This window comes from Sandarakinorhabdus limnophila DSM 17366, assembly GCF_000420765.1.
GTDB lineage: Bacteria > Pseudomonadota > Alphaproteobacteria > Sphingomonadales > Sphingomonadaceae > Sandarakinorhabdus > Sandarakinorhabdus limnophila.
Map to the genome: position 1 here is coordinate 166,893 of NZ_ATVO01000006.1, position 55,243 is coordinate 222,135.

Sequence of the window (55,243 nt, forward strand, 5' to 3'; positions counted from 1 at the left end):
CGGAACCAGCTTTGCACATCAGCCAGGCTCGCCCCGTTCAGATCGGCCATCGAACCGATGCTGTCGTGATGATAGGGGTGGCCCTCCGGAAACAACGCCTTCAACGTGGCATAGCCGGTGAGGCCAAAGGGCGCGTTGTCGCCCTGGCGCTTTTCATTCTGCACCACGCCGCGCTGCGCATCCAGCTTGGCCTTCGTCACGGCACCAAGCAGCCAGCCCATGCGATCGGATTCCAGATACAGCGCCAGATCGAGCGCTTGGGTCGGCACATTTTCGAAATAGTTGGTGCGATCGAACCAGGTGGTGCCGTTGGCATCGGTGGCGCCCACATCCTCCAGCTTCTTGAAGAACACGCCGTCGTTGTTCTCGCTGCCGTAGAACATCAGATGTTCGAACAAATGGGCAAAGCCGGTCTTGCCACGGGGCTCGTCCTTGGAACCGATGTGATACCAGACACTGACGGCCACGATCGGCGCCTTGCGATCGGTGTGGACGATGACGCGCAGGCCGTTGGGCAGGGTGAACTGTTCGTAGGGGACCTGCACCTGGCTCACCAGCGCAGCGAAGCTGGCCGGTTGGGTGGAGGACACGGCACCAGTCTGGGCCAGCACCGGTTGCACCAGCATCGTGGTGGCAGCCAGTGCCACCAGAAAATTGCGGATCATCGACAAAACCTCACTCAATCTTGCAGTTTGCACAGGTTTAGCCTGACTGATACGAAACGCCAATGATCAAGCGTACGTTCCTCGTCTCCGCCGCCCTGCCGCTCATCGCCGCAGCCGCTCCCGCCCCAAAGGCCGATCCGCTGGCTGCGTCGTTCCGCGCCCATGTCGCCTTCCTGGCCGATGATCTGCTGGAAGGCCGCGGCATCGGCTCGCAAGGCCACGAGATTGCGGCCAATTATATCGCGCAGCATTTCGCCCGCCTGGGCCTGCAGCCCGCCGGCGATAAGGGAACGTGGTTCCAGCGCGTGAACTTCGCCGAAAGCCGCTTCGCCAGCGAGGGCGAGACCGCGGTGATGGAAACCGGGGCGGGCAAGACAATCACGCTCGAAAATGGTGTCGGCCTGGTGCTGTCCCCCGGCGATCTCGCCGGCCCGGAAAGCATTAGCGGTGAAATGGTATTCGTCGGCTATGGCCTGCAGGACAAATCGCAGGGCATCGATGATTTCGCCGGCCTTGATCTGAAGGGCAAATATGCCGTGGTACTGTCGGGCGCGCCCGACGGCATGAACAGCGAAGTCGCCGCCCACCTGGCCCGCACCTCCAAGGGCATCGCCGCGCTGCAGGCCGGCGCCCTTGGCCTGATCACCGTGCGCACCCTGAAGGAAGCGGCGCGCCTGCCGTGGGAAAAATTCGCGCCGCGCGCCCGCCTGCCGCGCCGCGTGCTGCTTGGCCCCGATGGACAGGCGCTGGGCGATGGCGCCGGCCTGAAGGTGCGCGCCAGCATCGATGATGCCGCTGCCGCCGCCATTTTCGCCGGTTCCGCCATGAGCTTTGCCGATGTGCAGGCTGCGGCCGCCAAGGGCCCGGTGAAGAGCTTCCCGTTGCAGGGCCGGTTCAAGATCAACCGCGCCACCAAGCTGGAACGTATTTCCAGCCCCAACGTTCTCGGCCTGCTGCCCGGCACCGACAAGACGCTGGCCGCCGAAATCGTGGTGATTTCTGCCCACAGCGACCATGTTGGCGTGAAGGCAGTTGGTAGTTCGGGCCCAAAGCCCGGCGAAGACCGCATCTTCAACGGCGCCATGGACAATGCCAGCGGCACCGCCACGATGATGGAAGCCGCCACCGCGCTGGTGAAGGCGCCGCCGAAACGCTCCGTGCTGTTCCTCGCCACCACGGCGGAGGAATCCGGGCTGCTGGGCGCCGATTATTTCTCGCGCCAGCCCACGGTGGACGTAAAGCGCATCGTGGCCGACGTGAACATCGACATGCCGATCCTCACCTGCGATTTCGGTGATGTGGTGGCCTTTGGCGGGGACCGTTCAACGCTGGGCCCCACAGTCGCTGCCGCCGCCAAGGCGATGAAGCTCGGCCTGTCGCCCGATCCGCAGCCGGAAGAAGCGGTGTTCACCCGTTCCGATCATTATCCCTTCGTCCGCAAGGGCGTGCCTTCGGTGTTCCTGAAGACAGGCTGGACCGACACCAAGGGCGGCATGGCCTGCAAGGACGCCGAACGGGCGTTCCGCCTCAACAGCTATCACGAAGTGTCCGACCAGCTTGATCTGCCATTCGATTGGGCCGCCGCCGCAAAATGGAGCCGGCTGAACACTGACATCATCCGCCGCATCGCCAACGGCACGGCCGCGCCGCGCTGGTATGAAGGCGATTATTTCGGCACTGCCTTTGCGCCGACTGCGCCGAAAGCGCCGAAGCCGAAAGCGCGCTGAGGCGCTATTTCCCCAGCCGGGTCACATGGCCCATCTTGCGGCCGGCCCGGCTTTGCGCCTTGCCGTAAAGATGCACATGCGCCGTGGGGTCGGCCATCAGGCGCGGCCAGTCGGCCACATCGTCGCCGATCAGATTGGTCATCTCGATCCGGGCTGACATCAGCGTCGTCGGCCGCAGCGGCAGGCCCACCACGGCGCGGACATGGTTTTCAAACTGGCTGGTGGCGCTGCCCTCGATCGTCCAATGGCCGCTGTTGTGCACGCGCGGCGCAATCTCGTTGAAGCGCGGGCCATCCTTGCAGGCGAAGAATTCGGCGGTCAGCACGCCGATGTGGCCCAGCTTTTCCGCCACGGTGCGGGCCAGTTGCACGGCTTCGGCGGCTTGCGCGCGCACCAGTGCCGGCGGCGGCAATGTGGAGGTGGCAAGGATCCCGCCCTTGTGCAGGTTCACCGGCACCGGCCAATCCACGATGCTGCCATCCTGCCCACGGCACAGGATCACGCTAAATTCATGGGCAAAATTCACGAAGCCTTCGAGAATCGCCGGCTGGCAGCCAATCGCTGCCCACGCGGCATCGGCATCGCCCGCCACCATGATGCGGGCCTGGCCCTTGCCATCATAACCGAACCGTCGCGTCTTCAGGATCGCCGGCAGGCCCACCTGCGCAATCGCCGCGTCCAGCGCCTCGCGGCTGTCCACCTGCGCCCAGGTCGCCGTGCGCCCGCCCAGCCATTCGACGAACTGTTTTTCGGCCATGCGGTCCTGCGCGACTTCCAGGCTGTGCGCACCGGGGTGAACAGGCACATCAGATGCCAGCTGCCGCACCGCCTCGCGGTCGACATTCTCCCATTCCAGCGTCACCACATCCACGGCGGCTGCAAAGGCCTTCAGCGCCGCTGCATCGCCATACTCGGCCCGCGTGGTGAACGCCGCCACTTCGCTGGCCGGCGCGTCGGCTTCCGGCGCAAAGATGTGGCAGCGATAGCCCAGCTCGGCTACGGCCAGCGCCAGCATGCGGCCCAATTGGCCGCCGCCCAAAATGCCGATGGTGGAGCCGGGTGCCAGCATCAGGGCAGATCATCCGACGGGACCAGCGCCACCGCGTCCGTTTGCGCCTGCCGCCAGGCTGCCAGCCGGCCGGCCAACGCCGCATCATTCAGCGCCAGGATGGCCGCCGCCTGCAACGCCGCGTTCACCGCACCGGCCTTGCCGATGGCGAATGTGCCCACCGGCACGCCGGCCGGCATCTGGACGATGGAAAGCAGGCTGTCGATGCCCTTCAGCGTGCGCGATTCGACCGGCACACCCAGCACCGGCAGCGCCGTCATGCTGGCGGCCATGCCCGGCAGATGCGCCGCGCCGCCCGCGCCAGCGATGATCACATTCAGACCTCGGGCTGCCGCGCCCCGCGCATAATCGAACAGGCGATCCGGGGTGCGGTGGGCCGAAACGATGCGGGTTTCGTGGGGCACGCCAAGCGCCAACAATATATCGGCGGCGTGCACCATCGTCTGCCAGTCAGACTGACTGCCCATAATGATGCCAACCAGCGGTGCCGCGTCGCTTGCCATGGCAATTCTGCCCTTTTTTGCCCGGAACCGAGCCCTTGGAAAGAGCCACGCCTTAACCGCCAGCCCTTTCCGGCGCAAAGAAAATCAGCCCTTCAGCGCTTTGCGAACAGCAACGCCGCCACGGCCGCTTCGATCACCTGCGCGGCGCCGACATGATCCAGCCGCTGGCGATCGCGCAAGCGGCCATAGGCTTCCAGGCTCAGCCACAGGTCCAGCTGTTCGAACCACAGATGGTCGGACTTCACGTCCGGCGGCACCGCGCCTTCCAGCCGGGCGCGCAGCATCAGCGTGAGCGCATCCAGACCGTGGTTGAGCAGCGGCGAACGTTGCCGGTGCATGTCGGCCGCGCGGTGATAGGGCAGCACGGTTTCGAACATCTCCATGCGGCGGGTCATTGCCTCGCCAACCTGGCCCTGCCAGCTGCTGGCCCCATAGGGCCGGGAAAGATGCGTGTAGCGTCGGCCGATCCGTTCGATGACCGCGACATAAAGCCCGTCCATGTCGCCGAAATGGCGGAACACCTATCGCAGGCCCACCCCGGCACGCGCGGCAATCGCCTCGGCACCCGGAATGCCCTGGTCTTCATCCACCAGGGCGATCACGGCGTTGATGATGCGATCCCGGCTCGCCACCGATCGCAGGCGCCGACCATCAATCTCCGCAGCTTCCGGCACGCGTCAGGCCCCCATATGCACTGGCTTTCAGACTGCCATTGCGACCGCTCCGATGCCACCTGTAAAAGGTTAACAATTGCCGTGACATAGCCGCCAGCGCGACCGGCTGCGACGAAAGCGCGACCGATTGAGCGCCAAGCTCAGCGCGCGAAGCTGCGCCGTGCCAGCAACAGGGCCACAATCATCACCGCTTCGGCAATCATCGGCGGATAAGCCGTGGGTACGGCGCCATCCAGGGCCAGCGATACCGTGCGGCCAATGATGGCTATGGCAAGCAGCAGCAACGGCACCTGCAGCGCCTTGTCATCCTTCTTCACCGCCCCGATAAGCGCAAACACGCCGCCTGTGATGAAGAAACCGGGGAAATCGGCCCGCAGCGTTGCCAGGCCCTGGCTGCCCAGCGGTGACAGGAAAAACTGCCCAGCCAATCGCGCCGGATTGAGCAGGAAGCCCAAGCCGATCGCAATATTGAACACCGCGATCAAACCGATCACCACCCGCATCACGCCTGCCATATCCCATATTCCCCAAAATGTTGGCGGCCACCCTATCAGGCCGGCGCGCACTGAAAACCAGTCCATTGTCAGAAGGTCAGCTTTCGCCTAGCAAGCGATTCATGCGCCGTCTCCTGTTGCTTCTGTTGATCCTCGCTGCTGTGGGCGGGCTGTGGTTGCAACGCGCGCCGTTGGGCGAATTTGTGTTCAGCCAGATTGCCGAGCGCCGCGCCGGACGCAATGCGCTGGCCGCCTATAGCGACGGCCTCACCCTGGTCTTCTGCGGCACTGGTTCCCCCGTGCCAGATCCGCAGCGCGCCGAGGCGTGCCTTATGGTGAAGGCCGGAGACAATCTGCTGCTGATCGATGGCGGCGATGGCGGGGCCCGCAAGCTTGGCGGCTTTGGCGTGCCGCTGGGCGGGCTTGATGCCGTGCTGCTCACCCATCTGCACAGCGATCATATCGAAGGCCTGGTGCCGGCGCTGCTGCTGCGCTGGACCGGCAGCGCAGCCACCACGCCGCTGCCGCTGATCGGCCCGCCCGGCACCAGCGATGTCGCGGCCGGCTATAATTTGATGATGAAGGCCGATGCCGGTTATCGCACCAGCCATCATGGCCCGGCCATCGTGCCGCCCGGCGGCGGGCAATTTGCCGGGCAGGACAGGCCGGCTGGCGTGGTGTGGAATTCCGGCGGCCTGGTGATCACCGCCTTTGAAGTCAACCACGCGCCGGTCGCCCCGGCCTATGGCTATCGCATCCAGTACAAGGGCCGCACCGTTGTGGTGAGCGGCGACACCGCTGCCACGCCGGCGATGGCGCAGGCCGCCAGGGGCGCAGACGTGCTGGTGCACGAAGCGCTGCAGCCGCGCCTTGTTGCCGCCCTCACGCGCGGGTTGGCCGCGGCCAACCAGCCGCGCACGGCGCAGATCACCCGCGACATCCTCACCTATCACACCACGCCCGAACAGGCCGCCACCGCTGCCGCCCAAGCCGGCGTGCAGATGCTGATGCTCACCCACATCGTGCCGCAATTGCCCAGCCGTTTCTTCGAAGCGGCCTTCCTGGGTGACGCGCCGCAGCGCTTTGCCGGCCCGATCCGCATCGCGCACGATGGCACGGTGCTGCACCTGCCGGCCGGCAGCCGCGCGATCGAGGAACATGATCTGTAACGGCATGCGCTGATGCACGATCATCCGCGCCGTGATCAGGCGATTGCCGCGGCGCTGGCGGCGTTGGCCGGCTATGTCGATGCCGTCGGCTTCGTTGCGTCGGGCGGCCTGTTCATCAGCTTCATGAGCGGCAACAGCACGCGGCTGGGCATTGGCCTGGCGCAAGCCAGCCAGTTCGCCGCACTGGCCGGCAGCCTGCTGGCCGCGTTCGTCGCCGGGGTGACGCTGGCCACGCTGATTGGCCGCCGCCTGAACAGTCACCGCCGGCGTGGGCAGTTGCTGCTGGTGGCCGCGCTGCTGGGCGGCGGTTTCACGCTGGGCCAGATCGGCTTCACCTGGCCGGGGCTGTTGCTGGCGGCGATGGCGATGGGCGCCGAAAACTGCGTGTTCGAGGCCGGCGGCAACGTGCGGATCAGCCTCACGTTCATGACCGGCAATCTCGTCAAGATCGGCCAGCGGCTGGCGCTGGCGCTCACCGGCGGGCCGGCGCTGGCCTTTCTGCCGTGGCTGCTGCTGTGGCCGGCAATGATCGGCGGCGCCGTGGCCGGCGCGCTGGCCTGGCCGCTGCTGGGCATGGCCAATCTGGGGGTGGCGGCTGCCGTGGCGGCCGGGCTGGCGCTGCTGATCGACCTTTAGACTCTGTGGCATCCGCACCAAACCGCTCATGCCGAGCTTGTCGAGGCACGCACCACAGTCCGTGCGTGCCTCGACAAGCTCGGCATGAGCGGGTTTGTTTGGTTGGCAGAGCTGCTCAGCGCGCCTGCAGGCCTTTCTGCTTCAATCGCCAGACCAGTTGATCGAAACGGTCCTGGCCAAAGAAGGGCTCGCCTTCCAGCGCCATCAGCGGCACGCCATAATGGCCGGCCGCGCGCTGGGCGTCCTGATTGGCCTCGATCTGGCTGCGATAATGATCGGGGTTGGCGGCCACGGCGGCATCGAGCGCGGCCAGATCAAGCCCGGCCCGCGCGGCGGCTTGCGCCAGGTGATCGCCCTGGTGCCAATCGTCCACCGTGCCCGACCAGATAGTGTGGGACACCGCGCGGATGAACTCCAGCCCGCGCCCGGCTTCCGTCGCAGCAATGCCGAGCTGCGACAGGCGGTGGATGTGCGGCTGTTCCGGCGGATAAAGCCGGGTCGCCGGGTCCATATAGACTGGGTCGGGCTTGGGCCAGCGATAGGGCATGCCCAGAAACTCAGCCTCGCGATACGTGTCCTTCATCAGATAGAACACCCACAACGGATCGACCTTCTGGAAGAAATCCGCCTGCCGCACCGCAATCGGATAGACGATGCGCACGGTGCAGGTAACGTCGTGGCTCGCCACCAGATCGACCACGCGCGGCAGCAACAGATAGGAATAGGGCGAACGGAACGACCAGAAGAGATCGAAATTCAGGCTCATTGCGGCGCCTTCGTGCGGATGTTCAATTGCCCGGCCAGACCGGCGTAACGGTGGATCTCGATCGCCTGATATTCGGGCAGCGCCACCATCTGCAGCATCGCCTGCGGGCTGGGGTAATAGGCCAGCGCGACGGCATCCCACATCTCCTCGACATCGCCGAGCAATATCCCCGTCACCGGGCCGGAATAGACCACCCGGCCGCCGACCTTTTCAATGCAGGCCACCACGCCGGCGCCATAGCGGTTATAGGCGTCGCGCCCCGAAAGATCAGGATCGCGCCCATCGGGATAGGTCGCCTTGTCCTTGAACTTCAGCATGTTGACCATGACCATCGGGCCATGATCGGCATCGCTGAAAAACGCCTGTGCCAGTTCCGGCCGCGGCGCGGTTTCGTTCTTCACCTGCATGTGTCTTACCCCCGATTGATGTGATCAAGGATGATGCGCACGAGCTCCTCGGGCGCATCTTCCTGCAAAAAATGCCCGCCGCCCTGCACGATCGTGTGCGGCTGGCCCTTGGCGCCGGGCACGCGTTCAATGAAGATTTTCTCGCCGCCGTGGGTGACGGCGTCCTTGTCGGAAAAACAGGTGACGACGGGCTTCTCGAAACGGCTCAGCACCTCCCACGCCGCCTTGTTCTCAGGCACGCTGGCGTGTTCCGGCGTGATCGGCACCAGGGTGGGGAATTGGCGGGCGCCTTCCTTGAAGCTTTCATCCGGGAAGGGCGCTTCATAGGCGGCAACTTCGGCGGGCGTCAGATCGCGGGTGCAGCCGCCGTTGACGATAAAGCCGACCGGGAAGGTTTCCACCCGCTGGCTGAACGCCAGCCAGGCGTTGAAGCCTTCCGACCAGCCGGTGCCGATCGGCAGCCCGGTGTTGCCGATCATCAGCCGGGCAAAACGCTCCGGAAAGGCTGCGACAAGGCGCAGGCCGATCAGACCGCCCCAATCCTGGCAGAACAGGGTGATGTCGGTGAGGTCGAGCGCAGTCAGCCAGTCGCTCATCCATTCAACATGGCGTTCGAACGTGTAATCATTGCGATCCGCCGGCTTGTCGGATTTGCCGAAGCCGATCAGATCGGGCGCCACCACGCGGTGGCCGGCGGCGACCAGCGGCGGCACGAACTTGCGGTAGAGATAGCTCCAGCTCGGTTCGCCGTGCATCAGCAGGATCGGTGCCGCCTCGCGGTTGCCTTCATCAACATAATGGAGGCGCAACGGCGATCCGGTCGCCCGGTCCTTGATCTCCAGATAATGCGGGGCAAAGGGATAATCGGTGAGGCCGGCAAAGGCCTCATCCGGCGTGCGCAACACTCGCATTCATGGATTCCTTTTGATTGGCCTCGCGGCCCAGTGCGCGTGCACCGAGCCAGAACAACAGCGCCGGGACAAGACCCGCCCACGCCGCGAAATACAGCACGATGCGCACCGATTGCGTACCATATTCCGGCTTCAGCATGTCAGACAATGCACCAAACAGCAGAGGTCCAAGCCCAAGCCCGATCAGATTCTGCGCAAACACCATCCACGCTGCCGCCATCGCCCGCGTATCGGGCCGCGCCAGCACCTGTGCCGCGCCATAGGCCGGGCCATAATAGGCGGAATTGGCGATAGTGGGCAGCACCAGCAGCGCAATCGCCAGCCGCCAATCATCGACCATGTAACCGGCAAACAGCACCGGTGCCGCCAGCACCATCGCCCAGGCCGGCAGGGTGAGCATGTGGCGACGATCCTTCGATCCGAACTTGTCCGCCGCCCAGCCGCCGAGCCAGGTGCCGACAATGCCGGCAATGCCCAAGATCACGCCCACCCAGATTGCCGTCTGCCCAACCGAAAGCTTGTGGGTCCGCTGGAAATAGACCAGCACCCACACGCCCTTGCCATAGGACAGGAACGCCACCAGCGACGCGCCCGACAGCACCAGGCAATAGGCCGGCGAGGTTGCCAGCAATTTCAGGCTCGCCCACATCGACAGCCGTGGCGGCGCATCGGCCGGTGCCGCGCGGCCAAGGCGCGGATCCTTCAGGAAAAACCACACGAACACCGCCAGCAGCAGCCCGGGGATGCCCACCACCCAGAAAGCTTCTCGCCATCCCAGCGCTTCGGCCATGCCGCCGCCGATCAACGTGCCCAAAAGGCCGCCAATGGGGATGCCCAGCCCGAAAAAGGCGATGCCGCCGGCGCGTTTTTCCGGCGGCAGGCTGTCGGCAATCAGCGCATGCGCGGTTGGCGTGCAGCCGGCCTCCCCCACGCCAACCCCGATGCGCGCCAACAGCAACTGCCAGAAATTCTGCGCCACCCCGCACAGCGCCGTCATCACCGACCACACCGCCACGAACACGGCGATCATCCGGCTGCGGTTGCTGCGGCCATTATCGGCCACCCGCGCGATCGGCACACCCAGCGTGGCATAGAAGAGCGCAAAGGCGAGGCCCGTCAGCAGGCCCAACTGGCTGTCGGACAGATCAAGATCGCGCGAAATCGGTTCGGCCAGGATGGCCACGATCTGCCGATCGATGAAGTTGAAGATATAGACGACCAACAGCGTCCACAGCAGCAGCCGCGGATGCGGCGCGCCTTGCGGCTTCTCCATCATCATCTCCCCAAACTTTTGTGCAGCCTGCCCTCGCCGCTCTTGGCTGGCAAGCTGGTTCCATTAGAGAGGAGACAAGGAGACTCCCAGCATGACCGCTTATCCTGCCCGCCCTGCCCTGTTCATCGATGGCCACTGGCTCTCCGGCGAAGGCCGCGCCACGCACCAGGTGGTCAACCCCGCCACCGGCGCCGTGCTGGCCGAACTGCCGCTGGCCACCACCGCCGATCTGGATGCCGCGCTTGATGCCGCCGCGCGCGGCTATCCGCTGTGGCGCGCCACATCGGTGGACGAGAAGGCCGCCGTGCTGGCCGGCGCCGCCCGCCTCATGCGCGAACGGGTCGAAATGATCGCCACCACTGCCACCCTGGAACAGGGCAAGCCACTGGCCGAAGCCCGGGCCGAGCTGGCGTATAGCGCCGCGCTGGTCGATTTCTACGCCGGCGAAGTGCGCCGCAACTATGGCCGCGTGCTCACCCGCCCCACCGGGCAGCGCAGCCTGGTCATCCACGAACCGGTCGGGCCTTCGCTGGCGCTGTGCCCGTGGAACTTCCCGATCCTCAACCCGGCGCGCAAGCTCGCCCCCGCGCTGGCCGCCGGTTGTTCGATGATCATCAAGCCGCCCGAAGAAGCGCCGGGCACGGCCGTTCTGGTGCTGCAATGCTTCATCGATGCCGGCCTGCCCGCCAGCGTCGCCTCGATGGTGTTCGGCGTGCCCGACACGGTCTCGCGCCACCTCATTGCCAGCCCGATCATCCGCAAGATCAGCTTCACTGGCTCCGTGCCGGTGGGCAAGCATCTGATGCGGCTGGCGGCTGACGGCGCCAAGCGCACCACCATGGAACTGGGCGGCCACGGCCCGGTGATCGTGTGGGATGATTGCGACATCGAAAAGACCGTCACCATGGTTTCGGCCTTCAAATGGCGCAACGCCGGCCAGGTCTGCGTGTCCCCCACCCGCCTGATCGTGCACGAAGCCATTGCCGATCGCTTTGCCGCCGCCATGGCGCAGCGGGCCAAGGGTCTCACCGTCGGCTCCGGCCTCGATGCCGCCACCCAGATGGGCCCGCTCGCCAACCCGCGCCGGCCGCAGGCGATGGAAAGCCTGATCGGCGATGCGCTGGCACAGGGCGCCACCCTGCTGGCCGGCGGCGAGCGTGTGGGCAGCACCGGCAATTTCTGGGCGCCCACCCTGCTCGCCGATGTGCCGCTTTCTGCCCGCCTGATGAACGAAGAACCGTTCGGCCCGGTGGCGCTCATCCACCGGGTCAGCACGATGGAGGACGCCATCGCCGAGGCCAACCGGCTGCCCTTCGGCCTTGCCGCCTATCTGTTCACCGAAAATGCCCGCACCGCCAATCTGATAGCCGATGCGGTCGAATCCGGCATGGTCGGCATCAACACCATGGCGATGAGCGCGGCGGATTCGCCGTTCGGCGGGGTGAAGGATTCAGGCCACTGCAGCGAAGATGGCCCGGAAGGCATGCGCGCCTTCCAGGTGATCAAGGCTATCCACCAGCATTGACGAGGTTGCAGACGGCCGCCCCGGCTGGCAGGGAGCGCGCATGACTGACGCTGAACTCGCCCGCCACCTCGCCCACGTCGCCGGGCAGATGCTGCTGGAACTCCGCAGCGGCCCGGCCGAAGGCAAGGCTTTGGGTGCCGAGGGCGACCGCATCAGCAATGCGTTCCTTGTCGCCGAACTGCGCCGGCTGCGCCCAGATGATGCAATCCTATCGGAAGAAGAAGCGCCCGATCTGGCCCGGCTGCAGTACGCCCGTGTCTGGCTGGTCGATCCGCTGGACGGTACCCGCGAATATGGCGAACGCCGCGATGATTGGGCGGTGCACGTGGCGCTCAGCATCGATGGCCGCATCGCCGATGGCGCGGTGGCACAACCAGCGCTGGATCAGACCATCTGCACCCAGCACCCGCCTTCGCTGCATCCCGAAGCCGCACGCTTGCGCATCGTCGTCTCGCGCAGCCGTCCCGCCGCGTGCGCCGATGCCCTGGCCGCCAGCATCGGCTGCGAACTCGTGCCGATGGGCAGCGCCGGCGCGAAAACCCTGGCCGTGCTGCGCGGCGAGGCCGATGTCTATCTGCACCAGGGCGACATGCACGAATGGGACAGCGGCGCCCCCGCCGCGGTGGCCCAGGCCGCCGGCCTGTGGGTGAGCCGCGTTGATGGCAGCCCGCTGGTGTTCAACCAGCCGCGTCCGCTCACGCCTGATATATTGATCTGCCACCCCGGCCGCGCTCCGGCCCTGCTGGCGGCCATCGCGCCGCTGCTGTGATGAACCGGGCATGAGGGAAATAGGGCACCAATCCGGCAAAATCCGCCGCTGCACGGTCGTCAAATTGCCATATTGGGCCTCTAGGGCCGGCGTGAGTTAGGATTTTGGCCCCGGGAATGCTTCGAACCGACGCTGCAACTGCCCCGGCAGGCCCCGATGGCCTGCCGCCCAGCCTGCCCGCCCTGCCGCGCAGCGAACGCGGCTGGACCTGGTGGGTTGGCACCATCATCACGCTTGCCGTGCTGGTGGCCGCAATGCTGCAACTGGCGCAGCTCGATCTGGCGCGCGTGGCGGCCATCGTGCCAAGCTCGCCGGCCTTCTGGCTGGTGTTTGCGCTGTCCTATTTTGCCGGGCCGCTCGGCGATTATGTCATTTTCCGCCGGCTGTGGCAGATCCCGGTCGCCGGTTTCTTCGCGCTGCTGCGCAAGCTGATCGGCAACGAGCTGATCACCGGTTATGTCGGCGATCTCTATTTCTACACTTGGGCGCGGCAGCGCACCAGCATGACCTCGGCGCCGTTCGGCGCCGTGAAGGATGTTGCCATCCTGTCGGCCATGGCAGCCAATGCCGTGACGCTGGTGCTGATGGTGCTGGCCTATCCGCTGCTTGATACGCTGCATCTCGGCATTGATTCCACGGCCTTCTTCGCTTCGGTGGCGCTGATGCTGGTGATTTCCAGCGGCGTCTTGTTCTTTCGCAAGAAGCTGTTCAGCCTGCCGGCGCGCGATCTCTGGGTTGTCACCTTCGTGCAGACCGCGCGCGTGATCGCCACCTTGGTGCTCACCGGGCTGTGCTGGCACCTGGCGCTGCCGGCGGAATCGGTGGAATTGTGGGTGCTGCTTTCGGCCATGCGCATGCTGCTGTCGCGGCTGCCGTTCCTGCCCAACAAGGATGTGGTGTTTGCCGCGCTCGCGGTGTTCATGATCGGCCAGGATGCCGAAGTGGGCGCGCTGATGGCGATGATGGCCAGCCTGCTGCTCGCAACGCATTTGGGCCTTGGCCTGTTGCTGGTGAGCGGCGAAGCGGCTGGATGGCGCAAGAAATGAAGATGGTCTGGCTGGCGGCACTGATGGTGCTGATCCCTGCGGCGGCGTGCGCGCAGGTGGAATCCAATCCCGATCTGGGAAAAGCTGAAGGCCAGTGCCGGCCCAACGAAGCCGGTTCGGCGGTGATCGTGACGGTTGTGGGCCTGAAGGACCGGCGCGGCACCCTGCGCGCCGAGCTGTATCCCGATAATGATCAGGATTTCCTGCAGGACGACAATATCCTGATCAACCAGGGCAAGACCTTCCGCCGGGTGGAAATGCCCTTGCCGCAGGCCGGCGCCGTGCAATTGTGCGTGCGCACCCCCGGCCCCGGCGCCTACACGCTGTCGCTGCTGCATGACCGCGATTCCAATCGGAAGTTCGGCCTGTCCACCGATGGCGTGGGCTTTCCGAACAATCCGAAATTGGGCCTGTCCAAGCCCAGGGCTGCCGCCACGCGCTTCCAGACTGGGCCGGGCCTGACGCAGATTTCCATCCGCCTCAATTACCGCCGTGGCCTGTTCAGCTTCGGCCCGTTACGGGACGGTGATTGATCAGGAGCGATTGATCGGGGCTTGACCGCAGGCGCGGCCCGGCAGATTGACCGGATTGCGCCAAGCACAGGTGCAGGAGTATCGCTTCACCCATGCATCTCGTCGACATCTCGGCGCTTTATTCCCCGCAGGGTGGCGGCATACGCACCTATACCCACCGCAAGCTGGAAGTGGCGGAAAAGCACGGTGTGCGGCTGACCGTGGTGGTGCCGGGCGCCGACGACAGCGTGCGCGAAGTGGGCAAGGCGCGACTGGTCAACATCAAGAGCCCGCGCTTCCCGCTGGATCGCAACTATTTCTATTTCGCCAGTGATCGGATCATCCACGATGCGCTGGATGAATTGCAGCCGGATTTCATCGAGTGCTCCTCGCCATGGGGCAGTGCGGCGGCCGTGGCCGATTGGCCGGGCGCCGCGCCGCGCAGCCTGTTCATGCACGCCGAGCCGCTGTCGGCCTGGGTCTATCGCTATCTCGATGGCTTCCTGCCGCGCCAGACGATCGACCGCAGCTTCGATTGGTTCTGGCGCTATCTGCGCCGGCTCGACGCCCGTTATGATCAGGTGATTTCGGCGGCACCCAGCCTGTCGAAACGGCTGCGCGATGGTGGGCTCACACATGTGGTCGACAATGCGCTGGGGGTGGACCCAGGCGTGTTCTCCCCGGCCAATCGTGATGCAGAACTGCGCGCCCGCCTGCTCGCCCAATGCAGCCTGCCGCCAGACGCCACGCTGCTGATCGGCGTGGGCCGCCACAGCCATGAAAAGCAATGGCCGATGGTGATCGCCGGCGTGACCGCCGCCAGTTACGGCCGGCCGCTGGGTCTGATCATCCTGGGCGATGGCCATGCCCGCACCGCCGTGGCGCGCGCGGTCGGCGAAAACCCACATATCCAGCTGATCGCCCCGGTTCGCGACCGCCCGGAATTCGCCCGCATCCTCGCCAGTGCCGACATGATGGTGCACGGCGCGCCGGCCGAAACCTTCGGGATCGCCTGCGCCGAAGCCCGCGCCAGCGGCCTGCCGCTGATCGTGCCGGATGCAGGCGCGGCATATGATCAACTCGAACCGGGCATCGGCATGGCGTTCAAGTCATTGGATGCCGCCAGCCTCGCCAGCACCATTGCAGACGCCATCCCTGGGCTGCCAGCGATGCGCGCCAATGCCGTGGCGGCGGCACCCTTCGCCCGCACCATTGATGCGCATTTCGAAGCGCTGTTCCGCGGCTTTGCCGAAGTGCTGGAGAACCGCCGGGCGGCTTAACGGGTTAGCGCGTAATAGATCACGTAGAACCACGACAGCAGCCCGTGGATGATCACCCACAGCAGCGACTTGTGCAGGCTCCAGCTGATGGTGACGGCTATGGCCGAGCCAAGGCCGATCCCAGTGCGAACCACTTCCCCGCTGCGCAGACGCTGTTCGGCCATATCCTGTCTCCCCTGTTGCGCGGCCACAGTGCATTAGTTGGGCAATACACGCAAGGCTCAGGCCGCGAACATCGCCCGTGCCCGGTTCAGCCGCGCCGCGCCTTCATCCAGGATGGCATCAGACTTGGCGAAGCACAGCCGGATGAACGGCGTCTGCTGGCCATCGGGCATGAAGGCCGAAAGCGGGATGGCGGCGATGCCGGGATCGATCACCGCCGCCTCGCAGAAATCACGATCTCCCATTTCGATGCCAGATGCTGCCAGATCGGCCATCACGAAGTAACTGCCCTGCGTTGGCAGCAATTTCCAGCCGTGGCGGGCAAGATCCGTCACAAGCCGGTCCCGCGCCGTCACAAAGCCGACGCGGGCGGCAGCAAACCAGGCATCCGGCAGCGCCAGCCCGGCAACAACTGCGGTCTGCAGCGGCGGGGCGGTGGTGAAGGTGAGATATTGGTGCACCTGCGCAACTTTCTCGGCCAGCGCCGCTTCCGCCACCACCCAGCCCACCTTCCAGCCGGTCAGCGCCAGCAGCTTGCCGGCCGATCCGATCTTGATCGTGCGCTCCGGCGCTTGGGGATAGGGCGAGACGTGCGGCGCATCGCCGGTGATCACTTCCTCCCACACCTCGTCGCTGATGATGGTCAGGTCATGCTTGCGGGCCATCTCCACGATGGCCGCCAGCATCGCCGGGCCGGCCATGCCGCCGGTGGGATTGTGTGGCGTGTTCAACAGGATAGCGCGGGTATCCGGCGTAATCGCCGCTGCAATCGCCGCGGCGCTTGCCTGCCAGTCGGGCGGCTGCAGTTCCACCCACACCGGCCGAGCGCCTGCCCGCTGCACCAGCGGCGCATAGGCATCATAGGCCGGCGCGAACAGGATCACCTCATCGCCGGTCCCCGCCACTGCCATGATGCTCGCTGCCAGTGCCTCAGTGGCGCCCGATGTGACGATCACCTGTGCCGGCGTAAGGTCCAGCCCCTGCCGCCGGCCATAGAAATCCGCCACCGCCCGGCGCAGTTCCGGCAGGCCGCGCATCGGTGGATACTGGTTATAACCCGTTGTAATTGCTTCTGCTCCCGCCGCCAGCACCGCATCGGACCAGCCGAAATCCGGAAAGCCCTGCCCCAGATTGATGGCATCATGCTGCCGGGCCAGGCCCGACATATGCTCGAAGATGGTGGTCCCGGCTTGCATCCACGTGTCTTGCCATGTCGGTGGGCGGGGTGCCAACCCCTCAGGCGGCGGGCCGCAACTGATAGCTGTGGCGCATGATGAACGGCTGGCCCGCCGTGCGGCTCATCCGGGTCAGCCGCAGCACCGGGCCATCGCGGGTGAGGATTTCCAGCACCATCACCTTGCGGCCATTTTCTTCGCCGCTGCCATCAGCGACCAGCGTGACGCTGCCATTGGCACCTCGTCGGAATTCGGCGATGGCCATGGTTTCACTGGATTTTCCGCCCTTGATCACCAACGATTTTCCATCCGGCGTGAAGGACCAGTTCTCGCCGTAGCGCACCGTCTTGCCGGGGCCATCGTCGAACGTCCAGGCGATGCTAAGGCCATTGGCGCTCATCAGCGTCGGCAAGGTAACGCGGCTGTCATTGCCATAATCGCGATAGTCGAGCGTGCCGGCCCAGTTGCCGGCCAGCGCGGCGGTGAGCGTGGCGGCGGCATCGACCGGCGGCGCCGGCAGGCTGCGCGCCACTTCCACCGCGCGGTCCCGGCCGGCTTCGAAATCGGCCAGGGTCGGCACTACCTGCACATCCGCCTTCATGCCCCGACGGGGCGTGAACTGCTTGATATTGGTGAAGCTTCTGAACTGCGGCACGCGCACGCGAATATGGCTTTCGGGCAGCCCGAGATTGAAGATGTTACCCGCCGTCGGCCCCTCCGCGCTGCCCGAAGTATCCTCCCCCACCAGCGTCACGTCGCGCCGATCCTTAAGCCAGGCGATGGTCATGGTCGCGCCCGATCCATTCTGCGGTCCGGTCAGCACGGTCAGCCGGCCCGTGAACCGCTGAGTGACCGGCAGTGGCTGGTGTTCGATCGTGCTGTCATCATCGTCGCTCTCGTCGGTGCCGGTAGGGATCCGTTCGAGCAGGCTGTCACCGGTGCGCCGGTAGGCCGATTCCGGCGGATTAAACTGCGCCTCGCGGTCACCCCAGGTCTCGATATGTTTCGGCAGGTCGCCAAACCTTATGGTCTTGGCGCGAATGGACGTGGTCAGTTTGAACGGCGTGTCGAGAAGGTGCCGCCCCAGCGCGATGGTCGGATCGGTGGAGCCGCCGCCGTTGTTCCGCAGATCAAGAACGAGATGCTCCGTCCCGGCCGCCTTCATCGCGTTGAAGAAGCCGCTGAGATAGGGCGTTGCAGCCACCGGGTTCCGATAGTTGACGAAAGTGTCGATCTTCAGGCGGGCTGTCTTCCCGGCCATGCGCCAGGTGATCCCGTTATAGAATTCATTGCGGTATTTGCCGTCGGGCGCGTCGAGCTGAGTCCATTGGTCAAAACTGATCGGCGCCAGCTGGCTGGTCTTGGCGGCCGCTTCTCCCGGCACCTTCCACGCGATATCCCACTGGCTGGGCGCTCCGAACAGGCCGGGCCAATATTCCTCCAGATCGCTGCCGCCCAGGTCGCTGTCGTCGGCGATCTTCACCGCAATCGCCTGATCGGTTTCACCATCATAGGCCACCAACGGCGCCACCGCGTTCAGGATCTGCGACACCTGCCGGCCGTTGATGGCGGTGATTTCGGCGCCTTTGGGCAGCGCACCCGATACCACGATCATCCGGCCTTCGATCAGCTTGAAACGCAGCGGCAAGTGGCTGGCGTTGGTCTGGCGCCATTCTGCGATGGCGTCGGGCAGCTCGGGCTTGGAATGATCGCAATGGATGCTGGCCACCATGCGCGCGATCTCGCGGTGCAGGGCAAGCGTGCCGATCGGTTGCCTCGCCTGCGCCTCCAACCGAGCGAAGCTGGCATCCACCTGCGCCTTGGACACATAGCGATAGAGGCCGGGGTGGATCGTCTCCAGCGCCCGCCGCATCAGCGCGACATCGCTGCTGGCCTGCGCCGGGGTGAGCATCGGGTTGGGCATATCAGCCGCGATTGCGGGAGCAGAGGCAAGCAGGGCGGCGAGCAAGGCCGTGCGGATCATGGCGGGTCTTTCGGTTCGGGTTGACTCCCTGCCCACTCCCCGATTCGGTAGCGCAGATCGCCCGAAACGCTGAACTTTGCGCAATTTTCAGGATTTGAGACGTGCCTGAGACGATCTGGCCTGCGTTGGCGTCATCCCGGCAAACTCCGCGAAGGCCCGGTTGAAGCTCGCCTTGGAGCGGAAGCCGGCATCCATCGCCATGGTCAGAATGGCGCGCGTGTCGGCCGGATCAGCCAACCACGCCTGCACCTGTTTCACCCGCCGCCGGTTGATGACCGCATTGAAATTGGCGCCCAGCCCTTCATTGAAGGCGCGGGCGAGATAATTGCTGTTGGTGCCCAGCGCGCGGGCCAGGCTGGCGGCGGTCAGGTCAGGATCGCGCCACAGGCCCTTCGCCTCGATCTCGGCCTCAAAGCGCCCACCCAGTGCCGCCCAGTCGCGCCCGGCTGGCACCGCCTCCTCGACCGCATCGGCGGGCACCGGGTAGCGCATGGCGGCATGGCGCCAGCCTTCGACCCCCAGATAGATCACCAGCCCAGAGAAGAGGACATAGAGCCAGAACTGATCGAAATAATTGCGCGTTGGGTCGCGCACGTTGGCGATGAAGAAGCCCAACCACACCAAGCCGACCAACCCCAACGCCAGCAGGAAATTTCGAATCCAGTCGGGATTGAAATCCACCGCATCGGTGACATTCTCGCCCAGCCAGCGGCGATAATCGGCCCAGCAGCGCCAGGCGAGGCGACCATAGACGGCCAGAGAGATGAAGGTGGCCACCCGCAACATGGGCGCGATGATCGGAGCGTGGGCGACCGTGTCCCACCAATCCTTGGTTTCCAGCGGGAACGGAAACACCAGCGCATCGGCCGCGAACTGCACCGCAAATGGTGCAAAATGCGGCCACGCCCGCTTCGGCGGCCGGCCGCACAAGGTGGTGGCGTAGAGCCAGAGCAGCGGGCCAAAGGCCAGGGTATAGCTGAGCGGCGTGAAGCTCAGCCACGGCCAGCGATCATAAAAACCGGCAAAGCCAATGATATAAGGCGTGATCAGCGCCGCCACGGCGACAATCAGCAGCGCCAGCCAGCGATTGGCGGCGCGGTTGGTGACCACGCGCCACAGCATCAGAGCCAACACCAGGCCCTGCGCCGTGCCGACCAGAAGGCTTATGCTCAACACGCCGAATTCGATCACCCGCCAACCCTCCCACAATCGCGGCATTGCCGCCAGCAGGGGCGCGGGTTAGCTTTTCGCCACAATCAATTGAGCCATTGGCAATTGGGGACAACAGCCATGAAGACGCGCATCACCGAAATGTTCGGCATTGAACATCCCGTCATCCAGGGCGGCATGCACTATGTCGGCTTTGCCGAGATGGCCGCCGCCGTCTCCAATGCTGGCGGACTGGGCGTCATCACCGGCCTCACGCTTGGTACCTCGGAAAAGCTGGCCGCCGAAATCGCCCGCTGCCGCGAAATGACCGACAAGCCGTTCGGCGTGAACCTCACCTTCCTGCCCAGCGTCACCCCGCCCGATTATCCCGGCCTGATCAAATCGATCATCGAAGGCGGCGTGAAGGTGGTGGAAACCGCCGGCAACAACCCGGCGAAATGGCTGCCCGCGCTGAAAGAGCATGGCATCAAGGTCATCCACAAATGCACCAGCGTGCGTCACAGCCTGAAGGCCGAAGCTATCGGTTGCGACGCAGTTTCGGTGGACGGTTTCGAATGCGGCGGCCATCCCGGCGAGGATGACGTGGGCAACTGGGTGCTGCTGCCGCGCGCCGCCGAAGAGCTGAAAATCCCCTTTGTGGCATCCGGCGGCGTCGCCAACGGCAAGCAGCTGGCGGCAGCCCTGTGCATGGGCGCCGATGGCGTAAACATGGGCACGCGTTTCATCGCCACCAAGGAAGCCCCGGTGCACCAGAATGTGAAGGACGCGCTGGTGGCGGCGACCGAGCTTGATACCCGCTTGATCATGCGCCCGCTGCGCAACACCGAGCGCGTGCTGAACAACGCCGCCGTTGAACGCCTGCTGGAAAAGGAACGCACGCTGGGCAACGCGCTGAAGTTCGAGGACATCATCGAGGAAGTCGCCGGCGTGTACCCCAGGATCATGAAGAACGGTGACATGGATGCCGGCGGCTGGTCGTGCGGCCAGGTCGTGGGCCTGATCCACGATATCCCCAGCTGCAAGGATCTGATCGAAGGGATGGTGCGCGAGGCCGAGGAGATCATCCGCGGCCGCCTGCAGAAGCTCGTTGCATGAGCGACATCCTTTATGATCTGGCCGACGGGGTGGCGACCATCACCCTCAACAGGCCGGACAAGCTTAACGCGCTCACCCCCCAGATGTTGAGCGATTTCTTCGCCGCTGTGGCGAAGGCCGGTGCCGATCCGGAGGCCAAGGTGATCGTGGTCACCGGCGCTGGCCGCGGCTTTTCGGCCGGGCTGGATCTGGCCATCATCGGTGGCGGCGGTAGCGGCGACGTGAACCCCTTCCCCGATTCAGCCCCGCAATGGGGCGACGACATTGGCCCGACGCTGGCGCCTTATTACAGCGGCGGCTGGCCCACGCTGATCACCTGCCGCAAGCCAACCATTGCGGCCATCAACGGCGCGGCATTCGGCTGGGGTTTCATCCTCGCCCTGCACTGCGACATCCGCATTGCCAGCACGTCGGCGCTGTTCAACGCCACCTTCGCGCGCATCGGCGTGCCCGGCGAAAAAGGCTCGGCCTGGCTGCTCACCCGCCATATTGGCCAGGCGAAAGCCATGGACCTGCTCTACACCGCTCGCCGCTTTGACGGGACAGAGGCCAAGGCGCTGGGCCTCGTCAACGACGTGTTCGACGATGAAGCACTGCTGCCGCACGTGCAGGAATATGCGCGCAACATCGCGACCTTCAGCGCTCCGCGCAGCCTCGCCGCCATGAAGGCGCAGGTGTGGACCGCGCTCGATGAGGATTACAGCACAGCCTTCGCCGCTGCTGACAAGGAACAGCACCTCGCCACGCAAACGCAGGATTTCCGCGAAGCCTTCACCAGCTATCGCGAGAAGCGCGCGCCCCGCTACACAGGGCGCTGAGCCTCACATCACCAGCGGGCCGTGCTCCAGTTTCGGCAGCACGTGGCGGCTGAACAGATCGGCTTCACGGGCGTGCGGGTAGCCGGAGAGGATGAAGGCTTCCATGCCGGCCGCCTGATAGGCCTTCAGCTTGGCGACGATCTGATCGGGATCGCCGACCAGCGCAGCGCCGCAGCCCGACCGGGCCCGGCCAATGCCGGTCCACAGATTGTCCTCCACATAACCGTCGCTGGCCTTGTCGCGCAGTTCGGCCTGGCGCTGGACGCCGACGGATTGGCTGTCGAGCGACTTGGCGCGGATGGCGTCACCGGTGGCGGCGTCGAGCTTGGAAAGCAAATGATCGGCCGCCTCGCGGGCCTGACTTTCCGTCTCGCGTACGATGACGTGGACGCGGTAGCCGAACTTGAGTTTGCGGCCACGCTTGGCGGCGCGGGCGGTCATGTCGGCGACCACTTCCTTCACCTTGTCCATCGTGTCGGGCCACATCAGATAGACATCGGCGGCTTCGGCAGCGGCTTCACGCGCGTCTTCGGACAGGCCGCCGAAATAGAGCGGTGGGCATTTGCCGGAGACAGTCTTCACATTGGGTGGCGGCAGCTGCAGCTTGTAGAACTCGCCCTGATGATCGAGCGCGTTGCCGTTGAGCAGGGTCTTGAGGATCTTCATCACCTCGACCGTGCGGTCATAGCGCGGCTTGGAGGCCAGCACTTCGCCCGGCATGTCGGACGAGATGATGTTCACCGTCAGGCGGCCACCCAGGATCTGATCGAGCGTGGCGATCTGGCGGGCCAATTGCGGCGGCCACGTCTCGCCCACGCGGATCGCCATCAGCAGGCGGATGCGATGGGTGAGCGCGGCGATGGCGCCGGCAAACATCTGGGTGTCGATGCCGAGCTGATAGCCGCTGGGCAGCAGGATATTGTCAAACCCGCCTTTTTCGGCGGTCATGACGATATTGCGGCAATGTTCCCAGCTGGAGCGCAGGCCGGGATCGGGCACGCCCAGAAACTCATAGTCATCGTCGCACAGCGCGGAAAACCAGCTAATTTCAGGGCCACTCATGGCAGATTTTCCCCAAGCGATGCGACCATAATGGCGTACCATTCCGCACGCGTGAACGTCACCTTGAAGGCATCGGCGGCCTCGGCAATGCGCGCCGGGTTCTGGCTGCCCACGATCGGCGTGATGCCGGCCGGATGCGCCAGCACCCACGCATAGGCCGTGGCCGCGATGCTCACGCCGAACGTCTGCCCGTGCGCCGCCAGCGCCGCCTTGACCCGGATCAAGCGTTCGTCTTCGGATTTCTTGCGGCCCGGGCGCGGATCGCCGTCGCCCAGCCGGCCCTGCCCCAGCGGCGACCAACCAAGCACGGCTTGGCCCATCTCCATGGCGAGATCAAGCGTGCCATCAAACAGCGGGCTGAGCGCCAGCACCGAAAACTCCGGCTGGGTGGAGACCAAAGGCGCTTTCAGATGCGCGGCCAGCGCACGGGTTTGCGCCGGGGTGAAGTTGGACACGCCAACCGCACCGATCTTGCCGGCCTGCACCTGGGCGTCCAGCGTGGCGGCGACATCGGCCGGGTGGGTGAGCATATCGGGCCGGTGGATCTGCCACAGGTCGATGCGCTCCACGCCCATGCGGGTGAGCGAAGCATCGATGGCGGCGACAAGATAGTCGGGCGAGGAGTCGTACGGCACGCCCATGCTGATGCCGCCCTTTGACGCCAGCACGATCTGACCGCGCAATCCCGGCGCCGCCTTGAATACGCGACCCAGCAACGCTTCGGACGCGCCGAACGGTTCGTCATTGTCGGGCCCGTAAATATCGGCCGTGTCGAAGAAATTGATGCCGGCGGCCAGCGCCGCCTCGCAGCGTGCCTGCGCGGCTGCCACATCATCGCCGGCAAAGCGCCACATGCCCCAGGCCAACGGGCTCACCTGAAATTCGGACTTGCCCAGCGGGCGGCGATTGGGGCTTAGAGCGATCTGCGACATTTTGGCTTGATAGACTGAAGGACGGGTAGATGGGAAGCACCGACAGTATTCGCTGGGGCATTATTGGCACCGGTATGATGGCGCTGGAGCATATCGCCAATATTCAGTTGCTGGGCGGCGGCACCATCACCGCCATCGCCGATCCGGTGCCGGCCTGCCTCGATCGCGCTGAAAAGGCGATAGGACACAGGGTAGCGCGCTTTCCCGATGTGGCGGCGCTGGCGGCGTCGGGACTGTGCGATGCCGTCGTGGTCGCCTCGCCGAATTTCACGCACCGCGCCGTGCTGGGGCCGTTGATGGACGCCGGCCTCCACATATTGTGCGAAAAGCCGCTGGCGACCACGCTGGAAGACGCCAAGGCGGTCGCGGCCGCCGTGAAGGGGTATGACAAGACCTTCTGGACCGCGATGGAATATCGCTTCATGCCGCCGGTCAGCGAGTTCGTCTCCCACGTCCACGCCGGCAAGGTCGGGCAGTTGCAGATGCTCTCCATCCGCGAGCATCGCTTCCCCTTCCTGGTGAAGGTGGGCGACTGGAACCGCTTCTCGGTCAACAGCGGCGGCACCATGGTCGAAAAATGCTGCCATTTCTTCGATCTGATGCGGCACGTCATCCAGGCCGAACCGGTGCGCGTCTATTGCAGCGGCGCCATGGACGTAAACCACAAGGACGAGCGTTATGACGGCAAGACGCCGGACATCATCGACAACAGCTATACGGTGGTGGATTTCGAGGGCGGCGTGCGCGCCATGCTCGATCTGTGCATGTTCGCCGATGGCGCCGAACAGCAGGAAGAGATCCTCGCCACGGGTGACAAGGCGCGGCTCGACGTGCTGATCCCGGCCGGCGACATCATCCAATCGCCGAGGGTGGGCTTCATGAATCCCAAGCAGGCGACCCGCTGGCACGTCGAAACCCCGGCCGATGCACTGGCCGCCGGCCAACACCATGGCTCCACCTTCTTCCAGCACCGCCATTTCGCCGCCGCCGTGCGCGGGGCCGGCCCGGTGATCGTGACGGCCGATGATGGCATGCGCGCCGTCGCCATCGGCCTGGCCGCCGAAATCTCAGCCAAGGAACATCGCGCCGTCACCATGGCCGAACTGGGCCTGTGACTTTGGGCCTGTAAGCAGATGACAATAGTGTGACTCCGCCGCCACAGCGTGGCTGGAACTGCACATGCATAGACACGGTCCAGATTGACCTTGGTCAAGAAAGCCTGTCTTGGCAGGGCAACACGCTGACGAAATATTGCATCGAAAAACCGGCGAAAGTCCGGACAGATGCAAACAGATAAAAGGGGAGTGACATGATCCGCCGTTTCTTGATGAGTTCCGCCGCCATTCTGGCCGTCGCGGCTGCACCTGCCGCCGCGCAGACCGTTGCCGAAGACAATGAGTCGGTCGAAATCGTCGTCACCGCGCAAAAGCGCAGTGAGAAGCTGCAGGACATTCCGCTCGCCGTATCGGTGGTGAGTGGCGATGCGCTGGCTCGTCAGGGTGCGCTCAACCTGGAAAACGCCCAATATCTGGTGCCATCGCTGAACTTCCGCAAGTCGGGCACCAGCATCAACCAGTCGCTCTATATCCGCGGCGTCGGCACGGCGACCTTCAGCCTCGCCGGCGAACCGTCGATCTCCACCGTGCTCGATGGCGTCGTGCTGGCCCGCGCCGGCGAAGCGTTCTCCGATCTGGTCGACATTGATCGCATCGAAGTGCTGCGCGGCCCGCAGGGCACGCTGTTCGGCAAGAACTCCTCGGCCGGCGTGGTCAACATCGTGTCCAAGCGCCCGGGCGACAAACTCGGTGGCTATGCCGAAGGCGGTTGGTTCTTTGGCAACGGCAATGAATATCGCGTGCGCGCCGGCTTTGACGTGCCGCTGAGCGACAGCGTCCGCACCCGCCTGACCGCCTTCTACAGCAATTATGACGGCAACATCTTCAACGATGCTGCCGGCGTGAACCGCCGCGTCAACGGCTATGACCGTTACGGCGTGCGCGGCATCATCGAAGCCGACGTGACCGAGACGGTGAAGCTGACGGTAATCGCCGATTGGCGCAAGGCCAACGACAATTGCTGCGCCGAAGTGATCGGCACCACGCCCACCGGCGTGGCCGCACTGGCGCTGGCCGGCATCAACTTCCAGGGCGATGAAACTCGCACTGTGCGGCACAATCTTGTCACCCGCACCGAAGAAGAAAGCTATGGCATCTCGGCCCAGCTGGATGCCGAAGTCGGCACCCACACGGTGACCTGGATCAGCGCCTGGCGCCGGTATGACAACCGCGAAATCCGTGAAGGTGATTGGGTGGGCGGTGCCTTTGCCGGCTTGGCGCAGCTGCACGATGACGGCCCGCAAACCGGCACCACCGTCAGCCAGGAACTGCGGCTGACCTCGCCGGCCGACCAGGCCTTCACCTATGTGGCCGGCGCCTTCTTCAGCCGCGCGGTTACCGAACGCACCTTCAGCCGCTTCGTCACCCGCTGCGGCAACGCGCCGACACCGGTGGCGCTGGTCAGCTGCGGTTCGCCCGGCTTCCCGATCGAGAATGTCAGTGGCACCGCGACCTTCGGTTCGGCCTTCGACAACTACGCGCTGTTCGGCCAGGGCACCTACGCCTTCAGCGAAAAGCTGCGCGCCATCGTCGGCCTGCGCTTCACGGCTGACCAGCTGTCGATCTTCCACAGCCGCGTCGCCTCGCCCAACATCGCCGGCCTGCCCGGCATCCAGCGCAATTTCGATCAGGGCGTCTTCGACAGCTCCAACTTCGGCGCGAACAACGGCAACCCTCTGGCAACAAATGGCACCCCGTTCCGCACGAAGACCAGCGCGACCAACCTGTCGGGCAAGCTCGGCCTGCAATATGATTTCAGCGATGATATGATGGGCTACGGCACCTACAGCCGCGGCTACAAGGGCCCGGCCTACAACACCTTCTTCAACCTGAATCCGACCGGCACCAACGTCATCGAAGCCGAAATCGCCGATTCCTATGAAATCGGCCTGAAGAACACGCTGTTCGGCGGCTCGCTGACGCTGAACCTCGCCGCCTTCTATGCCAAGTACAAGAATTTCCAGGCCAACAACCCGGATCTGGTGGCTGGCGTGGTGGTGACCCGCTTCACCAACGCCGGTGACGTGTCGACCCGCGGCGTCGAACTGGACTTCGTGTGGCGCCCGGCCAAGGATCTGAACCTGGTTGGCGGCCTCGCCTTCACCGATGCGCAGGTCGATGCCTTCAAGGCGCCGCCGGGCGCCGCGGTGATCCCGGCCGGCACGCCGCTTGGCTTTGCGCCGCGCTGGAAGGGCAGCCTGGGCATGGATTATCGCTATCGCACCGGCGGCGCGGTTGATTTCACCCTGGCCGGCAATGTCTCGACCCAGTCGAGCCAGTTGACGCTGTTTGATGCCAGCCAGGCGCTGCGCGATGCCGGCACCATCGGCGCCTACAGCCTGGTTGATCTGCAATTCGGCCTGGTTGAGAAGGACGACAAGTTCCGCCTGACCTTCATCGTCAAGAACCTGTTTGATCAAAGCTTTGCGGCGCAGATCACCAACGGTGGCCCCGGCAATGCCTTCCGTTACCTGATCCCGCGTGAAGCGGATCGTTATTTCGGCCTCACCGGCCGGGTTAACTTCTGATCGCAGCCGGGCGCGTAGATAGCGGCGCTATCCACCGGCTCCGGCAAAATCGGACGGCGAGCAAAAAAGGGCGGCCCCAACAGGCCGCCCTTTCTTTGTGTCGTCTGACGGCGCGGCTTTGCCGCGCTCTTCCTTGCTTCCTAAACTCTCACCCGAAACGGACTCGGCGGCTCCGCCGCCGGCCGTGGCTACCGGGGCTCACTCCCCTGCCTCCGCCTCGATCGCGTCCATCGCCTCATCGCTCAGCCCGAAATGATGCCCCACTTCGTGCACCAGCACATGGGTGACCAGCAGTTCCAGCGTCTCACCGCTTTCCGCCCACACATCCAGCATGGGGCGGCGATAGAGGAAGATCATGTCCGGCAGCGCGCCCGATGGCACATCGCCCTTCATGCCGACATGGCGGCCCCAGTAGAGGCCGAGCAGATCCCACTCCGTCTCCAGCTGCATTTCGGCCATCACCGTTTCGTCGGGGAAATCCTCCACCTTCAGGATGACGCTGGCGAGATGGCGGCGGAACTGGTCGGGCAAGCGCTCCACGGCGGCTTGTGCGACCTGTTCGATATCGGCAAGGGTGGGGGCGATCAACATGATCCCACCATAGAGAGGAAGCCGGCCATGGTCGAGAAGCTGGATGAGACCGCACGCGCCACGCTCGGCACAAAATTGCCTGACTGGCAGTTGGCCGGCGAGCATCTGAAGCGCAGCTTCCGCTTCAAGGACTTCAACGAGGCCTGGGGCTTCATGAGCCGGGTGGCGCTGCTGGCCGAAGCCCAGGATCATCACCCCGAATGGTTCAATGTTTACAACAAGGTCGATATCGCACTGACCACGCACGATGCCGGCGGGCTTTCGGCGCGCGACGTGCGCCTGGCCAAGGCGATTGATGCGCTGATCGGCTGATCGAAAAGGCAACAATCGCCAAAACAGCAGGGGCGGCACCTTGCGGTGCCGCCCCTGCTGTCAGCAATGATGCGGATCAATCTTCCTGTTCGACCGTCGGCGCACCGGGACCGTTCTTCTTGATCGATTCGATGGCGTTCACCGCAGAGGCCTTCGAAGAATAGCCTTGCGTGGAGAACATCACCTCGCTGTTGTACATGAAGCGCACGCGAAACTCGCCTGCCTTGTCCTTGTAGATTTCGAACTTGTGAGCCATTGCGCCCCTCCCCCAATTAACCGTATTTCACGTTAATATACTGATTCGCCATCGTCAACCGGGAGGCAGCAGGCCGTAGATCACGCAGGCCTGCGCAGTGAGCGGATAGAGCGGCGGCTGCAGCGTCACCTGCACATCGCTGGCCAGTTTTTCCAGCCCCGGCGGTGGTGGCGGCGCTGGCGCGGACATCATGGTGGGCGCGGCATCGGCATAGCGCGCCATCGAACCCGAGACCTGCACATCGGTGGCAGAACTTTCCCCGGCATAGCTGGGCCAGCCGGCCAGCATCTGGGTCTGGCAGACGCCGCCCGATGGATCGATGACCTTCACCCCACCAAGCCGGCTGCCGGCTGCCGCCGTGGCCAGCCGGGCGCGGCGCGCGGCATCCTTGATCGCCGCTTCATACAGCCAGGTCTTCAGGCCGTTTTCCGGTTCCAGGTTGAACGACGGCGTATCGATCGCTGACGGGCGGGCCGCCACCGCCAGGCGATAGGCGCGTTCCAGCACGTCGGCATCGCGCACCTCAACGCTGAGCACTGCCGTCACTTCATAGGATTCGATCATGTCGGCGCGCTGGTTTTCCACCAGCGTGCCGTCCTTCTGGCGATACTGGTCATAAAGCGGGCGGGTGCTGAGGCTGGTGGTCAGCCGGACACGGTCCTTGCCGAGCGCGGCCAGCGCCGCATCCAGTTCCTTCGCCTTGGCAGTAGCGGCGGTGGTGGCGGCGGCCGCGGTCTTTTCCACCACAGAGAAGCGGGCGGCAAAGCGGGCGCGGTTGGCCGGCACTTCGGTGCGGACATGGCCCATCGCCGCGATGACCGGATCCTTCATCCACCACGGCGCCGGGATGAACAGCTGGTCAATGCTGGCGGGCGGGGTTTGCGCGAAGGCTGGCGCCGCGATCAGGGCAGCGAGGAGGAGCGTGGCTTTCATAGGCAGGATAGTGGCGCGCCGCATGTTGCGGGATGATGAATGGAAGACATGCGAGTGCGGCCGGCGGCGGATTCGCCGACTCCGCTGAAGGATTAAAGAAAAGAAGGAAAAAAGAGCGTGGTGGAGCCGCGCCGTCAGACGACACAAAAAAGGGCGGCTGGAGAGCCGCCCTCTTCAGTCGTTGGCCGATCTTGCCGGAGCCGGCAAATAGCTGCGCTATTTGCGCGCCCAGCTGCGATCAGCGCGGAGCCATCCGGATGCCGCCATCCAAACGGACGTCTTCGCCGTTGAAATAGGAGTTCCGGCACATCTCCACCGCCAGCGAAGCATATTCCTCCGGGCCGCCCAAACGCTTGGGGAACAGCACGGTCGCCGCCAACGCAGCCTTCACATTGTCCGGCGCGCCTTGCAGCAGGGGCGTGTTGAAGATGCCGGGCAGGATGGTGTTGACGCGAATGCCTTCGCTCGACAGGTCGCGGGCAATCGGCAGGGTCATGCCGACAACGCCGCCCTTCGACGCGGAGTAAGCCGCCTGCCCGATCTGGCCGTCCTCGGCGGCGACAGAAGCGGTGTTGACGATGGCACCGCGCTCACCGTTTTCCATCGGCGGCAGGCTCATCATGCCGGCGGCCGACTTGGCGATGCAGCGGAAGGTGCCAACCAGGTTGATCTGGATGATGCGATCAAAGGCATCGATCGGGAAATGCTTGATGCTGCCGTCTTCCTTGGAACGGCTGGCGGTCTTGATGGCGTTGCCGGTGCCGGCGCAGTTGATCAGGATACGCTCCTGGCCGATGGCGGCACGGGCCTTGGCAAAACCGGCATCGACAGATTCATCGTTGGTGACGTTGACGTTGCAGAACACGCCGCCGATTTCGGCCGCCATGGCTTCGCCCTTCTCGGCGTTCATGTCGAAAATGGCGACCTTGACGCCTTGGCTTGCCAGCAACCGCGCCGTGGCGGCGCCCAGGCCCGATGCACCGCCGGTAACAACCGCCGAACAACCTTCCAGATTCATGTGAACCTCCCCATGTTTGAAATGTGATACTGAGCTTATGAGCAGCGCCGCCCCCGCCCGCAACCTTTCCAAACAATCAGCCCGCTTTCTTCAACTGCGCTTCGCGCCAGGCCAGATAGATGGTGGAGGACAGGATCAATGCCCCGCCCGCCAGCGTGAGCGCATCATAGGTCTCGCCAAACAGCAGGATGCCGGCCGCTGTGATGAGGCCGAAGCGCACGAAATCCAGTGGCAGCACGGCGGAGGCTTCGGCCAGCGAGAAGGCCCGGGTGAGCGTGAGTTGGCCGATAGCCGCAGCCGCGCCAATGCCGGCCAGCAGCGGCCATACCACCAGCGGCGGCGTTTGCCAGACGAACAGTGCGACCGCCAGGCTGGGGATGGTCGTCAGGATGAAGGTCCATGCCGCCACCGCGCGGGCATCATCCACCCCCACCAGGCTGCGCATGGCCACGATCGAATAACCGGTGGACACTGCCGACACGATGCCGGCCACGATTCCCGCCGTCAGCGGCAGTTGGCCGGGCCGCAGCACCAGCAGCATGCCGACAAAGCCCACGGCAAGCGCCGCGATCCGCCGGGCGCGGATGCGTTCACCCAGCACCAGCACGGCCCCCAGCGTACCAAACAGCGGCGCCGTGTAATTGATGGCCAGGGTGGTGGCGAGCGGCGCGTTGGCCACCGCATAGAAGGTGCCCATCGTGGCAATGAAGCCCGACGTGGCGCGGCCAAGGTGCACCTTCATCCGGTCTCGCCGGATCAGGCCAGGCGTGCCGAGCATCATCGGCACCAGGAAGAGCAAACCAATGAAATTACGGAAAAAAACAATCTCAAAACTGTGAAGGTGGCGCGCTGCAAAGCGGATCATCACCCACATCGACGCAAAGGCGAAGCAGGAGAGAATGAACCAGAACGGGCCGGAACTTTTTAGGCGCTGCACAACATTGCAGTTAGGCGCTTGGCTGCGGACTGGGAAGCCTCAGCCGTCCAGCAGTCGGGTCAGTGTTGCAACATCGCTATCGATTTCGCGATCGTCAGCGCGCAATTGTTCCACGCGCTTGACCGCGTGCATCACCGTGGTGTGATCCCGCTTTCCGAACCGGCGGCCGATCTCCGGCAGCGAACGCGGCGTCATTTTCTTGGCCAGATACATAGCGATCTGGCGCGGCCGCGCGACTTCGCGGGCCCGGCGTTCGGACAGGAGATCGGCAACCTTGAGACCGTAATAATCGGCAACCTTGCGCTGGATCTCGTCGATGGTCAGTTTCTTCTCGTGGGCGCGCAGCAGATCGGCCAGCGTTTCACGGGTGAATTCAAGGCTTACCGGCTTGTTGACCAGCAGGGCGAAGGCCGTGACGCGGTTCAATGCGCCTTCCAGTTCACGCACGTTGGCGGTGATCTTGCGCGCGAGGAACTCGATCACGTCATCAGGCACAGCGCAGCGGTTGCCAAGCGTGGCGACCTTGGCATGCAGGATGTTCAACCGCAGTTCGTAGTCGGCCGGATTGATATCGGCGACAAGACCCCAGGCCATACGCGACAGGATGCGTTCCTGAATGCCTTCCAGATTCTGTGGGCTGCGATCGGCGGTGATCACCAGGCGTTTTCCGGCCCCGATGATCTCATTCATGGTGTGGAAAAATTCTTCCTGGGTCGATTCCTTGCCGGCAATGAACTGCACGTCGTCGATCATCAACAGATCGACCGAGCGCAGCCGCTGCTTGAAGCTGATCGTGTCTTTGGCCCGCATGGCCGCCATGAACTCGACCATGAATTTCTCAGCCGACAGATAGGCGACGCGGGCGCTCGGGTGGTGCGCCAGATAGGAATTGCCGATGGCGTGCATCAGGTGGGTCTTACCCAGCCCTGTGGTGCCATGCAGGAACAGCGGGTTGAAGCCCGGCGCGCCCGGCTCGGCCATGGCCAGAGCGGCATTGTAGGCCAATTCATTGGACTTGCCGACGATGAAATTGTCAAAGCTGTAGCGGGCATCGACCGGGAGCGACTGGGCTGCAGCCGGAGCTGCCGCCTTTGTGGCCGACGGTGTCGCCACCATGGCCTGGCCCTGCTGCACGGCCACACGGCGGAGCGACGGCTGGTGCTGTGACCAATGGCGGCGCAGCAGATCGGCATAGTTGCTGGTGACCCAATCAGCGGCAAAGGCCGACGGCGCGGCCAGACGCAGCGTCTCACCGTCGCAGCCGATGAGCGCCAAAGGAGCCAACCAGGCTTCATAGCTGTGATCGCCGGCATCAGCTTTCAGGGCGGCGCGGACACGCGTCCACACGTCACGATCGTTGACGGAAAAGTCGATCGAGCCACCCTGCGGCACTGGCTGAAAGCCAGAAGGCATAACTGATGCAACAGCCGTCGACACGCACCCCTTCCTTCCGCCGCACCTCGGCAATTGACACAAGCCCCCTCAGCAGAGGCACATTTCCGTCCAGAACGCACGATACCAGCCGGCCGTATTGAGCCAGACACAATTGCCCCACTGCGCCTGAAGCAGGGCACAGCCAGCATCGCGTGTTGCGTGATCGGGTCGTTTGGCGTTCATCACGCCGGCCGGCCCAAACCATGTCGCAAATAAGCAGGGTGGGCGCAGTGCTGCAAGCGACCAATTTCCATCCACAGCCAAATAAAGCTGTTGACAGCCCATCCGGAGACTTACCTTGGAGAGCGCCGCAACTCTTTGGATTTACGTGCCGAATCATTATCGCGTGTGGACACGATCAGGCAGCGAAGAGGGCTAAGCGCTTGGATTTTTTGTGTCAAAACAATGACGCTTTGATGACGCCGCAGGATGCGTCGCAGGGTGCGTTGCAGCGCAGCAATTCGCTTGTGCGGCGCAACAGATCACAGCTTGGTCCACTTTCGGAACCAATACCGGCGGTCAAAAACCGCGAATCGGCTGTTCCGGTCGCGAATCGCCGGCATCGGCCGCGAATCACTACCAGGCAGGCAGACACCAGCGATCAACGATCGTGACACGAAAACGGGGTGCCGCCACTTGGCAACACCCCGTTTTGAAACGACTGACCGGCCCGATGGGCGCCGATGATGATCAGGCGGTCGCCAGACCCTTCACGCGGGCCGCGAGGCGGCTGATCTTGCGCGACACGGTGTTCTTGTGAAGCACACCCTTGGCGACGCCGCGCATCATTTCCGGCTGGGCAGCCTTCAGCGCTTCAGCAGCGGCAGCGGCATCACCGGCAGCAAGGCTCGTTTCGACCTTCTTCACGAAGGTGCGGATGCGGCTGACGCGCGCCTTGTTAATCGCGGCGCGGCGGTCGTTGCGGCGGATGCGCTTTTCAGCCTGGGGCGTGTTGGCCATGTTTTCCTGCAAGTCTGTTCAATGGTGGGCAGGCACCAGCCTTTGAGGGGCCGCGCCGGAAAGTGAGCGCCTTAAGCGAGGGCTGGCCTGCGGTCAAGTCTTGTCGCGCGGTTGGCACTGCGGACAGAGGAAGCTGGAGCGGCCGGACTGCACGATGCGGGCCACCGGCGTGGCACAGGCAACGCAAGCCTGCCCTTCGCGGCCATAGACGGCAAAGTCTTTCTGGAAATAGCCCAGCGTGCCGTCGGGCGCCGCATGATCGCGCAAGGTGGAGCCGCCCGCCGCAATCGCCTCGGCCAACACCTGCGGGATGGCAGGCGCCAACCGTTTGAGCTGCGCGGCCGATACAACGCCACCGGGTGTTTCGGGATGAATACCGGCACGATAGAGCGCCTCGCACACATAGATGTTACCCAGGCCCGCGATCAGCCGCTGATCGAGCAGGATCGCCTTGGCTGGGGCAAGCCTGTCGGCAAAGATGCGCTTGAGCAACGGCAGGCCATAGTTAGGCCCAAGCGGCTCCGGACCAATATTGGCGAGCAGCGGATGCGCCGTTGCCTCTCCGGTCGCAACCAGATCAAGGCTGCCAAAGCGCCGGGCATCATTGAACGCCACCACCCGGCCATTGCCCGTTTCGAACACGACATGATCATGTTTTTCAAGGGTTTCCGGATCAACCCGCATCCGGCCCGACATGCCGAGATGGATAATCAGCGTATCGCCGCGATCGGTCTCCACCAGGCCATATTTGGCGCGCCGGTCCAGCCGGGTGACGATAGCCCCGGTCAGTCGTTGGCCCAACGCCTCCGGCAACGGCCGGCGCAGATCGGGCCGATTGGCAATGACACGGGTGAAGCGTTGGCCTTCCCACACTGGGGTCAGGCCGCGCATCACGGTTTCGACTTCGGGAAGCTCGGGCATGGCCGCGACATAGGCGGCGTTTGCATGGCCGCCAAGCCTCGGCTAAGCCGCCGATGCGAAAAGGACAGACGATGAGCGATACCGTCAGCTTTGGATATGAAGAGGTTGCCCCGGAGGAGAAAACCCGCCGCGTGGGCGACGTTTTCCGTTCTGTGGCAAAGCGTTACGACATCATGAATGATCTGATGTCGGCCGGCATGCACCGGGTGTGGAAGGATGATTTCGTCCGCCGGGTAAACCCGCGCACCGGCGAGGACATTCTCGACATGGCCGGCGGCACCGGGGACATCGCGTTCCGGATGGAAAAGTCTGGCGCCAATGTAACGGTGGCCGATATCAACCCCGCCATGCTGGAAGTGGGCATGGAGCGGGCGGCCGAAAAGGGCCTGACCAGCCTCATCTGGCGCGAGGAGAATGCGGAAACCCTGAGTTTTCCAAGCTTTAGCTTTGATGCCTACACCATTGCCTTTGGCATCCGCAACGTCACCGATATTCCGGCAGCCCTGAAGGAAGCGCATCGCGTGCTGCGTTATGGCGGGCGCTTCTTCTGCCTGGAATTTTCCAGCACGACTTGGCCCGGTTTCGCTGAAGTCTATGATATCTATTCGGAAAAACTGGTGCCGCGCATTGGGGAAATGGTGGCCAAGGATGGCGAGAGCTACCGCTATCTGATCGAATCGATTCGGCGCTTTCCCAAGATGCCGGAATTCGCCGCGATGATCGCCGCGGCCGGTTTCTCCCAGGTCAAATACACGCCGATCCTGGGCGGCGCGGTCGCCATACATTCGGGATGGAAGGTCTGATTTGATCGCCATCGTCCACCTGTGGCGGCTGTTGAAATGGGGCCGGCGGCTGGCGCGCAGTGGCGGGCTGCGTCCGTTTGAGGACCGGCGGCTGCCGTTTGCTGTACGGCTGCTGGCGAAAGTCGCGCGCTTCGGTACTGGCGCCCCCGCCACCCCCGATTTCGCTGCCGGCCTCGCCTCGGTTGGCCCCGCCGCCATCAAATTGGGCCAGGCGCTCGCCACCCGCCCCGATCTGATCGGATTGGAAGCTGCCACCGATCTGGCCCGCCTCCAGGACGCCGTCCCCCCCGCCCCGTTCAGCACGATCGAGCCCATCCTGAACGGCATTTATGGCGGCGACTGGAAAACCCAGTTCCAGTCGATTGAACCCGAAGCGATTGGTGCCGCCTCCATCGCCCAGGTCCACAAGGGCGTCACGTCGGATGGCCGCACCGTTGCCATCAAGCTGCTGCGCCCCGGCATCGAGGCCGAAGTGTCTTCGGCGCTGGCCACCTATGAATGGGGCGCCGGCCATATTGAAACACTGGGCGGCGAATTTGCCCGCCTGCGACCGCGCGCCGTTATTGCCACCTTCAAGAGCTGGATCGAAGCCGAGCTCGATCTGCGCCGCGAAGCCGCCAATGCGTCGGAATTGGGCGAGATCCTGGCCGGCGAGCCCGATTACATTGTGCCCGGCATCGATTGGCAGCGCTCCACCCGGCGCGTGCTGGTGATCGACTGGATCGACGGCGTGAAGGTGTCGGACCGGGCCGCGCTGGCTGCGCTCGATATCGACCGGCCGGCGCTGGCGCGCGTGCTGGTCAACGGCTTCCTCGCCCAGGCCATCGCCAAGGGCTTCTTCCACGCCGATCTGCACCAGGGCAATCTGTTCGTGATTCCGCCCGGCGTTGGCCGTGATGGGGGCATCGATCATGCCCGCATCGGCGTCATCGATTTCGGCATCATGGGCCGGATCAACCGCCGCGCGCGACTGTATCTGGCCGAGATCCTGCACGGCCTCGTGACCGGCAATTATGCCCGTGTCGCCGAGATTCATTTCGAAGCCGGCTATGTGCCGCCGCACCACAATCCGGCGGCCTTTGCCACGGCGCTCCGCGCTGTCGGCGAGCCGATCCGCGGTCGCCAGGCGAAGGACATCGCCATCACCGATCTGCTCGAAGGCCTGTTCTCCATCACCCGCAGCTTCGACATGCCGGTGCAGCCGCACCTGCTGCTGTTGCAGAAAACCATGGTGATGGTGGAAGGCGTCGCACTCACCATCGATCCGCACGTCAATATGTGGGAAGTGGCGGAGCCTTATGTTCGCAACTGGGTGCGCGACGAGATGGGTCCGGAAGCGGTGATCGCCGACCGGCTGGTGCTGAACGCCCGCGCGCTCAGCCAGTTGCCGCGCATCTTCCGCCAGTGGGTCGCCGAAAATCCCATGCCCGGCGCCGCCCCGCCGCAAGCGCCACTGCCGCCGCTGCCGGAGAAGAGCGTTGGCGGCTGGTCGACGCCCTGGCTACTGCTGGCGGCCGGGCTGGGCGCGGCTGCGGCTGTTTTGCTGAGCTGAAATCAGCCTCCACCGCTTGCACCCCGCGCGCGTTCAGCCTATGGCCGCGCCCATGAAAGCCACCGTCACCGTCACCCTGAAAAATGGCGTGCTCGACCCGCAGGGCCGGGCCATCGAATCGGCCCTGAAAGGGCTGGGTTTCGAAGGGGTGGGCGATGTCCGCGCCGGCAAGATCATCGAGCTGGAACTGGCCGACGGCACCAGCCGCGAAACGGTCGAAGCCATGGCTCGCCAGCTGCTCGCCAACACCGTGATCGAGAATTTCCGGATCGAAATGCCGTGAAGGCCGCGGTCATCGTCTTCCCCGGTTCCAACTGCGATCGGGATCTGGCCGATGCCATCACCAAGGTGACCGGCACCGCGCCCCAGATGGTGTGGCACGCCGAAACCAGCCTGCCCGAAGGCCTTGATTTCATCGGCATCCCCGGCGGCTTTTCCTATGGCGATTATCTGCGCTCCGGCGCCATGGCGGCGCGCTCGCCGGTGATGCAGGCCGTGGTCCAGGCAGCCGGCGAAGGCCGCACGGTGCTGGGCATCTGCAACGGCTTCCAGGTGCTCACCGAAACCGGCCTGCTGCCCGGCGCCTTGATGCGCAACGCCGGCCTCAACTTCGTCTGCCGCGAAGTCCGGCTCGAAGTGGTCAACAGCCAGTCCATCTTCACCAGCCGCTATGCCGCCGGCGAAACGGTGACCATCCCCGTCGCCCACCACGACGGCAATTATTTCGCCGACGAAGACACGCTGAACCGCCTTGAAGGCGAAGGCCGCGTCGCCTTTCGCTACGCCGAACCCGTCAACGGCTCGGCCCGCGCCATCGCCGGCATTCTCAACGACGCCGGCAACGTGCTCGGCATGATGCCCCACCCGGAACGGCTGATCGAAGACCCCCAGGGCGGTACCGATGGCCGGCGGATGTTCGAAGCGGTTCAGGCCGCGCTGGGTTAAGCCCAACGGGGCCTCCGGCGGGCAGGGACTCGTCCCTGCACCCGTTCGTTATCAGTCGCGCCTCTCCCACCAGCGCCCATCTTGCAGGCGTAGGCCAAAAAAACAAACGGGTGCAGGGTCTGCGACCCTGCCCGCCGGAGGCCCTATTTCCGCTTGTCTCTGCCGCCGCGCTCCCGCACCGTGGCGGCGGGAGGCCACCATGCACACACGTCGTCAGATGCTCGCGCTCGCTGGCGCAGCCACCTTGATTCCGCACGGTCTGCGCGCCCAGCCGCTGCCTGATCAGCTCGTGCTGCTCGGCACCGGCGGCGGCCCGACTCCGAAAGCCTTGCGGGCTGCGCCGAGCATGGCGTTGATGATTGGCGGGCAACTCCACATCATTGATGCCGGCAATGGCGTGGCGCGGCAGGCGGCGTTGGCGGGGTTGCCGCTGAAGAATCTGGCGCAGATGTGGATCACGCATCTGCACAATGATCATGTGGCCGATGCCTTCACCCTGCCGTGGCTGGCGTGGAGTGGGGCGTTGACCACGCCGGTGACGGTGCATGGGCCGCGGGGCATGAAGCAGATGGCGCGGGATTGGCTGCGCTTTGCGCGCGTGGATATCGAGACGCGCATGGCGGATGAAGGCCGGCCGGATTTGCGCAAGATGATCAGCGTGGCCGAAGTCGCACCGGGCGTATTGCTGGAAAGTGCGGGCCTGAAGGTGACGGCGGCGCGGGTGGAGCATCCGCCGTTGGTTGACAGCTTCGCCTATCGCTTTGACTGGGCGGGCAAATCGGTGGTGTGGTCGGGCGATACGCGGCCGTGCCAAGCGCTGATCGATCTGGCGCGGGGGGCGGATTTCCTGGTGCAGGAAGTGATGTATCTGCCGGCGATGGAGCGGCTGATTGCCTCTGAATCGAATGCGCCAACCTTGCGCGCGCATCTGCTGGCCAGCCACACGTTGGCGGAACAGGCTGGCGAGATCGCGGCGGCGGCGGGCGTGAAGACGCTGGTGCTCAGCCATTTCGTGCCGGGCGGCGATGCCAGCGTGACCGATGACATGTGGCAGACGGCGGCTGCCAAGGCGTTTGCAGGCCGCATCATCGTTGGCCGCGATTTGTTGCGCCTGATGCTGTGATGGCGGCGCTGCCGGTGGGTGGCGGGGTCTGATTGGAAATCCATTCTTAACGGCTGCGATTCTCCCGGTTTGCGTCAGGAGATGCGTCCATCCTGGTGCGAATCTCCGCCGGGGTGGGCAGACGTGTTTTGCAAAATCAACAGCTTGGCGGAATCGACGCCAAGGGCTTGCCGGAAACGCAATCTTTGCTTAATAATATTGAAAGGAACGTGTATTGTTCCTCGGTTCAGGGAGGCTTAGACGCAGATGGCCAGTGTCCCACATGACGTGCTCGCGACTGGCAACAGGCTTTCGGGGAAAACGACCGTGTACAGCCCGGCCCTCAGCGTTACCGCTCCCCCCGCGCCGATGTCGCTGGCTGGCATTGCTCTGATGCCGCTGATGGCGGTGATCTGGCTGGTGATGGCCGCTGTGTCCGTTGTGATGCTGGCAGCGATGCTTGTGATTGATGCCGGCGCCTTCCTGGCGCGCGGTGGCCGCCCGAACCCGGCGCAGACAACCCGTCGCCGCATCGCGCTGATGCCCAGCCTGTTCTGACATCAGCCGGTTTTCAGGCCGCCATTTTTCACATCGCCCGTGTTCACACCTTCGTCTTGAACGGGGTGAAATCCGTGCCGGTGTCATAGACATCCAGGCCTTCGACGGCCTTGAACCACGCCACCACGCGATAGGTGACGGGCGTGAGCAGCGCTTCCCACAGGACCTTGAGCGCATAGTTGGTGGCCATCACGCTGAACACCAGCGCCGGTTCCCAGATCCCCCAGAAGGCCAGCGGATAAAAGATCAGGCTGTCCACGCCCTGCCCAACCACGGTCGAGCCGATGGTTCGCGTCCACAACATGCGGCCGTTGGTGAGCAGTTTCATGCGGGCGAGGACGAAGGCATTGGCCATTTCACCGGCCCAGAAGGCCAAGATGGAAGCCAGGAAGATGCGCGGAACCTGACCGAACACCTCGGCCAGTGCGGCCTGGCCTTTCCAGCTCGGATCGGGCGGCAATGAGACCACGACAAAGCTCATGGTGGCAGCGAAGATCGAGGCGGCAAAACCCACCCACACCACGCGCCTGGCCCGGGCATAGCCATAGACTTCGGTGAGCACGTCGCCGAGCACATAGGAGAGCGGGAAGAACAATATGCCGGCCCCGAACGTGACCGTGCCCCAGATCGGTACGTCCACCTGCGCCGGCTTGCTCGCACCGATCAGGTTGGAACAGATCAGGATGACGGCAAAGGCCGCCATGCAGAAATCATAATAGCGCAATTGCCGGCCGGCCAGCGCATCGGCCGCCACAGCGCGAACGCCAGTGGGTTCATGGGCGGCGGCTGCGTCCAGCAGGGCCTTGGCTTCGGGATCCATCGACATGAACTGCACCATAGGCGGCCCGTCTGGCCGGCGGAAGGTGCCGGATGACGCAGCTTATTTGTTCACTTTTCGTTCTATTTGTGTTATCCGAGAATAATGGCTGATTCGCTGCCTCTGCGTTGGCTCTACCTCGATCTCAACAGCTATTTCGCCAGCGTTGAGCAGCAGATGAACCCGGCCCTGCGCGGCCGGCCGGTGGTGGTGGCGCCGGTGATGACCGACAGCACCAGCGCAATTGCGGCAAGTTACGAGGCGAAAGCATATGGCATCCGCACCGGCACCAAGATCTGGCAGGCGAAAGCCATGTGCCGCGATGTCGTGATCGTGCCCGGCCGCCATGATGATTATGTGCGTTTTCACCACAAGGTGATCGACGAAGTGAACCGGCACGTCCCGGTGACCAACATCTGTTCCATCGACGAGGTGGCGTGCCGCCTGATGGACAACGAGAACAGCCCGGCCGCGGTTGCCGCCCTCGCAACGGCGATCAAGGCCGGGCTGAACGCCAATGTGGGCGAATGCCTCACCGCCTCCATTGGCGTTGCCTCCAACCGGCTGCTGGCCAAGATGGCAGCCGACATGAAGAAGCCCGACGGGCTGACCATTCTGACCGAGGATATACGCCGCGCCCGGCTGGAGCGGTTGCCGCTTTCGGACATTCCCGGCGTGGGCCGGGCGATGGAAAAGCGGCTGGCCGCAGCCGGTCTGGTGACGATGGCGCAATTGCTGGCGATGAGCCCGGCCCAGGCGCGCGGGGCTTGGGGCAGCGTGTGGGGGGAACGGCTGCACCGGCAGTTGCAGGGGCACGAAGTGGCCGATGTGGAAACCCAGCGGCGCAGCATCGGCCACAGCCATGTGCTGGGGCCGGAGAAGCGCCAACTGCCGGTGGCGCGGCTGGTGGCGCGACGGCTGGTGATGAAGGCCGGCACCCGCCTGCGCCGCGCCGACAGCCGCGCCGGATGGCTGGGCCTGTTCGTGAAGGGCGAGGTGCGCGGCACGAAATGGAAAGCCGGGGTGAAGCTGGGCCAGGTGATGGATTCGATCAGCCTGGTCGAAGCGATGGAGGGCCTGTGGGCGCGCATGGCGGCGGAATTCCCGCATCGCCGCTTGTTGCAGGTGGGCGTAGTTCTGGCCGAACTGACTCCGGCCAACGCCGCGCAGGCCGATCTGTTTGATTCAAACGCGCTGCTGTGCGCCCGCACCGATGCAAAGCGGCTGGCGTTGAGCGAAGCGATGGACCGGATGAACCAGCGTTTCGGCCGCGATGCCGTCACCCTGGGCCACCATGACGGTGGCGCCACACGGTCGCGCGGGCCGGCGATTGCCTTCACCCGCATCCCGGAACTAGCAGAGTTCCACGAATAAACGGGATCACACCGCCTTTGAATGGCGCTGCGGGGCCTTCAGATGCGCATCGAAGGCCGATGCGATCAGCCGCGCATAGGGCCAGCCATCGGGCGTGAGCGCCACCTGCCGGCCATGCAGCCGCACCAATCCGCGCGCCGCGTGCCTTGCGAGTTGGGGCAGCGCGTCGGCCAGCGGTTCCGGAACATCCACCATGCCATCACACAACAGGCGGGCAATCACGTCACTGCGTTGGGCATCATCGGCGTTCACCGCCACACCGCGCGTGCCGGCCAGCTGCCCGGCGTTCACGGCGGCCTCCCACTGACCCAGATGCTTTTCATTCTGCACGATCAGGCCAGAGAACTGGCTGATCGCGGTCGCCCCCAGCCCGATCACGGCCTCGCCGGCCTGCGTGGCATAACCCTGGAAATTGCGGATCATCTCGCCATCCGCTGCGGCCCGGGCCAGGCTGTCATCCGGCAGCGCAAAATGATCGAAACCGATGGCGGCATAGCCTGCCGCCGTGAACAGCCGGTGGGCCGCCTTGCTCATGGCAAAACGCGCCGCGGCACCCGGCAGATCGAGATCAGAGATCATCCGCTGACGGGCAATGGCCGACGGCATGTGGGCATAACCGAACACTGCCACCCGGTCGGGTTTCAGCAGCAATGCCTGTTCGATGGTTTCGGTGAGATCGACAACGCTCTGGCCGGGCAAGCCATACATCAGGTCGAAATTGATCGCCTTGATGCCGGCTCCGCGGAACTGGTCCACGGCGGTCATGATGGTGTCGAGGGGTTGGATGCGGTTGATGAGTTTCTGCAGGTGCGGCGCGAACGTCTGCACACCCAGGCTGATGCGGTTGACGCCGGCAGCCGACAGCACCTTGGCATCGCCCGGTTGTATGGCGCGCGGATCAAGCTCCATGGCGATTTCGGCGCCGTCTGCCACGTCGAACTGGGCGCGCAACGCCGCGATGATGCGGGCCAGCACGGGCGCGGCCAAAGCGTTGGGACTGCCGCCGCCAAACTGCACGGCGATCACCCGGCCCTTCATCAGGCTGGCCGCCGTGGCGATTTCGGCCAGCAGCGCCTTTTCATAGCGCTTCAGCCGGTCATTGGCGGCCACGCCGGTGTTGCAGCCGCAATACCAGCAGATCTGCCGGCAGAACGGCACATGGAGATAAAGCGACACCGGCGCACCCGCAGGGATGGCGGCGAGCGCCTGGCCCTGCTCGCCCGCGCCCACGCCTTCGTGGAATTGCGCTGCCGTGGGGTAGCTGGTGTAGCGCGGCACGGGCTGCGCGGCGAGATCGGGATGGAATATAGCCATGGCGGGATTGTATGGCCGCCGTGGCTGTGCCGGCGTTGATCTGGATCAATCCATAAGGGATGAACTCAGTGCAGCTTCAGCTTGGGCCGCACCACCTGGTTCACATGGCCCATCAGGATCAGGAACAGGCCCTTTAGCCAACCGTGGATGGCGATCAGGTGCATGCGATAGAGCGAGGTGTAGACAAAGCGCGCCAGCCGGCCTTCGATGGCCATCTTGCCGCCCACCAGATTGCCCATCAGGCTGCCCACGGTGGAATAGCGGGCGAGGCTGACCAATGAGCCCTTGTCCTCATAGACGAACGGGCGCAGCGGCTTGGCTGCGATCAGCGCGTTGATGTTGCGGAACACCGTTTGCGCCATCTGGTGCGCGGCCTGGGCGCGCGGCGGGATCGGGCGGGTTTCGCCCGGCGGGGTGTAGCTGGCGCAATCGCCGATGGCGAAGATGCGATCATCCAATGTTGTCTGCAGCGTGTCCTTCACCAGCAGCTGGTTGTTGCGGGTGGTTTCCAGCCCGCCGATGCCGTTCAGGAACTCGGCCCCCTTCACGCCGGCCGCCCACACGCGGATATCGGCCGGGATGATGTTGCCATCCTTCACATGGATCGCCTCGGGCGTGGCGGCCACCACCTGCGTGCCGGGCCGCACATGCACGCCCAGATTTTCCAGTTCGGCATGGGCGGCTGCGGCGAGCTTTTCCGGCAGCAGCGGCAGGATGCGCGGCCCGGCTTCCAGCAGCGTTACCTGCAGGCGCTGGCGATCGAACACTTCCAGCCCGTAATAGCCCAGCGCATCGGCCGCCGAATACAGCTCGGCCGCCAGTTCCACGCCGGTGGCGCCGCCGCCAACGATCACCACTTTCACTGTGGCATCGCTGGCCGGATCGGCGACCATCTGGCGCGACACGCGCAGGCACTGGTTGAGCAGTTTGCGGCGGAAGCGATCAGCATCGATGCGGCTTTCCAGCGCCAGGCAATGATCCTTCACACCGGCGATGCCGAAATCATTGGAAACGCTGCCCACCGCCAGCACCAGATAATCATAGCGGATGCGGTGGCGGCCGATCACTTCGCTGCCATCTTCGTCGCGGATCGGCGCGATGATCACCTGCTGCGCCTCGCGGTCGATGGCTTCCAGCGCGCCATCGAAATAACGATAGCCCCAGCGATAGGCGTGGCCGCGATAGCCGACCTCATCCAGATTGGCATCCAGGCTTCCAGCCGCCACTTCGTGCAGCAGCGGCTTCCAGATATGGGTGGGGTTGCGATCGACCAGGATGATGTCGAAATCCTGGCGCGGAAAATGCGCGCCCAGCTTGGTGACAAGCTCCAGCCCGCCAGCGCCGCCGCCCACGACGACAATCTGCGTTTTCTTCCCGTCTGCGCGCGTGCGTGGCATGGCGGCCCTTCAAGCTGTTGCACCGCGTCATAGCCGGGGTGCGCCGATTGCGGAAGGTGCGGATGGCGCAGATGTGAATTTGCAGCGCCGCGCGCCGCGAAGTGCATCACGCCATGGCGTCGTAACAAATTCGCGCCGTCCCTATTGACGCCAGTGGCAGTTGCCGCCTTGTTGGCGTTGCGCTGCACCACAGGGCGGCTGGGGACGAAACGATGCTCAACATCCTTCTGGCGCTGCTGGCGCTCGCCGCGGCGTTCAATGGCGTGGCGCTGCTGCGCGCGGCCATCGCGCAGCGGTTGTGGCCGCGCACGGAAGCGTTGCTGCTGGGCGCGGTGGTCAATTTCCTCGACACGCTGGGCATCGGATCGATGGCACCTGCCATGGCCTGGTTCAAGTTCCGCAAGCTGGTGCCCGATCACCTGATCCCGCAGACGATGATCACCGGGCTGACCCTGCCCACGATGGTGGAGGGGTTGATCTTCCTCAGCCTGCTGGGCGTGGGGGTGGATCCCGTGCTGCTGGTGGGCAGCATCATCACATTTCTGGCCGGTGGTTGGGCCGGCCTGCCGCTGATCGCCCGCGCCCGGGCCTGGGTCGTGCAGGGCGTGGTGGGCCTTGCGCTCCTGATCGCGGCGGTGTTTTTTCTGCTGTCCAATCTCGATCTGATGCCGGTGGGCGGCACGGCGACCAGCCTGCCACTCGGCCTGACCATCGTGGCCATTGCCGCCAGTTTCGGATTTGGTGTGCTGATCAATTTCGGCATCGGCAATTATGCGCCAACGCTGGCCATGCTCAGCCTGATGGGGCTTGATCCGCGCCTGTGCTTCCCGATCATGGCCGCCAGCGCCTCCTTTGCGGCGGCGGGCATTGCGACGCATCACATCAAGGCCGGCAAGATCGATCTGCGGATTCCCCTGGCCATGGTGCTGGCCGGCATCCCGGCCGTGCTGGTCGCGGCGTTCATCGTGAAAGAACTGCCACTGGCGCCGCTGAAATGGCTGGTTTCGGTGGTGATCAGCTATACCGGCATTGTCATGCTGCGATCCGCAGCCATTGGCCGCCGGGCCGAAGCGGAAAATGCAGCAGCGCCTCCCGCTGCGACATGACAAAGCTGCCGCCGCAGGCTATGCGCGCGCCATGAGCCAGATCACCGCCCAAGTTGTCGCCACCCACGGCTTCACGCCCGAAGAATATGAGCGCGTGCTCGCCGCCATGGGGCGGGAGCCGAACCTGCTCGAACTCGGCATCTTCTCGGTAATGTGGTCCGAACATTGCAGCTACAAATCCAGCCGCATGCATCTCGCCAAGCTGCCCACAAAGGCGCCGTGGGTGATCTGCGGCCCGGGCGAGAATGCCGGCGTGATCGACATCGGTGATGGGGACGCCGCCATCTTCAAGATGGAGAGCCACAACCACCCCAGTTACATTGAGCCTTATCAGGGCGCGGCCACCGGCGTTGGAGGCATTTTGCGCGACGTGTTCACCATGGGCGCGCGGCCGGTGGCCAACATGAACGCGCTGCGCTTTGGCGACATCAACGCGCCCAAGATGCGCCATCTGGTGAAGGGCGTCGTTGCCGGCATTGGCGGTTACGGCAATTGCGTTGGCGTGCCGACCGTGGGCGGGGAGACGATCTTCCACCCCAGCTACAACGGCAACATCATCGTGAATGCGATGACCGTGGGCATCGCCAAGGCGGACAAGATTTTTTATTCGGCCGCTGCCGGCGTCGGCAATCCGGTGGTCTATGTCGGTTCCAAGACCGGACGCGACGGCATCCACGGTGCCACCATGGCCAGCGCCGAATTCGACGAGAACAGCGAGGAAAAGCGCCCGACCGTGCAAGTGGGCGACCCCTTCACCGAAAAATTGCTGATCGAAGCCTGCCTGGAACTGATGGCATCGGATGCGATCGTGGCCATTCAGGACATGGGCGCGGCGGGCCTGACCAGTTCATCGGTGGAAATGGCGTCGAAGGGCGGCGTGGGCATAAGGCTTGATCTGGACAAGGTGCCGTGCCGCGAAACGGCCATGACGCCCTATGAAATGATGCTGTCGGAATCCCAGGAGCGGATGCTGATGGTGCTGAAACCGGGCCGCGAGGATTTCGCGCAGGCGATCTTCAAGAAGTGGGAACTGGATTTCGCGGTAATCGGCGAAGTCGTCGAAGGCGGCGATCTGACCATGACCTTCCACGGCGACGTGGTGGGCCGCATCCCGCTCGACCCGCTGGCAGACGCCGCACCGAAATATGACCGGCCGCATGTGCCGACGCCCAAGCGCAGCCCCCTGACCGATGTGCCGGCCAGTGCCAATATCGTGGCCGATCTGAAGACATTGCTCGGTAGTGCCGATCTGTGTTCACGCCGCTGGATCTGGGAACAATATGATTGCCAGGTTGGCGCCGACACGCTGCAGCGCCCGGGCGGCGATGCCGCCGTGGTGCGGGTGCATGGCACGAAGAAGGCGCTGGCCATCGCCACCGATTGCACGCCGCGTTACTGCTTTGCCGATCCGTTTGAGGGCGGCAAACAGGCCGTGGCGGAGACCTGGCGCAACATCGTGGCGGTGGGCGGCAAGCCGCTGGCCATCACCAACTGCCTGAACTTTGCCAGCCCGCAGAACCCGGTGATCATGGGCCAGCTGGTCGGCTGCATCGAGGGCATGGCCGAAGCCTGCCGGGCGTTGGACTATCCGGTCGTGTCGGGCAACGTCAGCCTCTACAACGAGAGCAAGGCGACCGGCGGCGGCAACGCCATTCTGCCGACGCCGGCGATTGGCGGGGTTGGCCTGCTCGCCGATTACGACAAGCAGATGGATCTGGCCTTCAAGGCGGCCGGCGACGTGATCTGGCTGATCGGCGGAGCAGGTTCGCACCTCAGCCAGTCGCTGTGGCTGCGCGAATGCCATGGCCGTGAAGACGGTCCACCGCCGGTGGTTGATCTGGCCGCAGAGCGTGCAGCCGGCGACAAGGTCGCGGCGCTGATCGCGACGGGGACGGTGAATGCCGTGCACGATCTTTCGGATGGCGGCCTGGCCGTGGCGGTGGCCGAAATGGCGATGGCCAGCGGGCTGGGCGCAATTGTTGAGGGGGCTCTGGCTGCCGCGTCGGCGTTCGGCGAGGACCAGGGCCGTTACCTCGTCACCGCACCAGCCGGCGTTGTCATCGACGGCGCCATGCGCATCGGCACGGTGGGCGGTGATGCGCTGGTGCTGAACGGCGAAACAGTGACGCTGGCCGAACTGAAGCGCACCCATGAAGCGACGCTGCCGGCGATGATCAAAGGCTGATTTTGAGGCTGATTGCCGCCAAAGCGTAACCGAGTCATGTTCTCCTTGGGTCGCCAAGACGGGAGAATCGCAGATGGGCATGCTGGATGATCTGCTGGCGCAGGCTGGCGGGAATATCGATATCGCCGGGCTGGCCGGCAAGGCCGGGCTCGATCCGGCCATGGTGGAAGGCGCGTTGGGGCAGCTGCTGCCGCAGATCGCCGATCCGGGCATGAACAATGCCGCCGCTGTCGCCGACGTGGCGGGCAAGACCGGGCTTGATGCCGGCGCACTGGGCGCGCTGCTGCCGCAGTTGCTGCAGGCCGTTCAGGGTGCCGGCGGCAAGGGCGGCGTGCTGGAGGAGGTGATGGCCGGCCTGGGCGGCCAGAGTGGCGGCGGCATGTTGGGCCAGGTGGCGGGAATGCTGGACCGGGACGGCGACGGCAACCCGATCAACGACATCATGGGCATGTTCGGCAAGAAGTGAGCCGCTCTTGTAATTCCGGCGGCCGGGGCCAGATTCACTGATGATCGCGGCTCCCGGCCGCCGGAGTATCAGCTGAATTGACCAATCGCGTCTCTGCCCCTTCGTCTCTTGCTGGTTTGAGCCCGCATGACCGTGCCCGCGCGCGAATCGTGGCGCTGGAGCATCTGCTGGAAGGGTTGATCAAGCTGCCGCTGATCGGACGGCGCGTCGGGCTGGACGCCATCATCGGCCTCGCACCCGGCGTGGGCGATGCCGCCACGGCCGCACTTGGCCTCTACCTGATCTGGGAAGCCCGCAATCTCGGCGCGTCGCGCGGCACATTGCTGCGCATGCTGGCCAATGTCGGCGTGGATACGGCGATCGGCAGCGTGCCGATTGCCGGCGACCTGTTCGACCTGTTTTTCCGGTCGAACAGCCGCAACCTGAAACTGGTCAAGCGGCTGCTGGACCAGAGCTGATCAGGCGAAATCCAGACCGATATCGGCGGCCGGCGCGCTCTGGGTGATGCGGCCGACGCTGATGTAGGTGACGCCGGTTTCAGCAATGGCGCGAATGGTCTGCAGATTGACACCGCCACTAGCTTCGGTTGGCACCCGGCCGGCGATCAGCGCCACGGCGGCGCGAAGCGTGTCCGGCCCCATATTGTCGAGCAGCAGCCGATCGGCACCCGCGGCCAGCGCCGGCGGAATCTGGTCCAGCCTATCCACCTCGACAACGATGCCCTGCAGCCCGGCGGCCTTGGCCGCCCGCACCGCTGGCTCCACCCCGCCAGCAACGGCGATGTGATTGTCCTTGATCATTACGCCGTCATCCAGCCGCATGCGGTGGTTGGTGGCGCCGCCCATCCGGGTGGCGTATTTTTCCAGCGCACGCAGGCCAGGCAGGGTCTTGCGCGTATCGAGCAGCACGGCACCAGTGCCGGCGATGGCATCGACATATTGCCGCGTCATCGTGGCGATGCCGGTGAGGTGCTGCACGGTGTTGAGCGCCGAGCGTTCGGCGGTGAGAAGGGCGCGGGCGTTGCCCTCGATGCGCATCAGGTCGGCGCCGGCCGGCACGGCATCGCCATCGCTGGCCAGCATGGTGATGGTGCAGGCGGGATCGAGCGCGCGGAAAAAGGCAGCGGCCAGTGGCAGACCCGCCACCACCACCGGATCACGGCTGTCCATCACCGCCGTCAGCCGCGCATCAGCCGGGATGACGGCGGCTGACGTGATGTCCCCGCCTGCCCCCATGTCCTCGGCCAGCGTCGCGCTGACGAAGGCCGCCGTATCGAACCCGTCAATCACCGCGCACCGGCACGGCCGAGACATTGCCCGCCATTTCCAGCATGCGATCAAGGCTGCGCTTGGCCTTCACCCGCACGTCTTCCGGCACTTCGATCTGCGGCGTGAGATCACGCAGGGAGAGATAGAGTTTCTCCATCGTGTTGAGCGCCATGTAGGGGCACATGTTGCAGCCGCAGTTGCCGTCGGCGCCCGGCGCGCCGATGAAATTCTTGTGCGGGGCGGCCTTCTGCATCTGGTGGATGATGTTGGGCTCGGTCGCCACGATCACGGTGGGTTCGGGGGAGTTCAGCGCGTAATTCAATATGCCGCTAGTGGCGCCGATATAGTGCGCCAATTCCAGGATAGCGGCCGGGCATTCGGGGTGGGCCAGCACGGGCGCTGCCGGATGCTGGGCCTTCAGCTTGAGCAATTCGGTGACCGAGAATTTCTCGTGCACCATGCAGGTGCCATCCCACAACAGCATGTCGCGCCCGGTCTTGCGGTTGAGCCAGGCACCCAGGTGCTTGTCGGGCGCGAACAATATCTTCTGATCGGCGGGCAGCTGGTTGATGATTTTTTCGGCCGACGACGACGTGACGATGATGTCGCTCTCTGCCTTCACCGCCGCCGAACAGTTGATGTAGGTGAGGCTGATGTGATCCGGGTGCGCGCGGCGGAACTTGGCGAAGGCTTCAGGCGGGCAGCTGTCTTCCAGCGAGCAGCCAGCCTTCAGATCGGGCAGAATCACGGTCTTCTGTGGGGAAAGGATTTTCGCCACTTCAGCCATGAACTTCACGCCGCAGAAGGCGATGACATCGGCATCGGTGGCAGCGGCCTTCTTCGACAGATCAAGGCTGTCACCAACGAAATCGGCGATGTCCTGGATTTCGGGCGCCTGATAATAATGCGCGAGGATGACTGCGTTGCGTTCCTTGCGCAGGCGGTTGATTTCCGCCTTCACATCGATGGCAGCACCGCCGCCGAGCATGTTCAATCGCGCGTCCATCAGACAACACTCCAGTCTTCGCCGGCACGGCTCACTTTCCCACGCCGTTCCAGATCAATGAGATGAGCGAGCACGCTGCGCCCGGCGGCCGGATGCAGGCGCTTGTCCACCATGGCATACATCGCCGCTACCATCTGCGGGATGGTCACCAGCCCTTCGCCGATGGCGCGCAGCACCTGGGTTTCGCGCTGGCGGCGGTGGCCAAGCAGATGCTTCACGAAGCGCTGCGGATCGGTGACCGGCTCGCCGTGGGTGGGGTGATAGATGGCGTCGTCGCGGGTCAGGAGTTTCTGCAAACTGGCCATGTAATCGGCCATGTCGCCATCGGGCGGCGCGACCACGGTGGTGCTCCAGCCCATGACATGGTCGCCGGTGAACAACGCCTTTTCCTCCGCCAGCGCGAAGCAGAGGTGATTGCTGGTGTGACCGGGGGTGTGGATGGCGGTGAGTGTCCAACCGGGGCCGGAGACGCTCTCGCCGTCGGCCAGCACGCGATCGGGCGCGTAGGTGGCATCGAACCCGGCATCGGCGCGCGGGCCATCGTCGCTCAGCACCAGCGGCGCGCAGCCCACAATGCTGGCGCCGGTCGCGGCCTTCAGGGCCGGCGCGGCGGGCGAATGGTCCATGTGGGTGTGGGTGATGACGATGTGGCTAACCGTCTCGCCAACCAGCGCATCGATCAGGGCGCGGATGTGCGCCGGCTCAGCCGGGCCGGGATCAATCACCGCCACGGTGCCGCCGGGCTGGCCGACCACGAAGGTGCCGGTACCGGTGAAGGTGAACGGCGACGGATTGCGCGCCAGCAACCGGCGCACCAGCGGGGAACGCGGCACGAGCAGGCCATAAACGGCGCTGTCGGGGTGGCTGGCGAGATCCATGCCTCCCATGTGGCAGCGCCGCCGCGCGATGTGAAGGGCGGATAAGCAACAACCCGGCTTGGCAAGGCCGCGCCGTTGCCGCATGCCACGTTGAAACGGGAGGACGTGATGCATTTCGACGTGGTCATCGTGGGCGGCGGGCATGGCGGCGCGGCACAGGCGGCGCAGTTGCGGCAGCGCGGCTTCACCGGCAGCCTGGCTATCATTACGGCTGAACCCGAATTGCCTTACGAGCGCCCACCGCTGTCCAAGGAATATCTGGCGGGCGAGAAGAGCTTCGAGCGCATGTTGCTGCGGCCGCCGGCCTTTTGGGCGGAGCGCAATGTCGAGGTGATGACCGGCACCCGCGTGACGGCCGTTGATGCGGCGGCGCACCGTTTGGAGACGACCGCTGGCGCGATTTCCTATGGCCAATTGGTGTGGGCGGCGGGCGGCGATCCGCGCAAGCTCAGCTGCCCCGGCCATGAACTGCCCGGCCTGCACGCCATCCGCACCCGCGCCGATGTCGATGCCCTGAAGGCAGATCTCAAGCCCGAATCACGCGTGCTGGTGGTGGGCGGCGGTTATATCGGGCTGGAATCGGCCGCCGTGCTGCGCAAGCTGGGCCATTCAGTGACGGTGATCGAGGCGATGGATCGGGTGCTGGCGCGCGTGGCCGGGCCGGAACTTTCGGCCTTTTATGAAGCCGAACATCGCGCGCACGGGGTGGAAATCGTCACCGGCGCCGGCTTGGCCAGTCTAGCCGCAGCCGGCGATGCCAAGCTCGCCACGCTCACGGACGGGCGGCAGATCGTGGCCGATGTGGTGATCGTCGGCATCGGCATCGTGCCCGCCGTGCAGCCGTTGCTGGCGGCCGGCGCCACAGGCGGGAACGGGGTCTGGGTGGATGATCACTGCCGCACCAGCCTGCCGGACGTGTTCGCCATCGGCGATTGCGCGTTGCATGCGAACAGCTTTGCCGGCGGCGCTGAAATCCGGCTGGAATCGGTTCAGAACGCCGCCGACATGGCCGCCACGGTGGCGCGCGTCATTACCGGCGATCCCGCCCCGTATCATGCGGTGCCATGGTTCTGGTCCAACCAATATGATCTGCGGCTGCAAACCATGGGCCTGAGCATCGGCCATGATCAGACCGTGCTGCGCGGCGACCCGGCAACGCGCAGTTTCTCGCTGATCTACCTGAAGGCCGGCAAGGTGATCGCGCTGGACTGCGTGAACGCCGCGCGCGACTATGTGCAGGGCAAGGCCTTGGTGGAAAAGGGCGTCGCGGTGCCCGTGGAGGCACTGGCCGATACGGCGACGCTGCTGAAAACCTGGCATCCAGCCTGAGGGGAAAAACAATGGACGTTTCACGGCGGGGCTGGCTGGGGCTGGCCGGCATGGCTGCAGCGAGCACACAGGCCAGCGCCACCACAATCCGGCCCATGCTGCCCGATCCCACCGGCTTTGCCCCGGCACCGGGCATTGCCCACCTGAAATACAATGAAAATCCGCTCGGCCCGCCGGCATCCGCCATCCAGGCCATGGCCGATCTGGCGCGCAGCAGCTGGTATTATGCCGATGATGCGGAAGGCCGATTGGCGGCGATGATCGGCAAGCGAATGGGCGTGCCGGCATCGCAAGTGGTGCTCGGCCACGGCAGTTCGGAAGTCATCACCAGCGCGGCGCTGGCCTGGGGCAAGCGCGGCACCATCCTGCTGCCGGCGCTGCAATTCAATGAGCCGTTGCTCTATCCGATGGCGCAGGGGCTCAATTATCGCCGCGTCGCCATGGCGCCGGATCTGGGCATCGATCTGGGCGCGCTAGCCCGCGCCGCCGCCGCGCCCGATGTGGCGATGGTCTATCTGTGCAATCCCAACAATCCGACCGGCATGATGCTGAAGGCGGCTGATCTGCTGGCGTTCGCTAAGGCCCTGCCGCCGCGCGTCACGCTGCTGGTGGATGAAGCCTATATGGAACTGGCCGGCGATCCGGCCGGTTCGACCATGCTGCCGCTGGTGCAAGGCGGCGCCAATGTCATCGTGACCCGTACTTTCTCGAAATTGTTCGGCATGGCCGGGCTGCGCATCGGCTATGCTGTCGCTTCGCCCGCCAATGCCGCCGAGCTGAAGCGCCATCGCGTCACCATCAGCCTGAATGCGCCGGGCCTGGCTGCCGCCATCGCGGCCTGGGATGACGATGCTTTCCAGCAGCAGAGCCGCAGCGCCATCACGGCGGCGCGTCGCGTGCTGCAGGCCGCCGTGGCCAAGGCCGGGACCGTGGCCCTGCCCAGCCAGACCAATTTCCTGTTCGTGAAAGTGGCCGATGCCAATCGCTTTGCGGCCGCCATGGCCCAGCGCGGCATATTGGTGCGCGGCGCCTGGGGGCCGGGCTGGCCCGAATGGTCGCGCGTGTCGACCGGGCGCATGGCCGATGTGGAGCGCTATGCCGCTGCACTGCCGGAACTGGTCAAGGCCTGATCCCCCTCCCCAAGCTGGCGGTTTGCGCGCTGCCGGCAAGGCGAGTAGCTTGGTCTAAATCTTACAGGGGATAGTGCGTGACCGAGGCATTTGATTTCATCATCGTCGGCGCGGGTTCTGCCGGATGCGCTCTGGCCAACCGCCTGTCTGCAGATCCCGGCACGCGCGTGGCACTGCTGGAAGCCGGCGGCAACGACAACAACATGCTGATCCAGATGCCGGCCGGCATTGCCCAGATCATCCCGCCGGAAAAGCCCAGCCCCTATGATTGGGGTTTCTGGACCGAGCCGCAGGCGCATCTGGGCGGCCGCCCGCTCTATTGGCCGCGCGGGCGGGCACTGGGCGGATCATCGTCGATCAACGGCATGGTGTATATCCGCGGCCACGCCAGCGATTATGACCGCTGGAGCCAATTGGGCCTCACCGGGTGGGGCTGGGCCGATGTACTGCCCTATTTCCGCAAGGCCGAGGATTCGGAACGCGGCAGCGACGAATTTCACGGGAGCGGCGGCCCGCTGCACACCAGCCGCAAGGGCGCCCTGCCCAATCCGCTCAACGCAGCCTTTGCCGAATCGGCCGTGCAGGCCGGCTACAAGCTGACCGACGATTTCAACGGGCCGCAATTCGAAGGCGTTGGCCAATATGACGCGACCATCAAGGATGGGGAGCGCTTCTCCGCCGCCAAGGCTTATCTCACCGCCGACGTGCGCAAGCGGCCCAATTTGCAGATCATCACCGGCGTGCAGGCTCGGCGCGTGCTGCTGGAAGGCAAGCGCGCGGTTGGCGTTGAATATACGCAAGGCACGTCGCTGCTATCCGCGATGGGCCGGGAAATCATCCTGTGCGGCGGCGCTGTGAACAGCCCGCAGTTGCTCATGCTGTCCGGCATTGGCCCGGCTGCGCATCTGAAGCAGTTTGGTGTGGAGGTGGTGGCCGACAGCCCGGATGTCGGCGGTAATCTGCAGGATCACCTGGATGTGATCGTGCAATGGCATTGCAGCCAGCCGGTGACGCTCAACAACAATTCAAAATTCATCAACAAGATGAAAGCGCTGGGCAAATGGGTGTTCACCCGCACCGGCAATGGCGCCCACATGCCAACGCCGATGGGGGCGTTCCTCTCCACCCGCGAAGGCCTGGCCGCGCCCGATATCCAGATGCACTTCATGCCGGTGCGCGGCAAT

57 protein-coding genes (2 of these 57 only partly in view) are annotated in these 55,243 nt (G+C 64.7%); 27 read left to right on the forward strand and 30 right to left on the reverse strand.

What is annotated here, in order from left to right:
• A protein-coding gene (locus tag G566_RS0108510) for a M16 family metallopeptidase (protein WP_022680251.1) crosses the window boundary here: on the reverse strand, nt 1-665 show its beginning. It extends 2,143 nt beyond the left edge of the window; 665 of the gene's 2,808 nt are visible here — the first part of the coding sequence; it begins with the start codon at nt 663-665; its stop codon lies beyond the left edge, outside the window.
• 62 nt (nt 666-727) lie between these two features.
• On the opposite strand from G566_RS0108510, the gene G566_RS0108515 reads away from it, so the two are divergent.
• Complete coding sequence (locus G566_RS0108515; RefSeq protein WP_022680252.1) at nt 728-2,392, forward strand: M28 family peptidase; 1,665 nt, start codon at nt 728-730, stop codon at nt 2,390-2,392.
• Between the two features lie 4 nt (nt 2,393-2,396).
• Here G566_RS0108515 and G566_RS0108520 read toward each other — a convergent pair whose 3' ends face one another.
• The 5 genes from G566_RS0108520 to G566_RS0108535 all read right to left on the reverse strand — a co-directional run bounded on the left by G566_RS0108520 (nt 2,397) and on the right by G566_RS0108535 (nt 5,153).
• Nucleotides 2,397-3,461, reverse strand: a complete 1,065-nt coding sequence (locus tag G566_RS0108520; protein ID WP_022680253.1) for a 5-(carboxyamino)imidazole ribonucleotide synthase — start codon at nt 3,459-3,461, stop codon at nt 2,397-2,399.
• Nucleotides 3,461-3,964, reverse strand: a complete 504-nt coding sequence (gene purE, locus G566_RS0108525) for a 5-(carboxyamino)imidazole ribonucleotide mutase (protein WP_022680254.1) — start codon at nt 3,962-3,964, stop codon at nt 3,461-3,463. The genes G566_RS0108520 and purE overlap by 1 nt, the downstream gene beginning before the upstream one ends.
• Nucleotides 3,965-4,056: 92 nt before the next feature.
• Complete coding sequence (locus G566_RS13975; RefSeq protein ID WP_051135996.1) at nt 4,057-4,485, reverse strand: hypothetical protein; 429 nt, start codon at nt 4,483-4,485, stop codon at nt 4,057-4,059.
• Entirely contained in the window at nt 4,486-4,638 is a 153-nt protein-coding gene (locus tag G566_RS15395; protein ID WP_156874470.1) for a hypothetical protein, read from the reverse strand.
• Between the two features lie 140 nt (nt 4,639-4,778).
• A complete protein-coding gene (locus G566_RS0108535) occupies nt 4,779-5,153 on the reverse strand; it encodes a DUF4345 family protein (protein ID WP_022680255.1) in 375 nt (124 codons plus the stop codon).
• Between the two features lie 101 nt (nt 5,154-5,254).
• Between G566_RS0108535 and G566_RS0108540 the strand changes: the two genes are divergently transcribed.
• Both G566_RS0108540 and G566_RS0108545 read left to right on the forward strand, forming a co-directional pair.
• Nucleotides 5,255-6,301, forward strand: a complete 1,047-nt coding sequence (locus G566_RS0108540) for an MBL fold metallo-hydrolase (protein ID WP_029131442.1) — start codon at nt 5,255-5,257, stop codon at nt 6,299-6,301.
• Between the two features lie 12 nt (nt 6,302-6,313).
• On the forward strand, nt 6,314-6,937 hold the full coding sequence (locus tag G566_RS0108545; protein WP_029131443.1) for a YoaK family protein: 624 nt from the start codon (nt 6,314-6,316) through the stop codon (nt 6,935-6,937).
• A gap of 115 nt (nt 6,938-7,052) precedes the next feature.
• Here the strand turns inward: G566_RS0108545 and G566_RS0108550 are convergent, their stop codons facing one another.
• The 4 genes from G566_RS0108550 to G566_RS0108565 are packed head-to-tail and all read right to left on the reverse strand — an operon-like array spanning nt 7,053 to nt 10,294.
• On the reverse strand, nt 7,053-7,703 hold the full coding sequence (locus G566_RS0108550) for a 2-hydroxychromene-2-carboxylate isomerase (protein WP_022680256.1): 651 nt from the start codon (nt 7,701-7,703) through the stop codon (nt 7,053-7,055).
• Nucleotides 7,700-8,110, reverse strand: coding sequence for a DUF1330 domain-containing protein (locus G566_RS0108555; protein WP_022680257.1), 411 nt, complete (start codon nt 8,108-8,110; stop codon nt 7,700-7,702). Before G566_RS0108555 ends, G566_RS0108550 begins: the two co-directional genes overlap by 4 nt.
• Before the next feature lie 5 nt (nt 8,111-8,115).
• Nucleotides 8,116-9,021: a haloalkane dehalogenase gene (locus tag G566_RS0108560; RefSeq protein ID WP_022680258.1), complete on the reverse strand. Its 906-nt coding sequence runs from the start codon at nt 9,019-9,021 to the stop codon at nt 8,116-8,118.
• Nucleotides 8,996-10,294 carry a spinster family MFS transporter gene (locus G566_RS0108565; protein WP_051136007.1) on the reverse strand — a complete coding sequence of 433 codons (1,299 nt, stop codon included), beginning with the start codon at nt 10,292-10,294 and terminating at the stop codon, nt 8,996-8,998. Before G566_RS0108565 ends, G566_RS0108560 begins: the two co-directional genes overlap by 26 nt.
• 91 nt (nt 10,295-10,385) lie before the next feature.
• Here G566_RS0108565 and G566_RS0108570 point away from each other — a divergent pair, with 91 nt between their 5' ends.
• From G566_RS0108570 to G566_RS0108590, 5 genes are all read left to right on the forward strand, one after another.
• The gene (locus tag G566_RS0108570) at nt 10,386-11,819 is read left to right on the forward strand and encodes an NAD-dependent succinate-semialdehyde dehydrogenase (protein ID WP_022680260.1); all 1,434 of its coding nucleotides are present in this window, start codon (nt 10,386-10,388) and stop codon (nt 11,817-11,819) included.
• 40 nt (nt 11,820-11,859) lie between these two features.
• A complete protein-coding gene (locus G566_RS0108575; RefSeq protein WP_022680261.1) occupies nt 11,860-12,588 on the forward strand; it encodes a 3'(2'),5'-bisphosphate nucleotidase CysQ in 729 nt (242 codons plus the stop codon).
• Nucleotides 12,589-12,704: 116 nt separating this feature from the next.
• Nucleotides 12,705-13,634 carry a hypothetical protein gene (locus G566_RS0108580; protein ID WP_022680262.1) on the forward strand — a complete coding sequence of 310 codons (930 nt, stop codon included), beginning with the start codon at nt 12,705-12,707 and terminating at the stop codon, nt 13,632-13,634.
• Complete coding sequence (locus tag G566_RS0108585) at nt 13,631-14,167, forward strand: DUF2141 domain-containing protein (protein WP_029131445.1); 537 nt, start codon at nt 13,631-13,633, stop codon at nt 14,165-14,167. Before G566_RS0108580 ends, G566_RS0108585 begins: the two co-directional genes overlap by 4 nt.
• A gap of 92 nt (nt 14,168-14,259) precedes the next feature.
• Complete coding sequence (locus G566_RS0108590) at nt 14,260-15,426, forward strand: glycosyltransferase (protein WP_022680264.1); 1,167 nt, start codon at nt 14,260-14,262, stop codon at nt 15,424-15,426.
• Here G566_RS0108590 and G566_RS15600 read toward each other — a convergent pair.
• The 4 genes from G566_RS15600 to G566_RS0108610 all read right to left on the reverse strand — a co-directional run bounded on the left by G566_RS15600 (nt 15,423) and on the right by G566_RS0108610 (nt 19,965).
• The gene (locus tag G566_RS15600; RefSeq protein ID WP_022680265.1) at nt 15,423-15,590 is read right to left on the reverse strand and encodes a hypothetical protein; all 168 of its coding nucleotides are present in this window, start codon (nt 15,588-15,590) and stop codon (nt 15,423-15,425) included. The genes G566_RS0108590 and G566_RS15600 overlap by 4 nt on opposite strands.
• Nucleotides 15,591-15,647: 57 nt before the next feature.
• The gene (locus G566_RS0108600; protein ID WP_022680266.1) at nt 15,648-16,784 is read right to left on the reverse strand and encodes an aminotransferase class I/II-fold pyridoxal phosphate-dependent enzyme; all 1,137 of its coding nucleotides are present in this window, start codon (nt 16,782-16,784) and stop codon (nt 15,648-15,650) included.
• A gap of 40 nt (nt 16,785-16,824) precedes the next feature.
• A complete protein-coding gene (locus G566_RS0108605) occupies nt 16,825-18,747 on the reverse strand; it encodes a S41 family peptidase (protein ID WP_029131446.1) in 1,923 nt (640 codons plus the stop codon).
• 87 nt (nt 18,748-18,834) lie between these two features.
• Nucleotides 18,835-19,965 (reverse strand): helix-turn-helix transcriptional regulator, encoded by a 1,131-nt coding sequence (locus G566_RS0108610; RefSeq protein WP_022680268.1) that lies wholly within the window; start codon nt 19,963-19,965, stop codon nt 18,835-18,837.
• Between the two features lie 72 nt (nt 19,966-20,037).
• On the opposite strand from G566_RS0108610, the gene G566_RS0108615 reads away from it, so the two are divergent.
• Both G566_RS0108615 and G566_RS0108620 read left to right on the forward strand, forming a co-directional pair.
• The gene (locus tag G566_RS0108615; protein ID WP_022680269.1) at nt 20,038-21,012 is read left to right on the forward strand and encodes an NAD(P)H-dependent flavin oxidoreductase; all 975 of its coding nucleotides are present in this window, start codon (nt 20,038-20,040) and stop codon (nt 21,010-21,012) included.
• Nucleotides 21,009-21,830, forward strand: a complete 822-nt coding sequence (locus tag G566_RS0108620) for an enoyl-CoA hydratase-related protein (RefSeq protein ID WP_022680270.1) — start codon at nt 21,009-21,011, stop codon at nt 21,828-21,830. Before G566_RS0108615 ends, G566_RS0108620 begins: the two co-directional genes overlap by 4 nt.
• Before the next feature lie 3 nt (nt 21,831-21,833).
• On the opposite strand, the gene G566_RS0108625 is transcribed toward G566_RS0108620, so the two are convergent.
• Together G566_RS0108625 and G566_RS0108630 are read right to left on the reverse strand one after the other, a co-directional pair.
• Nucleotides 21,834-22,892, reverse strand: a complete 1,059-nt coding sequence (locus G566_RS0108625; RefSeq protein ID WP_022680271.1) for an LLM class flavin-dependent oxidoreductase — start codon at nt 22,890-22,892, stop codon at nt 21,834-21,836.
• Nucleotides 22,889-23,824 carry an aldo/keto reductase gene (locus G566_RS0108630; RefSeq protein WP_022680272.1) on the reverse strand — a complete coding sequence of 312 codons (936 nt, stop codon included), beginning with the start codon at nt 23,822-23,824 and terminating at the stop codon, nt 22,889-22,891. Before G566_RS0108630 ends, G566_RS0108625 begins: the two co-directional genes overlap by 4 nt.
• A 29-nt stretch (nt 23,825-23,853) precedes the next feature.
• On the opposite strand from G566_RS0108630, the gene G566_RS0108635 reads away from it, so the two are divergent.
• Nucleotides 23,854-24,939, forward strand: a complete 1,086-nt coding sequence (locus tag G566_RS0108635; protein ID WP_022680273.1) for a Gfo/Idh/MocA family protein — start codon at nt 23,854-23,856, stop codon at nt 24,937-24,939.
• Nucleotides 24,940-25,133: 194 nt separating this feature from the next.
• Nucleotides 25,134-27,467: a TonB-dependent receptor gene (locus G566_RS0108640; protein WP_022680274.1), complete on the forward strand. Its 2,334-nt coding sequence runs from the start codon at nt 25,134-25,136 to the stop codon at nt 27,465-27,467.
• Nucleotides 27,468-27,665: 198 nt separating this feature from the next.
• On the opposite strand, the gene G566_RS0108645 is transcribed toward G566_RS0108640, so the two are convergent.
• Nucleotides 27,666-28,058 (reverse strand): metallopeptidase family protein, encoded by a 393-nt coding sequence (locus tag G566_RS0108645; RefSeq protein WP_022680275.1) that lies wholly within the window; start codon nt 28,056-28,058, stop codon nt 27,666-27,668.
• Between the two features lie 27 nt (nt 28,059-28,085).
• Between G566_RS0108645 and G566_RS0108650 the strand changes: the two genes are divergently transcribed.
• Entirely contained in the window at nt 28,086-28,370 is a 285-nt protein-coding gene (locus G566_RS0108650; protein ID WP_022680276.1) for a 4a-hydroxytetrahydrobiopterin dehydratase, read from the forward strand.
• Between the two features lie 76 nt (nt 28,371-28,446).
• Here the strand turns inward: G566_RS0108650 and G566_RS0108655 are convergent, their stop codons facing one another.
• The 7 genes from G566_RS0108655 to mutM form a co-directional block, all read right to left on the reverse strand.
• On the reverse strand, nt 28,447-28,626 hold the full coding sequence (locus tag G566_RS0108655; protein WP_017667178.1) for a YegP family protein: 180 nt from the start codon (nt 28,624-28,626) through the stop codon (nt 28,447-28,449).
• A 54-nt stretch (nt 28,627-28,680) separates the two neighbouring features.
• Nucleotides 28,681-29,559 carry an SIMPL domain-containing protein gene (locus G566_RS0108660; protein WP_022680277.1) on the reverse strand — a complete coding sequence of 293 codons (879 nt, stop codon included), beginning with the start codon at nt 29,557-29,559 and terminating at the stop codon, nt 28,681-28,683.
• Between the two features lie 238 nt (nt 29,560-29,797).
• Complete coding sequence (locus G566_RS0108665) at nt 29,798-30,577, reverse strand: SDR family NAD(P)-dependent oxidoreductase (RefSeq protein ID WP_022680278.1); 780 nt, start codon at nt 30,575-30,577, stop codon at nt 29,798-29,800.
• Between the two features lie 76 nt (nt 30,578-30,653).
• The gene (locus tag G566_RS0108670) at nt 30,654-31,514 is read right to left on the reverse strand and encodes a DMT family transporter (protein ID WP_156874471.1); all 861 of its coding nucleotides are present in this window, start codon (nt 31,512-31,514) and stop codon (nt 30,654-30,656) included.
• A gap of 39 nt (nt 31,515-31,553) precedes the next feature.
• Nucleotides 31,554-32,927, reverse strand: coding sequence for a chromosomal replication initiator protein DnaA (dnaA, locus tag G566_RS0108675; protein WP_029131451.1), 1,374 nt, complete (start codon nt 32,925-32,927; stop codon nt 31,554-31,556).
• A gap of 711 nt (nt 32,928-33,638) precedes the next feature.
• Nucleotides 33,639-33,908 carry a 30S ribosomal protein S20 gene (gene rpsT / locus G566_RS0108680; RefSeq protein ID WP_022680281.1) on the reverse strand — a complete coding sequence of 90 codons (270 nt, stop codon included), beginning with the start codon at nt 33,906-33,908 and terminating at the stop codon, nt 33,639-33,641.
• A gap of 93 nt (nt 33,909-34,001) precedes the next feature.
• Nucleotides 34,002-34,829, reverse strand: a complete 828-nt coding sequence (mutM, locus tag G566_RS0108685; RefSeq protein ID WP_022680282.1) for a bifunctional DNA-formamidopyrimidine glycosylase/DNA-(apurinic or apyrimidinic site) lyase — start codon at nt 34,827-34,829, stop codon at nt 34,002-34,004.
• A 71-nt stretch (nt 34,830-34,900) separates the two neighbouring features.
• Here mutM and G566_RS0108690 point away from each other — a divergent pair, with 71 nt between their 5' ends.
• The 6 genes from G566_RS0108690 (at nt 34,901) to G566_RS0108715 (ending at nt 39,789) form a co-directional block, all read left to right on the forward strand.
• Nucleotides 34,901-35,632 (forward strand): class I SAM-dependent methyltransferase, encoded by a 732-nt coding sequence (locus G566_RS0108690; RefSeq protein WP_022680283.1) that lies wholly within the window; start codon nt 34,901-34,903, stop codon nt 35,630-35,632.
• A 1-nt stretch (nt 35,633) separates the two neighbouring features.
• Complete coding sequence (locus G566_RS0108695; RefSeq protein WP_022680284.1) at nt 35,634-37,184, forward strand: AarF/UbiB family protein; 1,551 nt, start codon at nt 35,634-35,636, stop codon at nt 37,182-37,184.
• 52 nt (nt 37,185-37,236) lie between these two features.
• A complete protein-coding gene (gene purS / locus G566_RS0108700) occupies nt 37,237-37,467 on the forward strand; it encodes a phosphoribosylformylglycinamidine synthase subunit PurS (protein ID WP_029131452.1) in 231 nt (76 codons plus the stop codon).
• Entirely contained in the window at nt 37,464-38,129 is a 666-nt protein-coding gene (gene purQ / locus G566_RS0108705; RefSeq protein WP_022680286.1) for a phosphoribosylformylglycinamidine synthase subunit PurQ, read from the forward strand. The genes purS and purQ overlap by 4 nt, the downstream gene beginning before the upstream one ends.
• 199 nt (nt 38,130-38,328) lie before the next feature.
• The gene (locus G566_RS0108710) at nt 38,329-39,252 is read left to right on the forward strand and encodes an MBL fold metallo-hydrolase (protein ID WP_084706824.1); all 924 of its coding nucleotides are present in this window, start codon (nt 38,329-38,331) and stop codon (nt 39,250-39,252) included.
• A gap of 306 nt (nt 39,253-39,558) precedes the next feature.
• Nucleotides 39,559-39,789, forward strand: coding sequence for a hypothetical protein (locus G566_RS0108715; RefSeq protein WP_156874472.1), 231 nt, complete (start codon nt 39,559-39,561; stop codon nt 39,787-39,789).
• A gap of 43 nt (nt 39,790-39,832) precedes the next feature.
• Here G566_RS0108715 and G566_RS0108720 read toward each other — a convergent pair whose 3' ends face one another.
• Nucleotides 39,833-40,609, reverse strand: coding sequence for a queuosine precursor transporter (locus G566_RS0108720; protein ID WP_051136008.1), 777 nt, complete (start codon nt 40,607-40,609; stop codon nt 39,833-39,835).
• A 102-nt stretch (nt 40,610-40,711) separates the two neighbouring features.
• On the opposite strand from G566_RS0108720, the gene G566_RS0108725 reads away from it, so the two are divergent.
• Nucleotides 40,712-41,980, forward strand: a complete 1,269-nt coding sequence (locus tag G566_RS0108725; protein WP_022680290.1) for a Y-family DNA polymerase — start codon at nt 40,712-40,714, stop codon at nt 41,978-41,980.
• A 6-nt stretch (nt 41,981-41,986) separates the two neighbouring features.
• Here G566_RS0108725 and hemN read toward each other — a convergent pair whose 3' ends face one another.
• Complete coding sequence (gene hemN, locus G566_RS0108730) at nt 41,987-43,294, reverse strand: oxygen-independent coproporphyrinogen III oxidase (RefSeq protein WP_022680291.1); 1,308 nt, start codon at nt 43,292-43,294, stop codon at nt 41,987-41,989.
• 65 nt (nt 43,295-43,359) lie between these two features.
• The gene (locus G566_RS0108735) at nt 43,360-44,691 is read right to left on the reverse strand and encodes an NAD(P)/FAD-dependent oxidoreductase (RefSeq protein WP_022680292.1); all 1,332 of its coding nucleotides are present in this window, start codon (nt 44,689-44,691) and stop codon (nt 43,360-43,362) included.
• A 212-nt stretch (nt 44,692-44,903) separates the two neighbouring features.
• Here G566_RS0108735 and G566_RS0108740 point away from each other — a divergent pair, with 212 nt between their 5' ends.
• The 4 genes from G566_RS0108740 (at nt 44,904) to G566_RS0108755 (ending at nt 48,906) form a co-directional block, all read left to right on the forward strand.
• Entirely contained in the window at nt 44,904-45,797 is an 894-nt protein-coding gene (locus G566_RS0108740; RefSeq protein WP_022680293.1) for a TSUP family transporter, read from the forward strand.
• Nucleotides 45,798-45,828: 31 nt separating this feature from the next.
• Nucleotides 45,829-47,982, forward strand: a complete 2,154-nt coding sequence (gene purL / locus G566_RS0108745; RefSeq protein ID WP_029131456.1) for a phosphoribosylformylglycinamidine synthase subunit PurL — start codon at nt 45,829-45,831, stop codon at nt 47,980-47,982.
• 73 nt (nt 47,983-48,055) lie between these two features.
• Nucleotides 48,056-48,448, forward strand: a complete 393-nt coding sequence (locus tag G566_RS0108750) for a hypothetical protein (RefSeq protein ID WP_022680295.1) — start codon at nt 48,056-48,058, stop codon at nt 48,446-48,448.
• A 116-nt stretch (nt 48,449-48,564) separates the two neighbouring features.
• Nucleotides 48,565-48,906, forward strand: coding sequence for a DUF4112 domain-containing protein (locus G566_RS0108755; RefSeq protein ID WP_022680296.1), 342 nt, complete (start codon nt 48,565-48,567; stop codon nt 48,904-48,906).
• Here the strand turns inward: G566_RS0108755 and nadC are convergent, their stop codons facing one another.
• From nadC to G566_RS0108770, 3 genes are read right to left on the reverse strand one after another with little or no spacing between them, the layout of a single operon-like run.
• Nucleotides 48,907-49,761 carry a carboxylating nicotinate-nucleotide diphosphorylase gene (nadC, locus tag G566_RS0108760; RefSeq protein WP_040605520.1) on the reverse strand — a complete coding sequence of 285 codons (855 nt, stop codon included), beginning with the start codon at nt 49,759-49,761 and terminating at the stop codon, nt 48,907-48,909. It lies immediately after the preceding gene.
• Nucleotides 49,730-50,722, reverse strand: a complete 993-nt coding sequence (gene nadA, locus G566_RS0108765) for a quinolinate synthase NadA (protein WP_022680298.1) — start codon at nt 50,720-50,722, stop codon at nt 49,730-49,732. The genes nadC and nadA overlap by 32 nt, the downstream gene beginning before the upstream one ends.
• Complete coding sequence (locus G566_RS0108770; RefSeq protein ID WP_022680299.1) at nt 50,722-51,600, reverse strand: MBL fold metallo-hydrolase; 879 nt, start codon at nt 51,598-51,600, stop codon at nt 50,722-50,724. The genes nadA and G566_RS0108770 overlap by 1 nt, the downstream gene beginning before the upstream one ends.
• Before the next feature lie 108 nt (nt 51,601-51,708).
• On the opposite strand from G566_RS0108770, the gene G566_RS0108775 reads away from it, so the two are divergent.
• From G566_RS0108775 to G566_RS0108785, 3 genes are all read left to right on the forward strand, one after another.
• A complete protein-coding gene (locus G566_RS0108775; RefSeq protein WP_022680300.1) occupies nt 51,709-52,929 on the forward strand; it encodes an NAD(P)/FAD-dependent oxidoreductase in 1,221 nt (406 codons plus the stop codon).
• Nucleotides 52,930-52,940: 11 nt separating this feature from the next.
• Nucleotides 52,941-54,059 (forward strand): pyridoxal phosphate-dependent aminotransferase, encoded by a 1,119-nt coding sequence (locus tag G566_RS0108780; RefSeq protein ID WP_022680301.1) that lies wholly within the window; start codon nt 52,941-52,943, stop codon nt 54,057-54,059.
• A gap of 77 nt (nt 54,060-54,136) precedes the next feature.
• Nucleotides 54,137-55,243, forward strand: the 5' portion of a protein-coding gene (locus G566_RS0108785; RefSeq protein ID WP_022680302.1) for a GMC family oxidoreductase. 531 nt of this gene lie beyond the right edge of the window; the window shows 1,107 of its 1,638 coding nt (coding positions 1-1,107); it begins with the start codon at nt 54,137-54,139; its stop codon lies off the right edge, out of view.

Excerpts from the sequence above, each read along its gene's own strand:
- G566_RS0108515 (WP_022680252.1), top strand. The coding sequence starts at position 728 with ATGATCAAGCGTACGTTCCTCGTCTCCGCCGCCCTGCCGCTCATCGCC.
- G566_RS0108520 (WP_022680253.1), bottom strand. The coding sequence starts at position 3,461 with ATGCTGGCACCCGGCTCCACCATCGGCATTTTGGGCGGCGGCCAATTG.
- purE (WP_022680254.1), bottom strand. The coding sequence starts at position 3,964 with ATGGCAAGCGACGCGGCACCGCTGGTTGGCATCATTATGGGCAGTCAG.
- G566_RS0108535 (WP_022680255.1), bottom strand. The coding sequence starts at position 5,153 with ATGGCAGGCGTGATGCGGGTGGTGATCGGTTTGATCGCGGTGTTCAAT.
- G566_RS0108540 (WP_029131442.1), top strand. The coding sequence starts at position 5,255 with ATGCGCCGTCTCCTGTTGCTTCTGTTGATCCTCGCTGCTGTGGGCGGG.
- G566_RS0108545 (WP_029131443.1), top strand. The coding sequence starts at position 6,314 with ATGCACGATCATCCGCGCCGTGATCAGGCGATTGCCGCGGCGCTGGCG.
- G566_RS0108550 (WP_022680256.1), bottom strand. The coding sequence starts at position 7,703 with ATGAGCCTGAATTTCGATCTCTTCTGGTCGTTCCGTTCGCCCTATTCC.
- G566_RS0108555 (WP_022680257.1), bottom strand. The coding sequence starts at position 8,110 with ATGCAGGTGAAGAACGAAACCGCGCCGCGGCCGGAACTGGCACAGGCG.
- G566_RS0108560 (WP_022680258.1), bottom strand. The coding sequence starts at position 9,021 with ATGCGAGTGTTGCGCACGCCGGATGAGGCCTTTGCCGGCCTCACCGAT.
- G566_RS0108565 (WP_051136007.1), bottom strand. The coding sequence starts at position 10,294 with ATGGAGAAGCCGCAAGGCGCGCCGCATCCGCGGCTGCTGCTGTGGACG.
- G566_RS0108570 (WP_022680260.1), top strand. The coding sequence starts at position 10,386 with ATGACCGCTTATCCTGCCCGCCCTGCCCTGTTCATCGATGGCCACTGG.
- G566_RS0108575 (WP_022680261.1), top strand. The coding sequence starts at position 11,860 with ATGACTGACGCTGAACTCGCCCGCCACCTCGCCCACGTCGCCGGGCAG.
- G566_RS0108580 (WP_022680262.1), top strand. The coding sequence starts at position 12,705 with ATGCTTCGAACCGACGCTGCAACTGCCCCGGCAGGCCCCGATGGCCTG.
- G566_RS0108585 (WP_029131445.1), top strand. The coding sequence starts at position 13,631 with ATGAAGATGGTCTGGCTGGCGGCACTGATGGTGCTGATCCCTGCGGCG.
- G566_RS0108590 (WP_022680264.1), top strand. The coding sequence starts at position 14,260 with ATGCATCTCGTCGACATCTCGGCGCTTTATTCCCCGCAGGGTGGCGGC.
- G566_RS15600 (WP_022680265.1), bottom strand. The coding sequence starts at position 15,590 with ATGGCCGAACAGCGTCTGCGCAGCGGGGAAGTGGTTCGCACTGGGATC.
- G566_RS0108600 (WP_022680266.1), bottom strand. The coding sequence starts at position 16,784 with ATGCAAGCCGGGACCACCATCTTCGAGCATATGTCGGGCCTGGCCCGG.
- G566_RS0108605 (WP_029131446.1), bottom strand. The coding sequence starts at position 18,747 with ATGATCCGCACGGCCTTGCTCGCCGCCCTGCTTGCCTCTGCTCCCGCA.
- G566_RS0108610 (WP_022680268.1), bottom strand. The coding sequence starts at position 19,965 with ATGCCGCGATTGTGGGAGGGTTGGCGGGTGATCGAATTCGGCGTGTTG.
- G566_RS0108615 (WP_022680269.1), top strand. The coding sequence starts at position 20,038 with ATGAAGACGCGCATCACCGAAATGTTCGGCATTGAACATCCCGTCATC.
- G566_RS0108620 (WP_022680270.1), top strand. The coding sequence starts at position 21,009 with ATGAGCGACATCCTTTATGATCTGGCCGACGGGGTGGCGACCATCACC.
- G566_RS0108625 (WP_022680271.1), bottom strand. The coding sequence starts at position 22,892 with ATGAGTGGCCCTGAAATTAGCTGGTTTTCCGCGCTGTGCGACGATGAC.
- G566_RS0108630 (WP_022680272.1), bottom strand. The coding sequence starts at position 23,824 with ATGTCGCAGATCGCTCTAAGCCCCAATCGCCGCCCGCTGGGCAAGTCC.
- G566_RS0108635 (WP_022680273.1), top strand. The coding sequence starts at position 23,854 with ATGGGAAGCACCGACAGTATTCGCTGGGGCATTATTGGCACCGGTATG.
- G566_RS0108640 (WP_022680274.1), top strand. The coding sequence starts at position 25,134 with ATGATCCGCCGTTTCTTGATGAGTTCCGCCGCCATTCTGGCCGTCGCG.
- G566_RS0108645 (WP_022680275.1), bottom strand. The coding sequence starts at position 28,058 with ATGTTGATCGCCCCCACCCTTGCCGATATCGAACAGGTCGCACAAGCC.
- G566_RS0108650 (WP_022680276.1), top strand. The coding sequence starts at position 28,086 with ATGGTCGAGAAGCTGGATGAGACCGCACGCGCCACGCTCGGCACAAAA.
- G566_RS0108655 (WP_017667178.1), bottom strand. The coding sequence starts at position 28,626 with ATGGCTCACAAGTTCGAAATCTACAAGGACAAGGCAGGCGAGTTTCGC.
- G566_RS0108660 (WP_022680277.1), bottom strand. The coding sequence starts at position 29,559 with ATGAAAGCCACGCTCCTCCTCGCTGCCCTGATCGCGGCGCCAGCCTTC.
- G566_RS0108665 (WP_022680278.1), bottom strand. The coding sequence starts at position 30,577 with ATGAATCTGGAAGGTTGTTCGGCGGTTGTTACCGGCGGTGCATCGGGC.
- dnaA (WP_029131451.1), bottom strand. The coding sequence starts at position 32,927 with ATGCCTTCTGGCTTTCAGCCAGTGCCGCAGGGTGGCTCGATCGACTTT.
- rpsT (WP_022680281.1), bottom strand. The coding sequence starts at position 33,908 with ATGGCCAACACGCCCCAGGCTGAAAAGCGCATCCGCCGCAACGACCGC.
- mutM (WP_022680282.1), bottom strand. The coding sequence starts at position 34,829 with ATGCCCGAGCTTCCCGAAGTCGAAACCGTGATGCGCGGCCTGACCCCA.
- G566_RS0108690 (WP_022680283.1), top strand. The coding sequence starts at position 34,901 with ATGAGCGATACCGTCAGCTTTGGATATGAAGAGGTTGCCCCGGAGGAG.
- purS (WP_029131452.1), top strand. The coding sequence starts at position 37,237 with ATGAAAGCCACCGTCACCGTCACCCTGAAAAATGGCGTGCTCGACCCG.
- G566_RS0108710 (WP_084706824.1), top strand. The coding sequence starts at position 38,329 with ATGCACACACGTCGTCAGATGCTCGCGCTCGCTGGCGCAGCCACCTTG.
- G566_RS0108720 (WP_051136008.1), bottom strand. The coding sequence starts at position 40,609 with ATGGATCCCGAAGCCAAGGCCCTGCTGGACGCAGCCGCCGCCCATGAA.
- G566_RS0108725 (WP_022680290.1), top strand. The coding sequence starts at position 40,712 with ATGGCTGATTCGCTGCCTCTGCGTTGGCTCTACCTCGATCTCAACAGC.
- hemN (WP_022680291.1), bottom strand. The coding sequence starts at position 43,294 with ATGGCTATATTCCATCCCGATCTCGCCGCGCAGCCCGTGCCGCGCTAC.
- G566_RS0108735 (WP_022680292.1), bottom strand. The coding sequence starts at position 44,691 with ATGCCACGCACGCGCGCAGACGGGAAGAAAACGCAGATTGTCGTCGTG.
- G566_RS0108740 (WP_022680293.1), top strand. The coding sequence starts at position 44,904 with ATGCTCAACATCCTTCTGGCGCTGCTGGCGCTCGCCGCGGCGTTCAAT.
- purL (WP_029131456.1), top strand. The coding sequence starts at position 45,829 with ATGAGCCAGATCACCGCCCAAGTTGTCGCCACCCACGGCTTCACGCCC.
- G566_RS0108750 (WP_022680295.1), top strand. The coding sequence starts at position 48,056 with ATGGGCATGCTGGATGATCTGCTGGCGCAGGCTGGCGGGAATATCGAT.
- nadC (WP_040605520.1), bottom strand. The coding sequence starts at position 49,761 with ATGTCTCGGCCGTGCCGGTGCGCGGTGATTGACGGGTTCGATACGGCG.
- nadA (WP_022680298.1), bottom strand. The coding sequence starts at position 50,722 with ATGGACGCGCGATTGAACATGCTCGGCGGCGGTGCTGCCATCGATGTG.
- G566_RS0108770 (WP_022680299.1), bottom strand. The coding sequence starts at position 51,600 with ATGGATCTCGCCAGCCACCCCGACAGCGCCGTTTATGGCCTGCTCGTG.
- G566_RS0108775 (WP_022680300.1), top strand. The coding sequence starts at position 51,709 with ATGCATTTCGACGTGGTCATCGTGGGCGGCGGGCATGGCGGCGCGGCA.
- G566_RS0108780 (WP_022680301.1), top strand. The coding sequence starts at position 52,941 with ATGGACGTTTCACGGCGGGGCTGGCTGGGGCTGGCCGGCATGGCTGCA.